Source organism: Streptomyces sp. NPDC046465 (assembly GCF_040646035.1).
GTDB lineage: Bacteria > Actinomycetota > Actinomycetes > Streptomycetales > Streptomycetaceae > Streptomyces.
Window position 1 is genome coordinate 281,422 of the sequence record NZ_JBEYZK010000001.1, and the last position, 55,491, is coordinate 336,912.

54 protein-coding genes and 1 tRNA gene (1 of these 55 only partly in view) are annotated in these 55,491 nt (G+C 71.2%); 27 read left to right on the forward strand and 28 right to left on the reverse strand.

The genetic code is table 11. From position 1 onward, the window contains the following. Together ABZ953_RS01275 and ABZ953_RS01280 are read right to left on the reverse strand one after the other, a co-directional pair. Positions 1 to 855: the 5' portion of a helix-turn-helix transcriptional regulator gene (locus ABZ953_RS01275; protein ID WP_361714726.1), read on the reverse strand. The gene continues 399 nt to the left of window position 1, outside the view; only the first 855 of its 1,254 coding nucleotides appear in the window; its start codon is at positions 853 to 855; its stop codon lies beyond the left edge, outside the window. A 122-nt stretch (positions 856 to 977) separates the two neighbouring features. Next, the gene (locus tag ABZ953_RS01280) at positions 978 to 1,616 is read right to left on the reverse strand and encodes an HAD family phosphatase (RefSeq protein ID WP_361714729.1); all 639 of its coding nucleotides are present in this window, start codon (positions 1,614 to 1,616) and stop codon (positions 978 to 980) included. A 219-nt stretch (positions 1,617 to 1,835) separates the two neighbouring features. Between ABZ953_RS01280 and ABZ953_RS01285 the strand changes: the two genes are divergently transcribed. Continuing rightward, a complete protein-coding gene (locus ABZ953_RS01285; protein ID WP_361714732.1) occupies positions 1,836 to 2,408 on the forward strand; it encodes a hypothetical protein in 573 nt (190 codons plus the stop codon). 391 nt (positions 2,409 to 2,799) lie between these two features. Here the strand turns inward: ABZ953_RS01285 and ABZ953_RS01290 are convergent. Continuing rightward, positions 2,800 to 2,871: transfer RNA gene (locus ABZ953_RS01290), tRNA-Val, on the reverse strand. A 162-nt stretch (positions 2,872 to 3,033) separates the two neighbouring features. Between ABZ953_RS01290 and ABZ953_RS01295 the strand changes: the two genes are divergently transcribed. The 5 genes from ABZ953_RS01295 to ABZ953_RS01315 all read left to right on the forward strand — a co-directional run bounded on the left by ABZ953_RS01295 (position 3,034) and on the right by ABZ953_RS01315 (position 7,907). Continuing rightward, a complete protein-coding gene (locus ABZ953_RS01295; protein ID WP_361714735.1) occupies positions 3,034 to 3,888 on the forward strand; it encodes a DUF4097 family beta strand repeat-containing protein in 855 nt (284 codons plus the stop codon). 317 nt (positions 3,889 to 4,205) lie between these two features. Then, positions 4,206 to 5,531, forward strand: coding sequence for a hypothetical protein (locus ABZ953_RS01300; protein WP_361715622.1), 1,326 nt, complete (start codon positions 4,206 to 4,208; stop codon positions 5,529 to 5,531). A gap of 122 nt (positions 5,532 to 5,653) precedes the next feature. Continuing rightward, positions 5,654 to 6,229 carry a DUF4383 domain-containing protein gene (locus ABZ953_RS01305; RefSeq protein WP_361714738.1) on the forward strand — a complete coding sequence of 192 codons (576 nt, stop codon included), beginning with the start codon at positions 5,654 to 5,656 and terminating at the stop codon, positions 6,227 to 6,229. Between the two features lie 56 nt (positions 6,230 to 6,285). Then, positions 6,286 to 6,930 (forward strand): bifunctional 4-hydroxy-2-oxoglutarate aldolase/2-dehydro-3-deoxy-phosphogluconate aldolase, encoded by a 645-nt coding sequence (locus ABZ953_RS01310; RefSeq protein ID WP_361714741.1) that lies wholly within the window; start codon positions 6,286 to 6,288, stop codon positions 6,928 to 6,930. 17 nt (positions 6,931 to 6,947) lie between these two features. Further along, positions 6,948 to 7,907 carry a sugar kinase gene (locus ABZ953_RS01315; protein WP_361714744.1) on the forward strand — a complete coding sequence of 320 codons (960 nt, stop codon included), beginning with the start codon at positions 6,948 to 6,950 and terminating at the stop codon, positions 7,905 to 7,907. A 247-nt stretch (positions 7,908 to 8,154) separates the two neighbouring features. Here ABZ953_RS01315 and ABZ953_RS01320 read toward each other — a convergent pair whose 3' ends face one another. The 4 genes from ABZ953_RS01320 to ABZ953_RS01335 form a co-directional block, all read right to left on the reverse strand. Then, positions 8,155 to 8,373, reverse strand: a complete 219-nt coding sequence (locus ABZ953_RS01320) for a zinc ribbon domain-containing protein (RefSeq protein ID WP_361714747.1) — start codon at positions 8,371 to 8,373, stop codon at positions 8,155 to 8,157. Then, a complete protein-coding gene (locus tag ABZ953_RS01325; protein ID WP_361714750.1) occupies positions 8,322 to 9,182 on the reverse strand; it encodes an HAD family hydrolase in 861 nt (286 codons plus the stop codon). Before ABZ953_RS01325 ends, ABZ953_RS01320 begins: the two co-directional genes overlap by 52 nt. After that, positions 9,179 to 11,686 (reverse strand): phosphoribosyltransferase, encoded by a 2,508-nt coding sequence (locus ABZ953_RS01330; protein WP_361714753.1) that lies wholly within the window; start codon positions 11,684 to 11,686, stop codon positions 9,179 to 9,181. Before ABZ953_RS01330 ends, ABZ953_RS01325 begins: the two co-directional genes overlap by 4 nt. A 90-nt stretch (positions 11,687 to 11,776) precedes the next feature. Continuing rightward, on the reverse strand, positions 11,777 to 12,964 hold the full coding sequence (locus ABZ953_RS01335) for an HpcH/HpaI aldolase/citrate lyase family protein (protein WP_361714756.1): 1,188 nt from the start codon (positions 12,962 to 12,964) through the stop codon (positions 11,777 to 11,779). 246 nt (positions 12,965 to 13,210) lie between these two features. Here ABZ953_RS01335 and ABZ953_RS01340 point away from each other — a divergent pair, with 246 nt between their 5' ends. After that, complete coding sequence (locus ABZ953_RS01340) at positions 13,211 to 14,062, forward strand: TerD family protein (protein WP_361714759.1); 852 nt, start codon at positions 13,211 to 13,213, stop codon at positions 14,060 to 14,062. Between the two features lie 51 nt (positions 14,063 to 14,113). Here the strand turns inward: ABZ953_RS01340 and ABZ953_RS01345 are convergent, their stop codons facing one another. The 6 genes from ABZ953_RS01345 to ABZ953_RS01370 all read right to left on the reverse strand — a co-directional run bounded on the left by ABZ953_RS01345 (position 14,114) and on the right by ABZ953_RS01370 (position 18,677). After that, entirely contained in the window at positions 14,114 to 14,851 is a 738-nt protein-coding gene (locus ABZ953_RS01345; RefSeq protein WP_361714761.1) for a Tellurium resistance, read from the reverse strand. Between the two features lie 159 nt (positions 14,852 to 15,010). After that, positions 15,011 to 16,153, reverse strand: a complete 1,143-nt coding sequence (locus tag ABZ953_RS01350) for a DUF475 domain-containing protein (protein ID WP_361714764.1) — start codon at positions 16,151 to 16,153, stop codon at positions 15,011 to 15,013. 64 nt (positions 16,154 to 16,217) lie between these two features. Further along, positions 16,218 to 16,793 (reverse strand): TerD family protein, encoded by a 576-nt coding sequence (locus ABZ953_RS01355; protein WP_361714767.1) that lies wholly within the window; start codon positions 16,791 to 16,793, stop codon positions 16,218 to 16,220. A 102-nt stretch (positions 16,794 to 16,895) separates the two neighbouring features. After that, positions 16,896 to 17,471: a TerD family protein gene (locus ABZ953_RS01360; RefSeq protein ID WP_361714770.1), complete on the reverse strand. Its 576-nt coding sequence runs from the start codon at positions 17,469 to 17,471 to the stop codon at positions 16,896 to 16,898. Positions 17,472 to 17,585: 114 nt separating this feature from the next. Next, positions 17,586 to 18,053 carry a peroxiredoxin gene (locus ABZ953_RS01365; RefSeq protein ID WP_361714773.1) on the reverse strand — a complete coding sequence of 156 codons (468 nt, stop codon included), beginning with the start codon at positions 18,051 to 18,053 and terminating at the stop codon, positions 17,586 to 17,588. 192 nt (positions 18,054 to 18,245) lie between these two features. Then, positions 18,246 to 18,677: a DUF3052 domain-containing protein gene (locus ABZ953_RS01370; RefSeq protein WP_361714776.1), complete on the reverse strand. Its 432-nt coding sequence runs from the start codon at positions 18,675 to 18,677 to the stop codon at positions 18,246 to 18,248. Positions 18,678 to 19,045: 368 nt separating this feature from the next. Here ABZ953_RS01370 and aceE point away from each other — a divergent pair, with 368 nt between their 5' ends. Next, the gene (gene aceE / locus ABZ953_RS01375; protein ID WP_361714779.1) at positions 19,046 to 21,778 is read left to right on the forward strand and encodes a pyruvate dehydrogenase (acetyl-transferring), homodimeric type; all 2,733 of its coding nucleotides are present in this window, start codon (positions 19,046 to 19,048) and stop codon (positions 21,776 to 21,778) included. 229 nt (positions 21,779 to 22,007) lie between these two features. Here aceE and ABZ953_RS01380 read toward each other — a convergent pair whose 3' ends face one another. Both ABZ953_RS01380 and ABZ953_RS01385 read right to left on the reverse strand, forming a co-directional pair. Next, positions 22,008 to 22,415, reverse strand: a complete 408-nt coding sequence (locus ABZ953_RS01380; RefSeq protein ID WP_361714782.1) for a peptidase inhibitor family I36 protein — start codon at positions 22,413 to 22,415, stop codon at positions 22,008 to 22,010. Between the two features lie 204 nt (positions 22,416 to 22,619). Beyond that, positions 22,620 to 24,230, reverse strand: a complete 1,611-nt coding sequence (locus ABZ953_RS01385; RefSeq protein ID WP_361714785.1) for an MFS transporter — start codon at positions 24,228 to 24,230, stop codon at positions 22,620 to 22,622. A 158-nt stretch (positions 24,231 to 24,388) separates the two neighbouring features. Between ABZ953_RS01385 and ABZ953_RS01390 the strand changes: the two genes are divergently transcribed. The 3 genes from ABZ953_RS01390 (at position 24,389) to ABZ953_RS01400 (ending at position 27,416) form a co-directional block, all read left to right on the forward strand. Beyond that, complete coding sequence (locus ABZ953_RS01390) at positions 24,389 to 25,081, forward strand: TetR family transcriptional regulator (RefSeq protein WP_361715625.1); 693 nt, start codon at positions 24,389 to 24,391, stop codon at positions 25,079 to 25,081. A gap of 154 nt (positions 25,082 to 25,235) precedes the next feature. Continuing rightward, positions 25,236 to 26,447, forward strand: a complete 1,212-nt coding sequence (locus ABZ953_RS01395) for an alpha/beta hydrolase (protein WP_361714788.1) — start codon at positions 25,236 to 25,238, stop codon at positions 26,445 to 26,447. A 75-nt stretch (positions 26,448 to 26,522) separates the two neighbouring features. Further along, positions 26,523 to 27,416, forward strand: coding sequence for a DUF4429 domain-containing protein (locus tag ABZ953_RS01400; RefSeq protein WP_361714791.1), 894 nt, complete (start codon positions 26,523 to 26,525; stop codon positions 27,414 to 27,416). Positions 27,417 to 27,442: 26 nt separating this feature from the next. Here the strand turns inward: ABZ953_RS01400 and ABZ953_RS01405 are convergent, their stop codons facing one another. After that, the gene (locus ABZ953_RS01405; RefSeq protein WP_361714794.1) at positions 27,443 to 27,874 is read right to left on the reverse strand and encodes a MerR family transcriptional regulator; all 432 of its coding nucleotides are present in this window, start codon (positions 27,872 to 27,874) and stop codon (positions 27,443 to 27,445) included. 131 nt (positions 27,875 to 28,005) lie between these two features. On the opposite strand from ABZ953_RS01405, the gene ABZ953_RS01410 reads away from it, so the two are divergent. Further along, positions 28,006 to 28,833 (forward strand): serine hydrolase domain-containing protein, encoded by an 828-nt coding sequence (locus ABZ953_RS01410; protein WP_361714796.1) that lies wholly within the window; start codon positions 28,006 to 28,008, stop codon positions 28,831 to 28,833. On the opposite strand, the gene ABZ953_RS01415 is transcribed toward ABZ953_RS01410, so the two are convergent. Further along, positions 28,830 to 29,504: a pirin family protein gene (locus tag ABZ953_RS01415; RefSeq protein ID WP_361714799.1), complete on the reverse strand. Its 675-nt coding sequence runs from the start codon at positions 29,502 to 29,504 to the stop codon at positions 28,830 to 28,832. The genes ABZ953_RS01410 and ABZ953_RS01415 overlap by 4 nt on opposite strands. Positions 29,505 to 29,667: 163 nt before the next feature. Here ABZ953_RS01415 and fasR point away from each other — a divergent pair, with 163 nt between their 5' ends. The 5 genes from fasR (at position 29,668) to fabF (ending at position 34,516) form a co-directional block, all read left to right on the forward strand. Beyond that, on the forward strand, positions 29,668 to 30,807 hold the full coding sequence (gene fasR, locus ABZ953_RS01420; RefSeq protein ID WP_361715628.1) for a fatty acid biosynthesis transcriptional regulator FasR: 1,140 nt from the start codon (positions 29,668 to 29,670) through the stop codon (positions 30,805 to 30,807). 89 nt (positions 30,808 to 30,896) lie between these two features. After that, positions 30,897 to 31,808 carry an ACP S-malonyltransferase gene (locus ABZ953_RS01425; protein WP_361714802.1) on the forward strand — a complete coding sequence of 304 codons (912 nt, stop codon included), beginning with the start codon at positions 30,897 to 30,899 and terminating at the stop codon, positions 31,806 to 31,808. Between the two features lie 26 nt (positions 31,809 to 31,834). Then, complete coding sequence (locus tag ABZ953_RS01430; RefSeq protein ID WP_361714805.1) at positions 31,835 to 32,836, forward strand: ketoacyl-ACP synthase III; 1,002 nt, start codon at positions 31,835 to 31,837, stop codon at positions 32,834 to 32,836. 98 nt (positions 32,837 to 32,934) lie between these two features. After that, positions 32,935 to 33,183 carry an acyl carrier protein gene (locus ABZ953_RS01435; RefSeq protein ID WP_361714808.1) on the forward strand — a complete coding sequence of 83 codons (249 nt, stop codon included), beginning with the start codon at positions 32,935 to 32,937 and terminating at the stop codon, positions 33,181 to 33,183. Between the two features lie 70 nt (positions 33,184 to 33,253). Further along, the gene (gene fabF / locus ABZ953_RS01440) at positions 33,254 to 34,516 is read left to right on the forward strand and encodes a beta-ketoacyl-ACP synthase II (protein ID WP_361714811.1); all 1,263 of its coding nucleotides are present in this window, start codon (positions 33,254 to 33,256) and stop codon (positions 34,514 to 34,516) included. A 78-nt stretch (positions 34,517 to 34,594) separates the two neighbouring features. Here the strand turns inward: fabF and ABZ953_RS01445 are convergent, their stop codons facing one another. After that, the gene (locus ABZ953_RS01445) at positions 34,595 to 35,089 is read right to left on the reverse strand and encodes a DUF3145 domain-containing protein (RefSeq protein ID WP_356261936.1); all 495 of its coding nucleotides are present in this window, start codon (positions 35,087 to 35,089) and stop codon (positions 34,595 to 34,597) included. Positions 35,090 to 35,430: 341 nt separating this feature from the next. Here ABZ953_RS01445 and ABZ953_RS01450 point away from each other — a divergent pair, with 341 nt between their 5' ends. After that, positions 35,431 to 36,342, forward strand: coding sequence for an SGNH/GDSL hydrolase family protein (locus tag ABZ953_RS01450; protein ID WP_361714815.1), 912 nt, complete (start codon positions 35,431 to 35,433; stop codon positions 36,340 to 36,342). A gap of 74 nt (positions 36,343 to 36,416) precedes the next feature. Here ABZ953_RS01450 and ABZ953_RS01455 read toward each other — a convergent pair whose 3' ends face one another. Beyond that, positions 36,417 to 36,989, reverse strand: a complete 573-nt coding sequence (locus ABZ953_RS01455; protein ID WP_361714818.1) for an XRE family transcriptional regulator — start codon at positions 36,987 to 36,989, stop codon at positions 36,417 to 36,419. 134 nt (positions 36,990 to 37,123) lie between these two features. Between ABZ953_RS01455 and ABZ953_RS01460 the strand changes: the two genes are divergently transcribed. Beyond that, positions 37,124 to 38,659 carry an MFS transporter gene (locus tag ABZ953_RS01460; RefSeq protein ID WP_361714821.1) on the forward strand — a complete coding sequence of 512 codons (1,536 nt, stop codon included), beginning with the start codon at positions 37,124 to 37,126 and terminating at the stop codon, positions 38,657 to 38,659. 71 nt (positions 38,660 to 38,730) lie between these two features. Continuing rightward, complete coding sequence (locus tag ABZ953_RS01465; RefSeq protein ID WP_361714824.1) at positions 38,731 to 39,798, forward strand: alkene reductase; 1,068 nt, start codon at positions 38,731 to 38,733, stop codon at positions 39,796 to 39,798. Here ABZ953_RS01465 and ABZ953_RS01470 read toward each other — a convergent pair. After that, positions 39,783 to 42,299, reverse strand: coding sequence for a glycoside hydrolase family 3 C-terminal domain-containing protein (locus ABZ953_RS01470; protein ID WP_361714827.1), 2,517 nt, complete (start codon positions 42,297 to 42,299; stop codon positions 39,783 to 39,785). The two genes, ABZ953_RS01465 and ABZ953_RS01470, sit on opposite strands and share 16 nt — an antisense overlap. Before the next feature lie 99 nt (positions 42,300 to 42,398). Between ABZ953_RS01470 and ABZ953_RS01475 the strand changes: the two genes are divergently transcribed. Continuing rightward, positions 42,399 to 43,022: a helix-turn-helix domain-containing protein gene (locus tag ABZ953_RS01475; protein ID WP_361714830.1), complete on the forward strand. Its 624-nt coding sequence runs from the start codon at positions 42,399 to 42,401 to the stop codon at positions 43,020 to 43,022. Here the strand turns inward: ABZ953_RS01475 and ABZ953_RS01480 are convergent. From ABZ953_RS01480 to ABZ953_RS01490, 3 genes are all read right to left on the reverse strand, one after another. After that, positions 42,984 to 44,201: an NAD(P)-binding domain-containing protein gene (locus ABZ953_RS01480; RefSeq protein ID WP_361714833.1), complete on the reverse strand. Its 1,218-nt coding sequence runs from the start codon at positions 44,199 to 44,201 to the stop codon at positions 42,984 to 42,986. The genes ABZ953_RS01475 and ABZ953_RS01480 overlap by 39 nt on opposite strands. Before the next feature lie 175 nt (positions 44,202 to 44,376). Then, positions 44,377 to 44,967, reverse strand: coding sequence for a GNAT family N-acetyltransferase (locus ABZ953_RS01485; RefSeq protein ID WP_361714836.1), 591 nt, complete (start codon positions 44,965 to 44,967; stop codon positions 44,377 to 44,379). Positions 44,968 to 45,091: 124 nt separating this feature from the next. Next, on the reverse strand, positions 45,092 to 46,237 hold the full coding sequence (locus ABZ953_RS01490) for an agmatine deiminase family protein (protein ID WP_361714839.1): 1,146 nt from the start codon (positions 46,235 to 46,237) through the stop codon (positions 45,092 to 45,094). A 98-nt stretch (positions 46,238 to 46,335) separates the two neighbouring features. Between ABZ953_RS01490 and ABZ953_RS01495 the strand changes: the two genes are divergently transcribed. Both ABZ953_RS01495 and ABZ953_RS01500 read left to right on the forward strand, forming a co-directional pair. Further along, complete coding sequence (locus ABZ953_RS01495) at positions 46,336 to 46,917, forward strand: TetR/AcrR family transcriptional regulator (protein ID WP_361714841.1); 582 nt, start codon at positions 46,336 to 46,338, stop codon at positions 46,915 to 46,917. 83 nt (positions 46,918 to 47,000) lie between these two features. Next, the gene (locus ABZ953_RS01500; RefSeq protein ID WP_361714844.1) at positions 47,001 to 47,900 is read left to right on the forward strand and encodes an aminoglycoside phosphotransferase family protein; all 900 of its coding nucleotides are present in this window, start codon (positions 47,001 to 47,003) and stop codon (positions 47,898 to 47,900) included. A gap of 6 nt (positions 47,901 to 47,906) precedes the next feature. On the opposite strand, the gene ABZ953_RS01505 is transcribed toward ABZ953_RS01500, so the two are convergent. Both ABZ953_RS01505 and ABZ953_RS01510 read right to left on the reverse strand, forming a co-directional pair. Beyond that, positions 47,907 to 48,539: a LysE family transporter gene (locus tag ABZ953_RS01505; RefSeq protein WP_361715631.1), complete on the reverse strand. Its 633-nt coding sequence runs from the start codon at positions 48,537 to 48,539 to the stop codon at positions 47,907 to 47,909. A gap of 186 nt (positions 48,540 to 48,725) precedes the next feature. Continuing rightward, positions 48,726 to 49,322 (reverse strand): TetR family transcriptional regulator C-terminal domain-containing protein, encoded by a 597-nt coding sequence (locus tag ABZ953_RS01510; RefSeq protein WP_361714847.1) that lies wholly within the window; start codon positions 49,320 to 49,322, stop codon positions 48,726 to 48,728. Between the two features lie 108 nt (positions 49,323 to 49,430). On the opposite strand from ABZ953_RS01510, the gene ABZ953_RS01515 reads away from it, so the two are divergent. Next, positions 49,431 to 49,748 (forward strand): hypothetical protein, encoded by a 318-nt coding sequence (locus ABZ953_RS01515; protein WP_361714850.1) that lies wholly within the window; start codon positions 49,431 to 49,433, stop codon positions 49,746 to 49,748. A 53-nt stretch (positions 49,749 to 49,801) separates the two neighbouring features. Beyond that, entirely contained in the window at positions 49,802 to 51,076 is a 1,275-nt protein-coding gene (locus ABZ953_RS01520) for a pyroglutamyl peptidase (protein WP_361715634.1), read from the forward strand. Here ABZ953_RS01520 and ABZ953_RS01525 read toward each other — a convergent pair. Beyond that, positions 51,034 to 51,879 (reverse strand): EI24 domain-containing protein, encoded by an 846-nt coding sequence (locus ABZ953_RS01525; RefSeq protein ID WP_361714853.1) that lies wholly within the window; start codon positions 51,877 to 51,879, stop codon positions 51,034 to 51,036. The genes ABZ953_RS01520 and ABZ953_RS01525 overlap by 43 nt on opposite strands. A gap of 137 nt (positions 51,880 to 52,016) precedes the next feature. Between ABZ953_RS01525 and ABZ953_RS01530 the strand changes: the two genes are divergently transcribed. Next, on the forward strand, positions 52,017 to 53,177 hold the full coding sequence (locus tag ABZ953_RS01530; protein ID WP_361714856.1) for a serine hydrolase domain-containing protein: 1,161 nt from the start codon (positions 52,017 to 52,019) through the stop codon (positions 53,175 to 53,177). 101 nt (positions 53,178 to 53,278) lie between these two features. Here ABZ953_RS01530 and ABZ953_RS01535 read toward each other — a convergent pair whose 3' ends face one another. After that, on the reverse strand, positions 53,279 to 53,707 hold the full coding sequence (locus ABZ953_RS01535; protein ID WP_355808728.1) for an organic hydroperoxide resistance protein: 429 nt from the start codon (positions 53,705 to 53,707) through the stop codon (positions 53,279 to 53,281). An 89-nt stretch (positions 53,708 to 53,796) separates the two neighbouring features. Next, positions 53,797 to 54,828 carry an NADP-dependent oxidoreductase gene (locus ABZ953_RS01540; RefSeq protein ID WP_361714859.1) on the reverse strand — a complete coding sequence of 344 codons (1,032 nt, stop codon included), beginning with the start codon at positions 54,826 to 54,828 and terminating at the stop codon, positions 53,797 to 53,799. A gap of 93 nt (positions 54,829 to 54,921) precedes the next feature. On the opposite strand from ABZ953_RS01540, the gene ABZ953_RS01545 reads away from it, so the two are divergent. Then, positions 54,922 to 55,371, forward strand: a complete 450-nt coding sequence (locus tag ABZ953_RS01545; RefSeq protein WP_361714861.1) for a MarR family transcriptional regulator — start codon at positions 54,922 to 54,924, stop codon at positions 55,369 to 55,371. Positions 55,372 to 55,491 lie beyond the last annotated feature (120 nt).

Here is a 55,491-nt window from a genome sequence, read left to right on the forward strand (position 1 = left end):
ATCCCAATGCCGCCAGGCGGTACCGGTCTCGCGGCGCCGAGCCGCGGTATAGCCGAGCTCGAATTCCAGCGCCCCGGCGATGGCGAGGACGTCGTCCGAGGCGTCCGGCAGCAGCGGATCGAGGAAGCGGACGGCTTCGAGGTTGACGGCGTCGGCCGCGTCGAAGTGGCGCGGGCCGCTGTCGCGGTGCGCCTGAGCGAGCAGCCACGCCGCCACGCCGATCGCGTGCGGGTCCCCCGACTCCTGAGCGGCAGTCATGCCACGCTCGGCGACGCGCCAGAGAAGGCTGCTGTCGGGCTGGTACGCGACGAAGAACTGGCACAGGCTGTAGGACTCGGCGAGTAGCGCCTGAGCGGTGCGACGGTCCGACGCCGTGTCCACGTGACGCACAAGGGCTTGCCCGTCGCGGATGAGGTCGGGCAGTAGTCGGCCGATGACCTCGCGGTGATTGGGGGCCTGATGGCGAGCCTTCCACGCGGCGTGGAGGCGCGCCTCCAAGTGGGCCACGGGCGGCGGTTCGACGTCGGACCCCGACGTGAAGCAGTCGACTGCGGCTTTCACAGCGGAGAGTCGGGGGTGGCCGGGTCCGATGAAGAGATCGATGTGCATGTCTTCGGGATGGCCCGTCAGATCGGCGAGATCGCGTACGCGCAGCGCCTCGGCGATCCGCAGGACCATGCTCAGTCCGGGGGCCTTCTGTTGCCCGTTCTCGATCTTCTTCAGGGTGTGGGGAGAGACCCCGACGAAGTCAGCTAGTTGCAGTCGATTCATTCCGCGGCGCTCGCGAAGAATCTGAACGCGCTGGCCGAAGCGCAACGGGTCGGCGTACGGGTCCGGGGTGGCATCAGACGGCACGGTCTCGCCCCAATCTCTGTCCAAGTCGCACTGTCAGGGTATGGGGCGGGACCATTTTCGTGTGAGGGCTTCTTGCCCGGGCAAGTCTGGTCGGCAGCCGCCGAGGACCGGCCAGGCCGACGTCACGCGAGCGGGATACGCCTTGGGGCCGAGGGCCCGCCGTCCAGATGAGCCGCGATGCGCGTGACGGTACGGGCGTTGTCCTCGAACAGGTGCGCTTGCATGCCCGCCGCCCGGGCGGCCTGGACATTGACTGCGACATCGTCGATGAACAGGCAGTTCTCCGGGCGCACGTTCAAGCTGGTGTACGCGACCTCGAAGGCACGCAGGTCGGGCTTCTCTATGCCGATCTCGTGGGAGTAGATGATCTGCTCCACCAATTCGTCGAAGTGATAGAGCGCCGTCTCCCGTTCCCGGGCGCCGACGAAGCTGTTACTCAAGATGCCCAGGCCGCAGCTCCCGCGCAGCCCCCGCACATAGTCGATGAGGTCCTCGTTCGGCGTCCCCAGATACTCCGCCCAGAGATCAGCCATGAGGTCTTCACTCCGGGCGGCATCGAGGCCCAGACGGAGTGCCACCTGCTCCTGCACCTCGCGCTCGCTGATGCTCCCGACACTCCCAGCCCGCCACACGTCGCGCATCCGCTCATGGACTGTGCCCAGTGGCAGCTCCAGTCGCTCTTCCCACCGTTGCACCCATCCGGTTTCCGGCGTGATCTCCAGCACGCCGCCGATGTCAAGAATGACGCAGGTCATGGTCACGCGAACTCCCCCTCTTCGTCCTTGAGCAGCGACCACAGGCCGCCCGCTCATGTGGTCGACTGATCGACAGTGGCACTGTCGTCTCTCCCCCTGGGACAAGGTCAAAGGACCTTCGGAGCTTGTTACAGCCCTGTCGCCAACCCGCCGACCCGCCTGACCTCAGTAAGCAGATGCCATCAAAATTCGCTGACAGACGCTTCGCAAGAAGGAGGGGCATCCATGTGGACAACGGAGCAGTTCGGAACCGCACACGAGGGATACGTCGGTGCGGTACTCGACGACGGCGCCGAGCCGGAGCCCGCCTACATCGACCCCGGCAGCGGCACCGACTTCCACAAGACTCGCGAGTGGTGGGCATACAGCGGCGACCTGAACCGTCCGCGAGCCACGCGGGCCCGAGCCGCCTGCTCCTGTGGATGGCGTGGAGAGACCGAGTGCGCTATCGACTGGGACGACGTCGACGCCTTCACCGCCGTGCATCCTTCGCCTGAGCCACGCGCCGACTGGTCCCAGCACATCGCCGACGTAGAAGCCCACACGGTCCCACTGCCCGCAGAACTCACCACGCTTCTCGATCAGCTCGAGGCATCACTGGCACGTCTCTCCGACGAGGCGCCCCTCGCCGCTATCAAGGCCGTAGACGTACTGGAGAGGCTGACCAAGCGGGTCGCACGCGAAGCCGCATTCAACGCGGAGGCCGACGGCCTTTCGGACGAGGACCTCGGCCAAGCGCTCGGCGTTCCTCCCGCGGAGGGTAAGGCGCGTCTCCAGGGATATCACCTCCGGCCGTAACCAACATGGCATGACGAAAGGGGCGCCTCCCGCCCAAAGCAAGCAGGGGCCTGAGTCACACGTACTGGCGGCCGGGGGGGCCAACACCGCGGCCTGCGGGCCGTGTTCGGGCTCAGGTCCGAGCGCCCCATCACGGCGGCAGATCAGCGCATCAGGATTGCCGGACGGCGCCTGGAGGCTGCACGTGGACCGGGCCCTTCGATACTTGACGCCGGAGCTGCGAAAGCACCGTCTGGACTGTCTGGAGGCTCGACGGGAGCGCGGGCAGCGCGTGGCGCTACGAGCCGCGAGCTGAGATCGCCGAGGAGTTGCTCCCTAAATTTCTCCTGAACGATCACAAAAGAGCCCCGTACCGATCATGGTACGGGGCTCCGCTGCTGGTCAAACCCGGTGGGCGCGGACGGTTTCGAACCGCCGACATCCTCCTTGTAAGGGAGGCGCTCTACCCCTGAGCTACGCGCCCGGGACGAGTGGACAGCTTACCTTGCCGCAGGTAGTGCCCCGCAAACCCGTTCCGGGGGTTAACCCCACCCCCGATCCGGTGGTGGTCCGGATCGCTCGGGGGGCGGGCGGCTCCGTACAGTCTGGCGGAGAGATGCAAGATCGCTTTCAGGGGGAAACCGTCATGCCCGTGCGCACCCGTCGTCCGCGCGTCATGCGCGCACTCGCCGTCGGCGGCGCGACGGTCGCCGTCGTCCTGCTCGTCGGCGGATGCGGGGCCGACGCCGAGAACGACTCCGAGCCGGAGCACCGGACGTTCGCGCTGCCGGGCAAGACGCTGACCATCGACTCCAGCGATTCCACGATCGAACTGGTCCCGGCCCGCAAGGGCGCCGAGGGCGTGCGGGTGACCCGGTGGTTCGACGGGAAGACCGTGCTCGGCGGCGACCCCAAGGTGACGTGGAAGATGGCGGGTGACCGGCTCACGCTCCGCATGAAGTGCTCCGGCGTCATCGCCAACTGCTCGGCCAGGCACCGCGTCGAGATCCCCCGCGGAGTCGCCGTCTCCGTCGAGAACAAGGACGGTCGGATCACCGCGGGCGGGTTCCGGGACGGGCTGAAGGTGCGTACGGAGGACGGCTCGGTCGACGTCAAGGACTCCGAGGGGCCGCTGAACCTGCACAGTTCCGACGGAGCCATCACCGTCAACGGCGCCTCCGGTCCGGTCGAGCTGCGGAGCTCCGACGGCTCCATCCACGCGGACGGGCTCACGTCACGGCGCGTGGCCGTCGACTCCAGGGACGGTTCCGTGAAGCTTCGGCTGGCCGCGGTGCCCGACCGCGTCGAGGCGCGGAGCAAGGACGGCGCCGTCGACATCGCGGTGCCCGGCAAGAAGGACGGGGCCGACATCACGTACGACGTGCGGACCGAGAGCCGCGACGGCGCCGTCGATGTTTCGGTGCCGCGCGACGACGAAAGCCCCCATCACGTGAACGTCCACAGCTCCGACGGCAGCGTCTCCGTGCACAGCGCGAACTAACCGGCCCGTGTATTCGTTCTTAACCGGTGGGAGAATGTGACACCGGGCAGGGCGGATGACAGTACGGGAGAGGGATAGTGACGGCGACACCTTCGCAGCCGTACACGCCGCACAGAGAGACGTACCCACAGCGGTACGAGGCACCGGACAGGGATAGGGACAGGGACAGGGACAGGGAGAGCTCAGCGGCCGAGCGTTCGGCGGCGGGGACAGGCCGCGCGGCGGTGGCAGACCGCGCGGCGGGACCTGATCGCGCTCCGCGACGCCCCGCCCGCCCCGCCCGTCGACCCCGCGGGAACGCACGCCGCAGCGGCCCCCTGCGCGATCTCCTCACCCTCGCAGGCACCCTCGCCCTAGCCCTGCCGCTGCTCGCCGCCACCGCCCCGGCCGCCTTCGCGGGCGGCGGCACGCGCCGGTGGTTCGGCGGTCGCGGCGAGAGCCTGCGCGCCGAGGCGCAGGCCGCGAAGGACGCCGCTGCCGCCGCGTTCTACGAACTGGACACCGCCCAGCGCGATCTGCGCATCTCCGTCGAGACCATCGTCGCCGTGGACTCCTCGCCCGCGGGTCAGCGGGCCGTCTCGGACTTCGAGGCGATGGGGCGGCGCATCGACGAGGTCAGCCACCAGTACATCAGCGCCGTGGACGCCCACGACCTCGACCGGGACGACCTGGATTCGTCGGTCGCGGCCCGCGCACGGACCGAGCTCACCCAGGCCAAGGACGAGCTGGGCAAGGCCAAGCAGGAGCTCGAGCGCTTCCGGCAGGGCCTCGGTCCGCTGCTCGACAAGGCGGAGACGCAGCTGGCCCGGCTCGCCCCTGCGGTGGAGCGGGCCCGCCAGACGCTGCTCGCCGCGAGCAACGCCCTGGATTCCGTGCGCGCGGCGGGGCTGGGGGCCGACGACCTCGCCGCCCGCCTGGCCGCCCTCGGCCCCGAGCTGACCAAGCTCAACCAGGGCGCGGGGCGGCACGGCGTACCGGAGACCCTGCAGCGCGCCGACCGTGTCCTGCGCGATGCCGAGGCCGTGCGCGCCGAGGCCGAGCGGCTGCCCGAGCGCGCCGCCGAGATCGACCGGCGCCTGGTGTCGCTGCGCACCCGCGCCCAGGCGCTGACCACCCGCAGCGGCCAGGTCGAGCCGGTCCTCAGCGAGCTGCGGCGCCGGTTCTCCGCCGCCTGCTGGCAGGACCTGCAGCGCGTCCCCGACCAGGCCGCGGAGAACGTACGGCAGGCCGAGACCAAGCTCAAGGAGGCGCAGCAGGCCCGCGACGAGCAGCGCTGGCCGGACGCCACCTCGCTGCTCTCCACTGTCAGGGCGCTGCTCAACTCCACGGACGAGGCGGTCTCGGCGGCCGGCGACCGGCTCCAGCGGCTGAACGCGGTCGCGAAGGACCCGCAGCAGGAGATCGAGCGCACCCGTTTCGCAATCCGGGACGCGCAGCGCCTGGCGATGGCGGGCCGCCAGACCCCCGAGCCGCGACACGCCCGCCCGCTGGACGACTCCGTGGCCCGCCTTGACTCCGCGGTGGCCTCCCTGGAAGGCCGCCACCCGGACTACTGGCACTTCCTGACCGAGACCGAGGCGGTCCGTACGACGGTGGCGCGCGTGGTCGCGCGGATACGGGAGGAGCGGGGGCAGGGCGCCTGAGGCCGCCCGCGCGCGGCGGCCCGGTTGGCGGTCGCCGTCTCCCGGGCGGACCCTGGAGTCACAGCCACAACGGCGTACGGACTTACGGACGTACGGCCTCCGCGCGCGCCAGGGAGGCGGACATGGCCACGCATGTACTTCACCCGGGGGCGAAACGAGGACCGGGCGGGCCTGGCGGGCCTGGGGCGCGAAGGCGTCGGGCGCCGCGCGTCATCCTCGATGAGGAGCTGCCCGTCGACCACCGGCTGAGCCGGGTCTACCGGGCGGGCGCGGGCCTCATGGGTCTCGTCCTGCTTGCGTTCGGCGTCCTCGGCCTCATCGACAAGATCGGGTTCTTCGACACCCGCGGTGACACCGTCGCCGGACTCAGCACGAACGGCGCCCTCAGCGTCCTGTCCATCGCCGTCGGGCTGCTGCTCTTCGCGGGCATGGTGATCGGCGGCAATCTCGCCTCGACGCTGAACATGGTCCTCGGCGTCCTGTTCGTCCTCAGCGGCTTCGTCAATCTCGCCCTGCTCGGCTCCCGCTTCAACTTCCTGGCGTTCGGAATGCCGAACGTCCTGTTCAGCTTTGTCGTGGGCCTGCTGCTCATGACCTTCGGGATGTACGGGCGGGTCAGCGGCGGGCTGCCGCACGACAACCCGTACTGGAAGGCACGCCACCAGGACCGGCCCGGGACGGGCCCGAGACCGTGCTGAAGGGGGCCTGAAGCCCCGGTTCCGGTCGGCCCGCACCGCTGTGCGAATCTGGGGATATGCGCGACTTCCTCACGGACCTCCGGGCACGGCGCCTCGTCGCCATCGTGCGCGGCAGCGATCCGGACGCCTCTTTCCGTACGGTCATGACGCTCGTGGAGTCCGGCGTTCCGCTGGTCGAGGTCTCCCTCAGCAGCGCGGACGCCCTGGGCGTGCTTCGCAGGGCGCGGGCCGAGCTGGGTGCGGACGCCTGGCTCGGCGCGGGCACGGTCCGCACCGCCGACGACGCGCGGCGGGCCACCGAAGCGGGCGCCGACCTGATCGTCACGCCGGGGCTCGGCGCGGGCGCCGACGAGGCCGTTCGGCTCGGCCTCCCGGTGCTCGGCGGCGTCCTCACGCCGACCGAGGTCATCGCGGCCGAGGCGGCGGAGGTGACCGCGCTGAAGATCTTCCCCGCGTCGGCGATGGGCGGACCCGCGTATCTGAAGGCGCTGCGCGCCCCCTTCCCCGACACCCCCTTCGTGCCGGTCGGCGGCGTGGACGCGGCGGCCGCCGAGGCGTATCTGGCGCTCGGCGCGGTCGCGGTGGGCGTCGGCTCCCCCCTGATCGGCGACGCGGCGGGCGGCGGCGACCTGGCCGCGCTGCGGGCTCGGGCGGCGGAGTTCGTACGGGTGGCGGAGGCGGCCGGGGCGGTAGGGCGATGACTGGATCCGGTGCGGCGATGAACGGGTCCGGTGCCGTTCTCACCCTCGGCGAGACCATGGTCGCCCTGCGCGGCAGCGGTCCCCTCAAGCTCGGCGGCACCATGAACGTCTCCGTCGCGGGCGCCGAGAGCAACGTGGCCATCGGCCTCGCCCGCCTCGGCCACGCCGTCCGCTGGGCGGGTGCGGTCGGGGACGACGAGGCCGGTGAGCTGGTCCTGCGGACGTTGCGCGCGGAGGGCGTCGACGTCTCCCCCGCCACGCGTGACCCGCACGCCCCGACGGGGCTGATCCTCTTCGAGCCGCGGCTGCCCGAGGTGACCCGCGTGCACTACTACCGCGCGGGGTCGGCGGGGTCGCGGCTCGCCCCGGAGGCGGTCGAGGCCGCCTTCGCCTGCGCGGCGCCGCCGCGCGTCCTGCATCTGACCGGCATCACCCCGGCCCTCGGCCCGTCGGCGGCCGAGGCCTGCCGCCGCGCCCTGCGCCTCGCCCGCGAGCACGGCAGCCAGGTCTGCCTGGACGTCAACTTCCGCGCCAGGCTGTGGAGTCGGCAGGAGGCGGCCGCGGAACTGCGCGCGTGGCTGCCGTACGTCGATGTCCTCATCGCCTCCGACGACGAACTGCCCCTGTGCCTGCCGGAGTCGGCGCCGGCCGACGCCCCGGAGGAATTCCTCCTCGCGCGGGGCGTCCGTGAGGTCGTGGTCAAGCTCGGCGCGGACGGCGCCACGGTCCATACGGCCGACGGCGCACTGCGCTCCCCCGCACGCGAGGTGCGGGCCGTGGACGCGGTGGGCGCGGGGGACGCGTTCGTCGCCGGGTACCTGTCGGCACTGCTCGACGAGGAGGACGTGACGGGCCGCCTGGACCGCGCCGTCACCACCGGCGCGTTCGCGGTGGCCTCCCCCGGCGACTGGGAGGGCGCCCCCACGCGAGCGGAACTGCCCCTGCTGGGAGCGGGCCCGGGCACGGTGGTGCGCTAGCGCCCCCCGAAGGGGCGCCCCGCCAGGGACACCCCTTCAGGGGCGCGGGGAGCTGCGCGCTCAGCCACACACCCAGCCCGCGCTTCACCACCGCCGCACACGGACCCCACCAGGGGCGCGAGGAACTGCGCGACAAGCCACACCCAACCCGCAGCTCATCACCGCCGAACACGCCCCCTCAGGGGCGCGAGGAACTGCGCACCCCGCCGACGCCGCCTCAGCGACGACCGCCTCAGCGAAGACCCCCTCAGCCGCAACAACCCCCACCACAACAGCCGCCGCCCCCGCCCCCGCCCCCACGAGGGGCAGACGCGGACGCCGAGCCCCCCACAGCGACAGCCGACAACAGCTTCACCGTGTCCTCGTGCCCGTCAGGGCACACCGCGGGCTCCGCGGACTCGGCCATCGGACGGGTCACTTCAAATGTGTCACCGCAGGACCGGCACCGGTACTCGTATCGAGGCATGCGCTCAGGCTAACCGCCCCGAGGAACGCCCGAGCGATCTCCTCCCCCGCCGCGACCCCCCGCTCCCGCAGCACCGTAAGACCCGGCGCCGTGAACTCCATGTCGGCCAGCTCCCCGTGCCCCGGCCGCCAGGACCGGTCCGCGGCGAGCAGCAGGTCCGCGTCGAGGAGCGAGTCACCCGCGGCGAGGATCTCCTCGGCGCCGGTGCGCCGCGCGACCTCCCGTACCGCCGCGCCCTTGGTGAGCGGCTTCGGCACGGCGTACAGCTTGCGGCCCTGCAAGGAGACGGTCCAGCCGCGCGGCCCGGCCCAGTCGGCGAGTTCCGCGACCCACGCCTCGGGCAGCAGCGCTCGGTCGACGACGAGGTACGCGAAGAGGTCCTCGGCGACACGCTCCTTGAGCAGCCACGCGGGGTCGGCCGTGCGGACCAGGTGGGCGCGGACCTCGTCGAGCGAGGCGCACTCCGCGGCGAGGCCGCGGGCGACCGTCGCCTGCCAGTCGGGGTCGGAGACGCCGTCGACGAGCAGGTGCCCGCCGTTGGCGCAGATCGCGAACCGCGGTGCGGGGCCCGGGAGATGGATACGCCCGTACTGCTCGCGGGTGCGCGTCGTGGTCGGTACGAACAGGGTGGCGCGGCCCAGTTCGTCGAGGAGCCCGGCGGCCGTCTCGGTGACGTACGAGAGCGGCTTGCCCTCGTACACCTCGACGCAGAGCAGGCGCGGCGCCGCCGCGTCCGGCACGGTCAGGCCGAGGGCGGCGGCAGAGTAGATGAGGGTGCGGTCGAGGTCGCTGGCGACGATCATGGTCACTTCGAAGCCACCGCCTTGCCGTCCGCGCCCGTCGCCCCGCGCGTGTACTGGGGATGGATCAACCCCACGCAGGTGTACGGGAGTTCACCGACCTCTTCGACGGGCACGCCCCGCTGCTCGGCGAGCAGCCGCACGTGGTCGAGGTCGGGACCCGCGTCCGCGCGGGCCAGGATCTTCCAGGGGACGCGGCGCAGCAGCACCCGGGTCGTCTCGCCGACGCCCGGCTTGACGAGGTTCACATCGTGGATGCCGTACTCCTCGCTGATCCGCTCGACGGCGGCCCAGCCCTCCCAGGTCGGCGCCCTGTCGGCGGCGAGCACCTCCTTGACCTGCGCGTCCACCGCGTCGTCGACCTCACCGAAGCGGGCCACGACCGCGTCGACGAAGTCGCGGGACAGATCGGCGGCGGCGAGCTCGCGGTAGAACTTGCCGCCGTGGAAGTCGTCGGGGCCGACCAGGTCGGCGCGGAGCACGGTGCGTGAGATCAGGCCGGACACCGTGGAGTTGAGGCAGGCGGAGGGGATGAGGAAGTCCTCGCGGGTGCCGTAGGTGCGCACGCAGGAGCCGGGGTCGGCGAGCACGGCGATCTCCGGACTGAAGCCGACCGGGCCGCCACCCTTCTCGAACTCCCTTACCGCGTCCGCCAGTTCGCGGGTGATGGCGCCCTTGCCGGTCCAGCCGTCGACGAAGACGACGTCGGCGGGGTCGTGGTGGGCGGCGAGCCAGCGCAGCGCGTTGGCGTCGATGCCGCGACCGCGCACGATCGACACGGCGTAGTGCGGCAGGTCGAGGCCGTGCCGGTGGGCGGCCCAGCGGCGCATGAGGACGCCGACGGGGGTGCCCGCGCGGGCAAGGGACACCAGGACGGGGCGCGGAGAGCGTTCGGCAAGCACGGTTTCGGTGACCGCGCCGACGGCCTGCGCGATGCGGGCGGCGGACGTGCCGAGCGCGGCGTGGAACAGCTCCTGGTAGCGCTCGCTGGGCTGGTACTCGACGGGCAGCGACTCGGCGTAGTGCGCGCCACCGCTCTGTATCGCCTCCTCCCGCTCCTCCGTGGGCGCTTCGAGCGTCACGTCCGAGAGGTCCTGGAGCAGCCAGCCGACGTCGTCGGGCGCGTACGAGGAGAAGGCGGGGCCGCGGAGGGGCTCGGGGAGCATGGAGGGCCTTTCGGGGGCGTGCGCGCCTGTCGGCGGTACGCGGGACGGGACGACGGCCAGCAGGACGTGCCCGGTGTGGTCGGAGAGCTGCGCCAACAGGCCGTCCGGAGCGTGCAGTCGCGGGGTGTCCGCGACCGAGTCGACGACCGCGACGACCGTGTCGAAGCCGCCGCCCGCGACGTTGTAGGCGTACCGCGTCCCGGGTCCGTCGGCGGGGTCGTCGTGCGCCGGGAAGGCGAGGCGGGTGCGGATCGCGTAGCCGGGGTCGTCGACGGCGAGCACGGGCGAGCGGGTCGTGGTGGAGAAGCGCACCTCGGCGCCGGTCCGGCGCTCCAGCTCGGCGGCGAGCGCGAGCGGCGCGTACATCAGCTCCTCGAAGCCGAGCACGAGCACCCGGCGCGCGCCGTCGGGCAGCGCCTTCGCGACCCGTGCCGCCATGTCGGGCAGCGCCGCGTCCAGGGCGCTCCGGTGCGCGGGCGTGAAGCCGTGTCGCCCGCCGTCGGGCACGCCCGTGGGCCAGCCGAGGTCGACGCGGGTGAGGGGGCCGCGCTCGGCGCGGGGCCGCGGCACGGCGGCCGTCATCCGCGCCTCGTACTCGGCGACCAGCGCCTGTCCCTTGGCCAGGACGCCGTCGGGCAGCCGCACCGTCCCGGCCGCCCTCGCGACGAGGTCGACTCGGGCGCCGATCTCGCGGGCGAAGTCGGTGAGGCGCCCGCGGTCCTCGGGCGAGCGCATGTCGACCAGGGCCACGATCACGTACCGCTCGCGCGGGAAGAGGTCGTGCAGGGCGCGGATGGTGTTCAGGACGGTGTTGCCGGTGGAGAACTCGTCGTCGACGAGGACCAGCGGGCCGTCGCCCGCGAGCAGCCGCGGGTCCTCGGGGAGGAGCAGGTGCGACGTGGCGTGCGAGTGGGACTCCTCGAAGCCGCCCGCGCGCTCGACGCCCTGGACGGGGCGCCGGGTGGAGTGCAGGTAGGGCGCGAGGGCGACGCCGTCGGCGACCGCGTGACCGAGGCCCGTCGCGGTCTCCGCGTAGCCGAGGACGACGGCGCGCCGGGCCTCGTCGTCGCCGAGCAGCTCTCGCACCCGGACACCGAGGTCGTGTCCGGCCGCGTACACGACCGAGGGGCGCTGCGGTACGTGCTTGCCCAGGACGTTCGACACCAGGAGATGCGCCCGCTTGGGGTTGCGGCGCAGCGCGAGGCCGAGCATGGCGCGCAGCCCCTCGTCGCCGTCGAGCCCGACCCCGAGCCGCTCGGCGACCCAGCTCCCCGGCCACACGGCCGTGCCCGTCGCCTCCGGAGCCGCGTCTTCAGGCACGGTCGCGTCTTCAGTCACGTACGTCATGTCCCTTACGTTCATCTACGTTCATTTACGTTCATTCGTCGACGTTCATTCGTCGACGTTCATTCGTCGACGTTCATTCGTTGACGTTCATCAGCCGGGGATCCCGGCGGTGAGCAGCTCCACGAAGCCGATGTCCTCCTTGGCGACGCCGAAGACCTCGGCGCGGCGCAGGGTCCGCTCGGCCCAGGCGCGGTGCGGCTTCACCTCGTTCATCTTGTTCGTGTACGAGGAGCGCAGGACCCCGCCGCCGCCCCGCTCCGGGCGCAGGATGTCCTCGGCGTCGCTGAACTCCTCGTGGCTGACCACGGAGAGGGCGTGCACGGGCAGGACGTGGGAGGGGTGGATGCAGGTCTTGCCGAGCAGGCCGTTGGCGCGGTCGAGCTCGATCTCGCGGAGCAGGCCGTCCATGTCGTGCTCGATGAGGGCCTGGCGCAGTTCGTCGGCGCGGCCCTCCAGGAAGGGGCTGCGGCGCAGCTGCGGCTTGAACATCCGCTCCTGGACGCGGAAGTACTCCCAGACCGGGCCGGTCACGGTGAATCCGGTGCCGTCGGCCCTGCCGAGGACGTTCACCACGTCGGCGATGACGGAGGCGACGATCTGCACGTCGTAGGCCGTCATGTCCGGCGGCCTGCGCAGCCCGTACGCCGAGCAGAAGTCGGTGACACCGAGGCGCAGCGCGAGGACCCGGTCGCGGTACTTGTCGACGGCACGGGAGACCCCGGCGAGGGTGTCGGCCCGGCTCTCCAGGTGCAGCAGCTCGGGCGACTCCAGGACGGGCATGGCGAAGAGCCGTCGGGCGGCGCCGGCCATACCGCTCTCGGCCAGCTCCGCCTCCGCGGCCACCAGCGCCTCCAGGAACGGGACGCCCCGCTCCTCGGTGAACTTGGGCAGGACGAACCCGGACAGCAGCCGGACGCTCGTCCCGAGCCTGCGGACCAGGTCGGGTATCTGCTCGGCGGCGCGCACCCGGATGAAGAGCAGCGGCGGCTCCGCGTCCCGCGCGGCCAGGTCGGCGAACTGCCGGACCAGGTTCTCCTCGGCCTCGACGACCTCGGCGTCGTCTATCGAGTCCTCCAGGCAGACCACCATGGAGACCACGCCGCGCCCGGCTTGCTTCATGATGTCGTCGGCGAGGCGGGGACGGGTGGCGGGGCTGTAGAGGGTGGCGCCGAGGGCCACCGCGAGCAGCTGCGGCGGGGAGGCGGCGGTGAAGGCACACGGCTCCCGGTGGAAGAGGCGCTGCCGCACCTCAGGGGCGATGTGCCCGAAATGACGCATGTGACTCCTTGCCATCGCCTGTTTCGCAGACATGGGCCGTATGGATGTGGCCGGTAATAGTACGTAGAGACGGGTGCCGGGGGTTCCCGCAGGGCATGAACTTCCAGTAACCCGGCCATGTCACACATGCTCACCACACAACCGTCGCACGCTCGCACCACCCGCAGGTCAGAAGCCTGATGACACGGCCGGGGCCCCGAGCCCCCCACGTTGTCCCGGCGCCGCGGGGGAAGGCAGGATGACCGCATGACGCACGCGATGTTGAAGGGGTCGAACGTCCCTCTGGAAGCCCCGGCGGTCCGCGCCGTGCTCCGCTGGGCCACCGGACAGGGCGTTCCCGACGTCGACGCGTCGGCGCTGCTGCTCGGCGGCGACGGCCGGGTGCGCTCCGACGAGGACTTCGTCTTCTACAACCAGCCGCGCCACCCCGCGGGCAAGGTCTGGCGGCTCGGCAAGAAGCGGGTCGCCGAGGGTCTTACCGACACGATCCAGACGGACCTGGCGGGCATGGATCCGGCGGTGCACCGGGTGCTGCTCGCCGCGTCGGCGGAGGGCGTGGCCTTCGGGCGCGTCACCGCGCTGCGGATCCTGCTGTACGACGCCACCGTCGCCGAGGGCGAGCCGCTCGCCTACTTCGACATCACTCCGCAGACCGGCGAGGAGACGGCGCTGATCTGCGGGGAGCTCTACCGGCGTGGCGAGGGGTGGAAGTTCCGCGCGCTCGGCGAGGGGTACACCAACGGCCTTGAGGGGCTCGCCTCCGACTTCGGCATTTCCGTGGACGACTCGGACTCCGCTTCTTCGGAGCCCTCGCCCTCGGCCTCCCTGCCCCTGCCGCCCCAGCAGCCCGTGCCGCAGCAGCCCACGTCCCGGCCCTCCATCGACCCGCCCGCGTACGGCTACCCGCCCGCGCCGCCCCGGCACGCGCCGCCGCAGCCCGGGTACGGCTACCCTCCGGCAGCGCCCACCCAGCCCACCCCGATCGTCCAGCCGGCGCCCGTCTCCCAGCCGTCGTACGGCTATCCGCAGCCGGTGGTCCCGATGCCGGACCCGAACTTCCGGCTGCCTCCGCAGGGTCCGCAGTTCCTGCCCCGGTGAGGGTGAGGGTGAAGTCGTGGGCGGGCGCGGGGCCCGACGCGGGCGCACGGCTCAGCCCACCTTGGACTTGTAACCCCGGCCCCACTGGAGCCCCCAGCCGTACAGCCGGTCGAGCTCGGCCTGGAAGCCGTAGACGAACTTCACCTCGCGCCGCACGACCAGTTCGTCCTTGACGTTCTCGATGGAGACGACCGCGCACGAGCGGGCCTGGGGCTGCCGCTCGTCCAGGTCGATCTCGATCCGGGGGCCGTTGCTGGGGTAGAGCGTGACCTTCGCGTGCGTGCGGTCGAAGGCCGGGGTCTGGTCGTAGATGTATACGAAGATCAGCAGCCGTTTGATCGCCTCGCGGTGGTCGAGATTGACGTAGAGCGTCTCGCCCGACCCCGAACCGAACCGGTCGTCGCCACTGCCCTTCACGTACGGCGGGGAGTTGAGGCTCCCGAAGAAGTTGCCGAGCGGCTGCACCACGCCCTTGTCGCCGTCGGCCAGCTCGTACAGGCAGCCCAGGTCGAGGTCGACGTTGACCATGCTCTGCGTGTGCGCCTGGACCGGCTCGGGCCGGAACATCTGTAGGGGGTGCCGCAGTGATCCGCCGCCGCGCGACCCGCCGACGAGGTCGGAGGTGCGCATCTGCCAGGACAGGTTGACGCGCAGGTTGCCGGTGGCCGCGCCCTGCTTGGAGAGCGAGACCGTCGGGTGCCGTTTGGTCAGTTCGATGGAGTTGGTGGCGGCGCTGCCCGATTCGAAGTCCATCGAACGCCCACGCCACAGACCGTCCCAGAAGGACATTCCCGCCCCCAAGTGCCCTTGTGCCCGCCTACGAATACCGGCGGGGCGGCCATGAGGACCTCTCCTCGACGGCCGCCCCGCACAGAGCGTTCCTCACCCCGGCCGCCGTCACACTCCGGGAACCGGAATCGGACGGGTCGGCGAGGGAATCAGTCAGGCTCAGACCCCGGACGAGACCTCGGCCTTCTCTCCCGATCCTTGCCCCTCTGCCGCCGCCATCCGCTTGTTGCGGATCACGGACGAGATGAAGGACCAGGCGATCAGGATGACGCCGACGGATCCGGTGATGACCTCGTGGATCTCGTACTGGATGGTGACCAGGAGGATCACGGCGAGGGCGCCGATCGCGTAGTGCGCGCCGTGCTCCAGGTAGACGTAGTCGTCGAGGGTGCCCTGGCGGACCAGGTAGACGGTGAGGGACCGGACGTACATGGCGCCGATGCCGAGGCCGAGCGCCATCAGGACGATGTCGTTGGTGATCGCGAAGGCGCCGATGACGCCGTCGAAGGAGAAGGACGCGTCCAGGACCTCGAGGTAGAGGAACATGAAGAACGCCGCCTTGCCGGCCATCACGACGGCAGGAACCTTCTTGCCGGTCCGCTTGGCCTCTTCCTCCTCCTCGTGCTCGCGCTCCTCGTCCTCCTCCAGCTTGTTCTCGAAGTAGCCGGAGAGTCCGCCGACCACGAGATACGTGATCAGACCCGCGATACCGGAGATGAGGACCGTCTGCGCCTTGTCGACATGCGCGCCGCCGTGCTGGTGGGCGTGGGTGGCGACGGTCATGGCCGAGATGAGGAGCACGACGAGGGCGATGCAGACCGACAGCATGTCGACCTTGCCGAGCTTGGCGAGCGGGCGCTCGAGCCAGCTCAGCCACTTGATGTCCCGCTCCTCGAAAATGAAGTCGAGGAAGATCATGAGCAGGAACATGCCGCCGAAGGCCGCGATCGACGGGTGGGCGTCGGTGACCAGCTGCTGGTAGTGGTCCTTCTCGTTGAGGGCGAGACGGACGGCCTCGATCGGGCCGATCTTGGCGCTGATGGCCACGATCACGACGGGGAAGACCAGCCGCATGCCGAAGACCGCGATGAGCACGCCGACGGTGAGGAAGATCTTCTGCCAGAAGGCACTCATCTTCTTCAGGATTCCGGCGTTGACCACCGCGTTGTCGAAGGACAGCGAGATCTCGAGGATGGACAGGATCGCCACTACGCCGAACCCGGTCCACCCCCCGTAGATCACCGCGGCGACCAAGCCGAGCGCGGTGACCGCGAACGACCAGCCGAAGGTTTTCAGAAGCACTGGCTACCCAATCGTGTGTGTACGGGCTCCCGTTTAGCGGTCTCCCCCGCGCCGGTCCCCGGCTTTACGAAACGTTGACCCCGAAGTCTAGAGCGATGCCGCGCAGGCCTGACGCGTACCCCTGTCCGACTGCACGGAACTTCCACTCTCCGCCGTACCGATACACCTCACCGAAGATCATTGCGGTCTCCGAGGAAGCGTCCTCGCTGAGGTCGTAGCGCGCGAGCTCCTGGCCGTCCGCCTGGTTCACGACGCGGATGAACGCGTTGCTGACCTGGCCGAACGTCTGGCCCCGGTTGTCCGCCTCGTGGATCGAGACCGGAAAGACGATCTTGTCGCAGCCGTCCGGCACCTTGGAGAGGTCGATCAGGAGCGACTCGTCGTCGCCGTCACCCTCACCCGTGAGGTTGTCTCCGGTGTGCTCCACGGATTCGTCGGGGCTCTTGAGGTTGTTGTAGAAGATGAACCACTCGTCGCCGAGGACCTTGCCCGCGTTGCACAGCAGTGCGCTGGCGTCGAGGTCGAAGGGGGCGCCGGTGGTGGAGCGCGCGTCCCAGCCAAGGCCGACGAGGATCCGGGTGAGATCGGGTGCGGCCTTGGAGAGGGAGACATTGCCTCCCTTGGCGAGCGTGACGCCCATGGTGATGGTCCTCCCCGAGGTGAGAAGAGCAGGTGGTGAGCGCGTCCGGCGCCGCACTCGTGTGGTGCGGCGCCGGACGCGGGGCGCGAGGGTGCTTTCGGCTCAGACGTTGACGCCGAAGTCCTGCGCGATGCCGCGCAGGCCCGAGGCGTAGCCCTGGCCGACCGCGCGGAACTTCCACTCGGCGCCGTGGCGGTACAGCTCGCCGAAGACCATCGCGGTCTCCGTCGAGGCGTCCTCGGAGAGGTCGTAACGGGCGATCTCCGCGCCGCCCGCCTGGTTCACGACGCGGATGAACGCGTTGCGCACCTGGCCGAACGACTGCTGGCGGTTCTCGGCGTCGTAGATGGAGACCGGGAAAACGATCTTCTCCACGTCGGCGGGGACCGCGGCGAGGTCGACCTTGATCGCCTCGTCGTCACCCTCGCCCTCACCGGTGGTGTTGTCACCGGTGTGCTCGACGGAGCCGTCGGGGCTCTTCAGGTTGTTGAAGAACACGAAGTTGCCGTCACTGCTGACCTTGCCCTCGGCGTTCGTCAGGATCGCACTGGCGTCGAGGTCGAAGTCCGTACCGGTGGTGGTGCGGACGTCCCAGCCGAGGCCGACCAGAACTGCGGTCAGGCCCGGCGCCTCCTTGCTCAGCGATACGTTGCCGCCCTTGCTGAGGCTGACTCCCACGAATCCTCCCAATTGGTGTCCAGGGGCGGGGAGCCCCAAGCGTTGCTTTGCCATCGGATCAACGTGTGGATCCTAGTGACCGGTTCCCGGCAGCGAGCGAAAAACAGGGCCCGCTCAGAGCGTTTCGAGCGCCGTGACGTACTCATTCAGGTCACGCGCGTCGGGGAGGCCGTTCACGACGGTCCAGCGCACCACGCCCTCCTTGTCGATGATGAAGGTGCCGCGCACCGCGCACCCCTTCTCCTCATCGAAGACGCCATAGGCGCGGCTGACCTCGCCGTGCGGCCAGAAATCGGAGACCAGCGGGTACTCCAGGCCCTCCTGCTCGGCGAAGACGCGCAGCGTGTGCATGGAGTCGTTGGAGACGGCGAGCAGCTGGGTGTCGTCGTTGACGAACTTCGGCAGCTCGTCGCGGAGGGCGCACAGCTCGCCGGTGCACACGCCGGTGAACGCGAACGGGTAGAAGAGCAGCACCACGTTCTTCTCGCCGCGGAAGTCGGAGAGCCGCACGGTGCGGCCGTGGTTGTCCTTCAGCTCGAATTCCGGGGCCTTGGTGCCGGTGGCGATTCCAGCGAGCGCCATGAGTACGCATCCCTTCGACGGAGCCCCTCGGGTGGGGCTGATCGGGTGACGTCCACCCTACGTCCGGCGGTCCGCGCCCCCGCGTGCGTGAGGCCCCCGCCGACAGGTGTGTCGACGGGGGCCTCACGGCGTTTCTCCGGCTGGTGCCGCTGGGGCCGCGCGGGCCCGGCGCTTCTCTCGGCCGCGGGGGGCCTAGCGCTTCTTCGCGGCTCCCTTGGGGGTGATCAGCCGGCTGCCGTTCCAGTCCTTGCCGGCGTTGATGCTCTTGGTCTGGGAGAGGCCCGCGGTGGTCGACGCCTCGCCGATTTCGCTCGGCTCGACGTACCCGTCGCGACCGGTCTTCGGAGTGAGGAGCAGGATCGAGCCGCCCTCCTCCATGTACGCGAGGGCATCCACCAACGCGTCAGTCAGGTCCCCGTCGTCCTCACGGAACCAGAGCACCACGGCGTCAGCCACGTCGTCGTAGTCCTCGTCGACGAGCTCTGTGCCAGTGGCCTCCTCGATGGCCTCGCGGAGCTCCTGGTCGACGTCGTCGTCGTAGCCGATCTCCTGGACCACCTGGTCGGGCTGGAAACCAAGCCTTACGGCAAGGTTCGTCTCCGCGTGGTCCGCGGTCGCGCTCACGGATTGCCTCCTGATCATGTTTTTGGGAATGCCTGTCAGCCACGCGCGTGCGCGGGGCGTTGGCCGTAGTCCACACGGGCGGGACGGATCGCGCAAGTACCCGGCCGTCGAGACCGCCGAAACGGTGACGTTCCCGACCGTGTCGCCGCAACTGCCGCCCCACCCGTACGAGACCGAACGGCTCTGCGAAGGCTCTAGGCAGGATGGGCGTATCGTTGCGATTTGGGCCGAGCCTACCCCAGGGACGCCGGATGAACGTCTCGGTTACCTATCGGTAGACATGACGAACGCGTCCACGCGGTACACGATGGGGAGCGGTGCACGGCCAGGCAGAACCCAGGCGAGAGCCCCGACAGCGAAGGAACAGCGTGGCTTCCGGATCCGATCGCAACCCGATCATCATTGGCGGCCTGCCCAGTCAGGTCCCGGACTTCGATCCCGAAGAGACCCAGGAGTGGCTCGACTCGCTCGACGCCGCGGTCGACGAACGCGGACGCGAGCGGGCCCGGTACCTGATGCTCCGGCTGATCGAGCGAGCGCGCGAGAAGCGTGTCGCCGCGCCCGAGATGCGCAGTACGGACTACGTCAATACGATCGCCACCAAGGACGAACCGTTCTTCCCCGGCAACGAGGAAATCGAACGCAAGGTCCTGAACGCCACCCGCTGGAACGCCGCGGTGATGGTCTCCCGCGCCCAGCGCCCCGGCATCGGCGTCGGCGGCCACATCGCCACCTTCGCCTCCTCCGCCTCCCTCTACGACGTGGGCTTCAACCACTTCTTCCGCGGCAAGGACGAGGGCGACGGCGGCGACCAGATCTTCTTCCAGGGGCACGCGTCCCCCGGTATCTACGCCCGCGCCTTCCTCCTCGACCGGCTCTCCGAGCCGCAGCTCGACGCGTTCCGCCAGGAGAAGTCCAAGGCGCCCAACGGCCTCTCGTCGTACCCCCACCCGCGACTGATGCCGGACTTCTGGGAGTTCCCGACGGTCTCCATGGGCCTCGGCCCGCTCGGCGCTATCTTCCAGGCGCGGATGAACCGCTACATGGAGGCGCGCTCCATCGCCGACACCTCCAAGTCGCACGTCTGGGCGTTCCTCGGCGACGGCGAGATGGACGAGCCCGAGTCGCTCGGCCAGCTCTCCATCGCCGCCCGCGAGGGCCTGGACAACCTCACCTTCGTCGTCAACTGCAACCTGCAGCGCCTCGACGGCCCGGTGCGCGGCAACGGCAAGATCATCCAGGAGCTGGAGTCGCAGTTCCGCGGCGCCGGCTGGAACGTCATCAAGCTGGTCTGGGACCGCAGCTGGGACCCGCTGCTCGCGCAGGACCGCGACGGCATCCTGGTCAACAAGCTGAACACGACGCCCGACGGCCAGTTCCAGACGTACGCCACGGAGACCGGCTCCTACATCCGCGACCACTTCTTCGGCGAGGACCAGCGGCTGCGCGCCATGGTCGAGAACATGACCGACGACCAGATCCTGCACCTGGGCCGCGGCGGTCACGACCACAAGAAGATCTTCGCGGCGTTCTCGGCGGCCAAGGCCCACAAGGGCCAGCCGACGGTGATCCTCGCCCAGACGGTGAAGGGCTGGACCCTCGGCCCGAACTTCGAGGGCCGCAACGCCACGCACCAGATGAAGAAGCTGACGGTCGACGACCTCAAGGGCTTCCGCGACCGCCTGCACATCCCGATCACGGACAAGCAGCTCGAGGACGGCGCCCCGCCGTACTACCACCCGGGCCGCGACTCCGAAGAGATCCAGTACATGCACGACCGCCGCCTGGGCCTCGGCGGTTACGTCCCGACCCGGGTGGTGCGCGCGGAGCCGCTGCCGCTCCCCGAGGACAAGACGTACGCGGCCGCGAAGAAGGGCTCGGGCCAGCAGTCGATCGCCACCACCATGGCGTTCGTCCGCATCCTGAAGGACCTCATGCGGGACAAGGAGATCGGCAAGCGCTTCGTGCTGATCGCCCCCGACGAGTACCGCACCTTCGGCATGGACGCGTTCTTCCCGAGCGCGAAGATCTACAACCCGCTCGGCCAGCAGTACGAGGCAGTGGACCGCGACCTCCTCCTGGCCTACAAGGAGTCGCCGACGGGCCAGATGCTGCACGACGGCATCTCCGAGGCGGGCTGCACGGCGTCCCTCATCGCCGCGGGTTCGGCCTACGCCACACACGGCGAGCCGCTGATCCCCGTATACGTCTTCTACTCGATGTTCGGTTTCCAGCGCACCGGCGACCAGTTCTGGCAGATGGCCGACCAGCTCGCGCGCGGCTTCGTCCTCGGTGCCACCGCCGGCCGCACGACACTGACCGGCGAGGGCCTGCAGCACGCGGACGGGCACTCGCAGCTGCTCGCCTCGACCAACCCGGGCTGTGTCGCCTACGACCCGGCGTTCGGCTACGAGATCGCGCACATCGTCAAGGACGGCCTGCGCCGGATGTACGGCCCCGACAGCGAGGACGTCTTCTACTACCTCACCGTCTACAACGAGCCGATCCAGCACCCGGCCGAGCCCGCCGACGTGGACGTCGAGGGCATCCTCAAGGGCATCTACCGCTTCAAGGCGGGCGAGCAGGGCGCCGTCCCGGCCCAGATCATGGCGTCCGGCGTCGCGGTGCCGTGGGCGGTCGAGGCCCAGCAGATCCTCGCCTCTGAGTGGAACGTCAAGGCGGACGTCTGGTCGGCGACCTCCTGGAACGAGCTGCGCCGCGAGGCCGTGGACGTCGAGCGCCACAACCTCCTGCACCCCGAGGAGGAGCAGCGTGTCCCGTACGTCACGCGGAAGCTGTCCGACGCCGAGGGCCCGTTCGTGGCCGTCTCCGACTGGATGCGGAGCGTGCCCGACCAGATCTCCCGCTGGGTGCCCGGTACGTACCAGTCACTGGGCGCGGACGGCTTCGGCTTCGCCGATACGCGTGGCGCGGCCCGTCGGTTCTTCCACATCGACGCGCAGTCGATCGTGGTCGGCGTACTGACGGAACTGGCCCGTGAGGGCAAGGTCGACCGCTCCGTCCTGAAGCAGGCGATCGACCGCTACCAGCTCCTCGACGTGATGGCCGCCGACCCGGGTGCGGCCGGGGGCGACGCCTAGCGTCTCTGTTCCTCGCTCCTACCGGAGGGCGGCGGGCCTCTTGGCTCGTCGCCCTCCGGTGTTCAGGGGCCCAAGACAGGCTCTTATAGGAACATCCGGACGTCGGGTGATGCGGTGGGGTCGACGTGTTGGCCCGATGGTCCCGAGCGTCGCGCGATCCGGCCGGCTCCGCGACCACATGCGGCCGCGTGGGCCGGGGCGCTCGCGCGTGCTGTGCGAGTACCCCCGTTCAGCTCTCCCAGACCTTGAATGCCCGTACGCGGTAGGGAGTTTCGGGCGCCCAGGTGCCGCTGCCCGGATAGGTGTCGAACTCGGCGGTCTCCGCGCACTCCGCCGATTGGTACGCGGTGACCGGCCGACCGGTGCGATTGGCGAGGGCCGTCGCGCTGCCCCCCTCCGGCAGCGCGACGCAGCTCTCGATGTCGATGTCGGCCAGCTCGTACACCTGGCGGGTCCCCCGGAACTGCGCCCGCTCCCACAGGCAGAGCTCGCCCGGTCCGCAGCCGCGCAGTGTCGGCGGGGCGGCGGCCCCGGCATGTGCGGCCCCGGTGTGTGCGGCTCCGGCGTGTGCGGCTCCGGCGTGTGCGGGCGTCAGGATGACCGCGGCGAGTGCGACTGCCGTGACGGTCGTGGGCATGGTCCTACGCATCTCTTCAACCCCCGTGTGATGTGGCGCAGTTGTCCCCATGAGACGCGGTCCGGTCACCCGTGCCGTGCTCGTGCGGATCTTCTCTCCGCACTCTGGACCCGTCGGCCGGGCCGTCGGAAGGGGTACGAATGTGCGTCACCCGGATAGGCGAAAGCCCCCCAGGTTTTCCCTGAGGGGCTTTCCCCGAGACTCTCAGATGTGGCCCACGCCCGCGCCCGCCTCGGCGTTGACACCACGCTTGGTCAGGAACGCGACGAACACGGCGACCGCGGCGACTCCGGTGGCGACCAGGCAGGCCAGGCCCATGCCCGACATGAAGGTGTCGTGCGCGACCGAGGTGATCTGCTCGGCGACGGACGGCGGCGCCTTCGGCGGGACCGGCGCCACGCCGACCTGGACGGCCTCGGCGGCCTTGTCGAGCTGGGCCTCGCTGAGCGGCGGGAGCTTCGCGTCGGCCCAGTTGCCGGGCAGGTCGCTGTCGACCTTCGACGCCATGACGGCACCGAGGACGGCGGTGCCGAGGCTGCCGCCGATCTGCATCGCGGCCTGCTGCAGGCCGCCTGCGACGCCGGAGAGCTCCATCGGCGCGTTGCCCACGATGACCTCGGTCGCGCCGACCATCACCGGGGCGAGGCCGAGGCCGAGGAGCGCGAACCAGATCGACATGAGGCCGCTTCCGGTGTCCGTCTCCAGGGTGGACATCCCGTACATGGCGACGGCGGTGCACAGCATGCCGCCCGCGAGCGGGATGCGCGGCCCCACCTTGGTGATCATCGCGCCCGCCAGCGGCGAGCCCACGATCATCATGCCGGTGAGCGGCAGCAGGTGCAGGCCGCTGTCGACGGGGCTCATCCCGTGCACGTTCTGGAGGTAGAAGGTGACGAAGAAGAGGCCTCCCATGAAGGCGATGGCCATGAGCACCATGAGGACCACGCCCGCGGACAGCGCCACGGAGCGGAACAGTCCCAGCGGGATGAGCGGTTCCTTGACCTTCGTCTCCCATACCGCGAAGGACGCGAAGCACAGCACGGAGACGCCGATGAACGTCCAGGTCATGCCGGAGCCCCAGCCCCACTCCGGGGCCTTGATGAGCGCCCAGACCAGACAGAACATGGCCGCCGAGAGCAGCGCGATGCCGAGGACGTCGAAGGACTTCGGCGCGTTCTCGGCGCGGTGGTCCCTGAGGATGACCAGACCGAGCACCAGAGCGATGATGCCGACCGGCACGTTGATGAAGAAGACGGACTGCCAGCTGACGTGCTGGACGAGGAGGCCGCCGAGGATCGGGCCGCCGGCCGTGGACGCGCCGATGACCATGCCCCAGATGCCGATGGCCATGTTGAGCTTCTCGGCCGGGAACGTGGCGCGCAGCAGGCCGAGCGCGGCGGGCATCAGCAGGGCGCCGAACAGGCCCTGGAGGACGCGGAAGGCGACCACCAGCGGGATGGTGTCCGAGAGGCCGATGGCCCCCGAGGCTGCGGCGAAGCCGATCACGCCTATGAGGAAGGTCTGGCGGTGTCCGAAGCGGTCGCCCAGCTTGCCCGCGGTGATCAGTGCGACGGCCAGCGCCAGGAAGTAGCCGTTGGTGATCCACTGCACCTCGGCGAAGGTGGCGCCGAGGTCCTTCTGGATCGCCGGGTTGGCGATCGCCACGATGGTGCCGTCAAGGGCGACCATCATCACGCCGATCGCGACGGCGAAGAGCGTCAGCCAGGGGTGGCCTCGGAGCCCCTTGGCCGGGGCCGGAACGGGCAGGGGCTCCGGTGCCTTGTCCGCCGTGTCGACGGTGGTCTGACTAGTCATGCGCCCGAGATTAGTGACAGTGTCTGACAGTTGACAAACTATTTCACCAGTTAGCGACTGTCACCTAGCTCACAGGTATGGTGAACTGGGCAAACGGCAGGAAAGAGGACCACGGTGTGAAGACCACGCAGCGAGCGACCGACACCCCGGCGACGCGCATCGAGGTCCCCGAGGACCCTTCCGCGGGCTCCGCGACGCCGGGGCTGCGCGAGCGCAAGAAGCAGCGCACCCGGGACGCACTCCTGCGCGCGGCGCTCGAACTCTTCACGACCAAGGGGTACGAGGAGACCACCGTCGACGAGATCGCCGAGGCCGTCGACGTCTCCCAGCGCACGTTCTTCCGGTACTTCGCCAACAAGGAAGAGGCCGCCTTCGCGGTCCAGGACATGGTGGAGGCGCGGTTCGTCCGGACCGTGCGCGAGCGCCCCGCCCACGAGGCGCCGCTGACGGCGCTGCGCGGCGCTGTCCTCGGCGCCTGGGAGGCGATGGGCCAGTCCATCGAGGAGGTCGTCCCGGTCGAACTCCACATGCGGACGTACCAGATGATCGAGTCGACGCCCTCCCTGCTCGCCGTCCACCTGCGGCGCTCCATCGAGACGGAGGACGAGGTCACGCGCGTGATCGCGGAGCGCGAGGGGCTCGACCCGGGCAGCGACCCGCGCCCGCGCGTGGCCGTCGCCGCCTTCGGCGGCGTCATGCGGGCCACGGGGCGGCTGTGGGGCGCGGGCGGGGACGCCAGCCTGGAGTCGATCCGCGCGCTCACGGAGCGGTATCTCGACCACTTGGAGCCCGCACTGGCGGAGGACTGGCGAAGGACTGGCGCCGAGCCACGGACCGTACACCCTGAGTAGCCGTCACCCCTGCTGCCGCATGCGCGACTTGCGCCTACGGAGTGTGACGGAATGGTTCAATATGCGCCCGCTTTGCCTCAATTACCCGTCAAGAAACGTGATCTGCCTCACGCGATGCACGGTAGGCATCACGGTTCTCCTAGGGTGTTCCGTAGTGACTTCCTTCGACTCATCCCCTCAACTCAACGCCTGGCGCACTCTGCTCGCGCTCGCCGTCGTGTTCGTCATGCTGGCCACCACCGGGTGGACGGCCGTGCGGCACAACAGAGGCGACGCATCGCCTCTGGAAGCCGCGCGCTCCGCCTGGGAGCACGGGCACATCGGCAAGCGCCCGCTGCCCGACACCGACGCTCCGGCCGGCCGGCTCGCGCACTTCTTCACCACGCTCGACGCGCGGCAGCAGAACCGCCTCGCCGCCCGCTACCCCCTCGCGGTCGGCAACATGAACGGCGCGCCCGCCACCCTGCGTTACCGCGCGAACCACATCGCTCTGGGGCAGGCCCGCACGGTCGAGCGCCAGCGCATGCACGACAAGCGGCTCTCCCCTCTGGGGCAGCAGGAGGCCGAACGCAGGATGAAGCGGTTCGGGGTCATGATGCGCCCGGAGCGGCAGGTGTTCGCCTTCGATCCCATGGGCTCGGGCCGGATAGCCGAGGTCTTCGGAGACCTCGACAAGGCCCGCCGCGTCTCGGTCATCGTGCCGGGCGTCGACACCAACGTACTGACGTTCGAGCGAACGTTCCGCAAGAACTCGGCGCCGGTGGGCATGGCCAAGTCTCTCTACCGCGAGGAGCGCTCGGTGAAGCCACGCGCGCGTACCGCCGTGATCGCCTGGGCCGACTACACCGCGCCCGTCGGGATCGGCGTGGACGCGGCCACGGCCATGCGCGCCGAGGACGGGTCCAAGCGCCTCGACTCCATGGTGCGCGGTCTGCCCGGCCGCACTCCGGTCGCGCTGTACTGCCACAGCTACGGCTCCGTGGTGTGCGGTGTGGCCGCGCGGAAGCTCCCCCCACGGGTCACCGACATCACGGTGGCGGGCAGCCCCGGCATGCGCGCCGACTCGGCGTCGCAGCTGGGCACGGGTGCCCGGATCTGGGCCACCCGGGACGGCGACGACTGGATCCAGGATGTCCCGAACATGGAATTCGGCGGGCTCGGCCACGGCGCCGACCCGGTGGCGGCGGGCTTCGGCGCGCGCGTGCTGTCCGCGGCGGGCGCGCGGGGGCACACCGGCTATTTCGAGCCGGGCACGGAGAGCCTGCGCAACTTCGCAGAAATCGGCACCGGCGCCTACGACGGGGTGCGGTGCGCGACCGAGGACGACGCCTGCCGGAAGGGTTTTTCCGGCGCGGCAGCGGCCTGACGCGCGTAGAAATCGATGAAACAGCGGCCCGCCGCAGGAGGGACGGAGGCGCTCGTGCCGCCTACGATGAGCCGCATGGGTGACGTACTGGCCGGATTTCATGCCGCCTGGGAGTTCCAGTCCGACTCCGTGCTCATCCGCTTCGAACGGGGAATCCGCACGCCGAAGCTCTTCCAGGCTCTCGGCGAACGGCGCATCCCCCACGAGGCGATCGCAGCGGTGACACTCTCCCCCGGGAGACGCGGGACCGTGGTTCTGCATGCCGTGCCGAAGCCGGGCGCCGATCCTCTGATGGAGGCCGCGGCGGGCCAGCTCAAGGACGGCTGCGACCCGTACCGCCTCGTGCTGCCCGCCGAGCGGGAGACGCTCGCCGAGTACTACGCGGACGAGCTGCGGGCGGAGATCTCCTCGGACGGGTACGACGGCGTGCCGACGGACCGCTATCTGGTGACCGCGCCCGAGACGCCCTTGCAGTTCAAGGCGTACGACGGCAAGGCGTCCTTCGACGGCAAGACGGTCTCCTTCCGCTGGTTCTGGACGGGCGCCTCGTCGGCGAAGTGGAAGGCCGGTGACCAGAGCTTCCTGGTCACCGACCTGAGCGGCATCGAGTGGCGCTCCCCGGAGGTGTTCGAGGGCCATCTGCGGCTGCTGCGCCGCGAGAGCCCCGTGGCACAGCCGGGACAGGCCGACCAGGATCCGGCGGCCGTGGTGTTCGGCCTCGGCTACGGCCCGGTCCACGAGTCGCTGCCGTTCGCCGCGTCGGTCCTCGCCGCGGTGCGGGCGTCGGGGGCGGGCCCGGCCCTGAGCTCCGGCGGCGTCGGTACGAGCGTCTCCGCGGCGCCGGCCGTACGGCGCGACCCGGCGGACATCGCGGACCGCATCCGGCACCTGGGCGAGCTGCACCAGGCGGGCCTGCTCACGGACGACGAGTTCACGATGAAGAAGGCCGAGCTGCTCGCGGAGCTCTGAGGGCCTGTCTCCGGGGTCGTCGTCGGTCAGGGCGTCTCCGACACCCCGCGGGCGGCCGCGTACGTGTCGATCTTGTAGTCGAGGACGGCGAGGGTGTCCTGCAGCTCCGCGATGCGGCCGCGGACGTCGCGCCGCGTCTGCTCCAGGAGTTCCTGGCGATCGGGGAACGTGTGCTGTCCCTCGCGGACCAGTTCCGCGTACCGGACCATGTCCGCGACGGGCATCCCGGTCAGGCGCAGCTTGCCGACGAAGGCGAGCCAGTCCAGGTCGCGGTTGCGGTAGCGGCGCTGGCCCGTGTGGGAGCGGTCGATGTGCGGCATCAGGCCGATCCGCTCGTACCACCGCAGCGTGTAGGCGCTCAGCCCGGTGTGGGCCGCGACCTCGCTGATCGTGTAGTGGTCCTGGCCGTCCGGGCTCGGGGGCCCCGCCGCCTCGGTCCTGGTCTGCATCACCGTCATGCCCCTCACGCTAGAACCTTGGAGTGCACTCCAAGCAAGCGGATCAAGGGGAAATCGGGGAGATGTCTCTCTTGGCTTCGTACGCAAGCCCGACCCCTCGATGCGCCTCGACCTGTAGGGACCTTAGGCTCGTGCGCATGCAGAGCCTGGCGTTGATCGAGAACTGGCCGGTCCCCACCGCGGCCGCCGCCGTCGTCCGTGCGGACGGCACGTCGCTCGGGGCCCACGGTCCCACGGACCGGCGTTTCGCCCTCGCCTCGGTCACCAAACCCCTCGCGGCGTACGCCGCCCTCGTCGCGTACGAGGAAGGGGCGATCGAGCTGGACGAGCCCGCGGGGCCCGAGGGCTCGACGGTGCGGCACCTGCTCGCGCACACCAGCGGGCTCGCGTTCGACGAGCACCGCACGACCTCGGCGCCGGGCACGCGGCGGCTGTACTCGAACGCGGGGTTCGAGGTCCTCGGCGACCACATCGCGAAGGCGACGGACATCCCCTTCGCGGAGTACCTGCGCCAGGCGGTCCTCGTACCGCTTGGCATGACGTCCACCTCGCTCGAAGGTGACCTCTCGCCTGCCAAGGACGGGGTGTCCACCGTCGACGACCTGGTGCGGTTCGCGGCGGAGGTGCAGGCCCCGCAGTTGCTCGACGCGCGGACCGTGGCCGCGGCGATGACCGTGACGTACCCGGGGCTGAAGGGCGTACTGCCGGGGTACGGGCACCAGAACCCGAACGACTGGGGGCTCGGGTTCGAGATCCGCGACTCCAAGGCGCCGCACTGGACGGGGAGTTCGTCGTCGCCGCGGACGTTCGGGCACTTCGGGCAGGCGGGCACGTTCCTGTGGATCGACCCGGACGCGGGCGTGGCGTGCGTCGCGCTCACCGACCGGCCCTTCGGGCCGTGGGCCGCTGAGGTGTGGCCCCCGTTCACCGACGCGGTGCTCGCCGAGGTGCGCGGCTAAGCGGCACCACCCACCGCGCCCGCCATCTCCCAGATCAGGAGTTCCGCGGCGCCCGAGGCCACCCCTTCGAGCCCCGTCTCCCCGGTGATCCGCACGGCGTCGCCCGGCCCCAGGGGCTCGCCGCCCAACTCCACTTCGCCGCGCACCACATGCACGTACACGAGCGGTGCGTCCGGGATGGCGAGCCGCTCCCCCGCCGCCGCCCGGCGTACGTGCAGCAGCGCCCCCGCGCCGGGCACCGCGTACGGCGTGGAGTCGGCGATGCCGCGGACCACCTCGTAGGACGGGTCGCCGCCCGGGGCGAGGGGGGCCAGCCACATCTGGACGAAGACGAGGGGCGTCGGGCCGTCGTTGCGTTCGACGTGCCGGACACCGCCCGCGGCGGACAGGTGCTGCACGTCGCCGGGGCGCACCAGCGACTCGTGCCCTGTCGAATCGCGGTGCGTCAGTTCGCCCTCGACGACCCAGGTCACGATCTCGGTGTGGCTGTGCGGGTGTTCGTCGAAGCCGGCGCCGGGCGCGAGGCGCTCTTCGTTGCAGGCCAGGACGGCGCCGAAGCGGAGGTTGTCGGGGTCGTAGTGGGGGCCGAAGGAGAAGGCATGGCGGGACTCGATGCCGGCCGCGGTCTCCCCGCCGCGGTACCGGTCGCCGGAGCGCCGTACGTCAATCACACACCCCACGGTAGGGCCTCCGCAGGCCCCTGCACCGCACGTCCCCGCCCCGATAAGGCAGTCTTGTCCCGTGCCCGAACCCTCAGCGAACGCAGCCCAGCAGGAGTCCCACCGGGAGCCCGGCCAGGACGCCCGCCGCAACGCCCACGCCCACGCCGCGACCCTGAAGCGTCTGGAGAAGTCGTCCGGGAGCCTCGCGGCGCAGGCCATCGCGCGGATGGACGAGACGCTGTCCTGGTACCGGGCGATGCCGCCGGAGAACCGGTCCTGGATCGGTCTGGTCGCCCAGGCCGGTATCGCCGCGTTCACCGAGTGGTTCCGGCACCCGGACGCGCCCCAGGCCATCTCCACCGACGTCTTCGGCACCGCCCCCCGCGAACTGACCAGGGCGATCACCCTGCGCCAGACGGTGGAGATGGTGCGTACGACGATCGAGGTGATGGAGTCCGCCATCGACGAGGTGGCCGCGCCCGGCGACGAGTCGGTGCTCAGGGAGGCCCTCCTCGTCTACGCCCGCGAGATCGCCTTCGCCACCGCTCAGGTGTACGCCCAGGCCGCCGAGGCACGCGGTGCCTGGGACGCCCGCCTGGAATCCCTCGTCGTGAACGCGGTGCTGTCCGGGGAGGCCGACGAGGGCGCCGTCTCCCGTGCCGCCGCCCTCGGCTGGAACTCCCCCGACCATGTCTGCGTGATCCTCGGCACCGCCCCCGACGGCGACAGCGAGCTCACCGTCGAGGCCATCCGCCGCGCCGCCCGGCACACGAAGCTGCAGGTCCTCACCGGTGTCCTCGGTGACCGCCTGGTCGTCATCGCCGGTGGCAACGACAATCCGCTGCACGTGGCGAAGTCGCTGATCGGCCCGTACGCCGCCGGTCCCGTGGTGGCGGGGCCGATCGTTCCCGACCTGCTCGCCGCGACGCGTTCCGCGCAGGCCGCGGCCGCCGGCCTCAAGGCGTGCGCCGCCTGGCAGGACGCTCCGCGCCCCGTCCTCGCGGACGATCTGCTGCCGGAGCGGGCGATGGCCGGGGATCCGGCGGCCCGCGACCAGCTGGTGGAGGAGATCTACAGACCGCTGGAGGAAGCGGGCTCCGCGCTCCTGGAGACGCTCAGCGTCTACCTGGAGCAGGCGAGCAGCCTCGAAGGCGCGGCCCGGATGCTCTTCGTCCACCCCAATACCGTGCGCTACCGGCTTCGACGTGTGACTGACGTCACCGGTTGGTCGCCTTCCGATGTGCGCTCCGCTTTCACGCTGCGTATCGCGCTCATCCTGGGACGTCTGGCCGACGCGGATCCCCAGTCGTAGGGTTTTGTCGACCCCCTACAATTTGCCCAGCCGTTCTTCGTCCCTGTCCCCACGGGCGGGCCCCACCGTCCACAAGAGAGAGTGTAAGAGTGCTCGTACTCGTCGCTCCCGGCCAAGGCGCTCAGACGCCCGGCTTCCTGAACCCCTGGCTCGACCTCCCCGGCGCCGCTGACCGCCTCGCCGCCTGGTCCGACGCCATCGGGCTCGACCTCGCCCACTACGGCACCCAGGCCGACGCGGACGCGATCCGCGACACGGCCGTGGCCCAGCCGCTGCTCGTGGCCGCCGGTCTGCTCTCCGCCACGGCACTCGGTGACATCACGCCGGGCGCCGTCGCCGGACACAGCGTCGGCGAGATCACCGCCGCCGCGTACGCGGGTGTGCTCGGCGAGGACGAGGCACTGCGCCTGGTCCGCACGCGTGGCCTGGCGATGGCCGACGCCGCCGCCGTCACGGAGACCGGCATGGCGGCGCTGCTCGGCGGCGCCCCCGAGGTCACCGTCCCGCACCTGGAGAAGCTCGGCCTGACCCCGGCGAACGTGAACGGCGCCGGTCAGATCGTCGCCGCGGGCACCCTGGAGCAGCTCGCCGCCCTGCAGGAGGACAAGCCCGAGGGCGTCCGCAAGGTGGTCGCCCTCAAGGTCGCGGGCGCGTTCCACACCGAGCACATGGCGCCCGCCGTGACCGCCCTTGAGGAGGCCGCGGCCTCAATCACCGTCGCGGACCCCAGGCTCACCTACGTCTCCAACCGCGACGGTGCCACGGTCGCCACCGGCGCCGAAGTGATCTCCCGCCTGGTCGGCCAGGTCGCCAACCCGGTCCGCTGGGACCTGTGCATGGAGACCTTCAAGGAGATGGGCGTGACGGCGCTGATCGAGGTGTGCCCCGGTGGCACGCTGACCGGTCTCGCCAAGCGCGCGCTGCCGGGCGTCAAGACGCTCGCGGTGAAGACCCCCGATGACCTCGACGCGGCCCGCGCGCTCGTCGCCGAGCATTCCTAGCCGAGAGCGACAAGGAGCCGTAGCGCATGTCGAAGATCAAGGCCGGCCAGGGCCACCCGTACGCACGGATCATGGGTGTCGGCGGCTACCGTCCCACGCGCGTCGTGCCGAACGAGGTGATCCTGGAGACCATCGACTCGTCCGATGAGTGGATCCGCTCCCGCTCCGGCATCGCGACCCGCCACTGGGCCTCCGACGAGGAGACCGTGGCCGCGATGTCCGTGGAGGCGGCGGGCAAGGCGATCGCCGACGCCGGCATCACGCCCGAGCAGATCGGGGCCGTGGTCGTCTCCACCGTCTCGCACTTCAAGCAGACCCCGGCCATCGCGACCGAGATCGCGGACAAGATCGGCGCGGGCAGGCCCGCCGCGTTCGACATCTCCGCGGGCTGCGCGGGCTTCGGTTACGGGCTGACCCTCGCCAAGGGCATGGTCGTCGAGGGCTCCGCCGAGTACGTTCTCGTCATCGGCGTGGAGCGGCTCAGCGACCTCACCGACCTGAGCGACCGGGCGACGGCGTTCCTGTTCGGTGACGGCGCGGGCGCCGTGATCGTCGGTCCCTCCAAGGAGCCGAGGATCGGTCCGACGGTCTGGGGCTCGGAGGGCGACAAGGCCGAGACGATCAAGCAGACCGAGAGCTGGGAAGCGTACCGCAACGGCACGCTCGACAAGTTCCCTGCCATTACGCAGGAAGGCCAGGCGGTTTTCCGCTGGGCCGTGTTCGAGATGGCGAAGGTCGCCCAGCAGGCGCTGGACGTGGCCGGAATCACCGCGGACGACCTGGATGTCTTCATTCCGCATCAGGCCAACGAGCGGATCATCGACTCGATGGTGAAGACTCTGAAACTGCCGGAACATGTCACGGTCGCCCGTGACGTGCGCACCACCGGCAACACCTCGGCCGCCTCGATCCCGCTCGCAATGGAGCGGCTCCTGGCGACCGGCGAGGCGAAGAGCGGCGACACCGCGCTGGTCATCGGCTTCGGGGCGGGTCTCGTGTACGCCGCCACGGTCGTTACCCTCCCCTAGGCATCGCTTCCGGATCATCCGATCCGGGAGCCGCACCAACCTGCCGCTGCCGCGGCAGGCGCACCACCTCCCCCGGATACACAAGAAGGAGCGCCGACATGGCCGCCACAGAGAAGGAGATCGTTGACGGTCTCGCGGAGATCGTGAACGAGATCGCCGGCATCCCGGTCGAGGACGTCCAGCTGGACAAGTCCTTCACCGACGACCTGGACGTCGACTCGCTGTCCATGGTCGAGGTCGTCGTCGCCGCCGAAGAGCGCTTCGACGTCAAGATCCCCGACGACGACGTCAAGAACCTCAAGACGGTCGGCGACGCGACCAAGTACATCCTCGAGCACCAGAACTGACCCAGCTCGAGCTCAATCGCCACCCGGCGGTGGCGCCGTTGATCCCCTCAACACCGTGGAGAAATTTCCTGTGAACTCGACCAATCGCACCGTGGTCGTCACCGGTATCGGCGCAACCACACCGCTGGGTGGCGACGCCGCGTCGACGTGGGAGGGCCTGCTCGCGGGCCGCTCCGGCGTCAGCGCGCTGGAGCAGGACTGGGCAGCCGAGCTGCCCGTCCGCATCGCCGGTCAGATCGCCGTGGAACCGGGCGAGGTCATTCCCCGCCCGCAGGCCCGCAAGCTGGACCGGTCGGCGCAGTTCGCGCTGATCGCGGCCAAGGAGGCCTGGGCGGACGCCGGCTACACCGCCAAGGCGGGCGAGGACGCTTCGGTGGACCCGCACCGTCTCGGCGCGGTCATCGCGTCCGGCATCGGCGGCGTGACCACGCTTCTCGACCAGTACGACGTGCTCAAGGAGAAGGGCGTACGCCGCGTCTCCCCGCACACCGTGCCGATGCTGATGCCCAACTCCCCGGCGGCCAACGTCGGCATCGAGCTGGGCGCCCACGCGGGCGTCCACACCCCGGTGTCGGCCTGCGCCTCGGGCGCCGAGGCCATCGGCTACGCGATCGAGATGATCCGCACCGGCCGCGCCGACGTCGTCGTCGCGGGCGGCACGGAGGCGGCGATCCACCCGCTGCCGATCGTCGCGTTCGGCAACATGATGGCGATGTCCAAGAACAACGACGACCCGCAGGGCGCCTCGCGTCCCTACGACGCCGACCGCAACGGCTTCGTGCTCGGCGAGGGTGCCGGCGTCGTCGTCCTCGAGTCCGAGGAGCACGCCAAGGCCCGCGGCGCGAAGATCTACGCGGAGGCCGTCGGCCAGGGCATCTCGGCCGACGCCCACCACATCACGCAGCCCGAGCCGTCCGGCAACGGCATCGCCGCGGCGCTGCAGAACCTGGTCGACACGACGGACCTCAAGCCCGCCGAGGTCGTGCACGTGAACGCGCACGCCACTTCGACGCCGCAGGGTGACGTCGCGGAGATCAAGGCGCTGCGCAAGGCGTTCGGCGACGACGTGGACCACATGGCGATCTCCAGCACCAAGTCGATGACCGGTCACCTGCTCGGTGGCGCGGGCGGCGTGGAGACCGTGGCCACGGTCCTCGCGCTGAAGAACCGCGTCGCCCCGCCGACGATCAACCTCGACAACCTCGACCCCGAGGTCGACGCCGACATCGTCCGCGGCGAGGCGCGTCCGCTGCCCGAGGGCAGGATCGCGGCGCTGAACGACTCGTTCGGCTTCGGCGGCCACAACGTGGTGCTGGCGTTCCGGTCCGTCTGATTCGTCTGATCCGTCTGCTGTACCTGTTGTACATACGCGAAGGGGCCCCACCACTCGGTGGGGCCCCTTCGCGTCGTCTCAGACCACTTGGTGCAGCCAGCGCACCGGCGCGCCCTCGCCCGCGTACCGGAAGGGTTCCAGCTCGTCGTCCCAGGGCTTGCCGAGGAGCTTGGCGAGTTCGGCCGCCAGGTCGCTCTCGCCGCGCTGCGATCGGGCCAGCGCGGCGCGGAGGCGGTCCTCGGGGATCAGGATGTCGCCGTGGATGCCGGTGACCGCGTGGTAGATGCCGAGCTCGGGCGTGGCGCTGTAGCGCTCGCCCTCGGCGCTCGCGCAGGGCTCCGCCGTCACCTCGAAGCGCAGCAGGTCCCAGCCGCGCAGGGCGGAGGCGAGCTTGGAGGCGGTGCCCACCGAGCCCTGCCAGGAGAATTCGGATCTCCAGGTGCCCGGCGCGGCGGGCTGCCTGATCCAGTCGAGGCTCACGCGCGCGCCGAGCACGCCCGCGACGGCCCACTCGACGTGTGGGCACAGCGCGCGCGGAGCGGAGTGCACATACAGAACTCCACGTGTCGTCACCGGGACCTCCAGTGTGGGTCGAGGTTCGCCTTCCCCAGCGGCCTCGCGCCCGTGCCGAGCAGTTTTCCCCAAATACTAGATAAACCTGGGAAAAGGGGACAGATGTGACGTGATGTAATTTAGCGGAACCAGTGCAGCGGTGCGCCACCGGGTGGACCACCCGCCCTGTCGCTGCCGTGACAGCAGTGGCCCGGCGGCTACGGGCCGAGGCTACCGTGCGGCGGCGCAAGGAGTGTGACGTACCGTCGGTCCAAAGGCCAGGAAACTCCGACCTTTCACCCGGCGGGGCGCAACCCCGGCCGTGCGCACGACGTCACGTTGAACGACAGAGGGGAGCAGGGATGCAGAGCCGCAGGCACCGCTCGCGCGCCGTGGTCGCTCTCGCGACGGCGGCCCTTCTGTGCGGCGGGGCGCTCACCGCGTGCGACGCGCAGGGTGACAACTCCCCGGCGTCGGGCGGTCCGCCGGCCCACGGCAAGCCGTCCCCCAGGCCCACGCCCGTCTGGGACACCTCGCCCCGCTCGCTTGCCGCCGTCGGCGACTCCATCACCCGCGGCTTCGACGCCTGCTCGGTGCTCTCCGACTGCCCCGAGGTGTCGTGGGCGACCGGCACCGACGCCGAGGTCGACAGCCTGGCGACACGGCTGCTCGGGAAGGCGCGGGCCGGTTCGCACAGTTGGAACCACGCGAAGACCGGCGCCCGGATGGCGGATCTGACCGGCCAGATCGAACAGGCCGCCACCGAACGGCCCGAGTTGGTCACCGTGATGACGGGCGCCAACGACGCCTGCCGCCCTTCGGCGGCCTCGATGACGTCGGTATCGCAGTTCCGCGCCGACTTCCAGGAGGCGATGCGCACGCTCCGGCGCGAGCTGCCGAAGGCTCAGGTGTACGTGTCGTCCGTGCCGGACCTGAAGCGGCTCTGGTCCCAGGGGCGGACCAATCCGCTGGGCAAGCAGGTGTGGAAGCTGGGCATCTGCGCCTCGATGCTGGCCGACCCGGACGACCTGGACACGGCGGCGACCCAGCGGCGCGCGGCGGTGCGGGAGCGCGTGGTCGCGTACAACGACGTGCTCGAGGACGTGTGCGACAAGGACCGGCGGTGCCGGTACGACGGCGGGGCGGTCTTCGACTACCGCTTCGACGGCGACCAGTTGAGCCACTGGGACTGGTTCCACCCCAGCAAGAACGGGCAGTCGCGGCTGGCCGAGATCGCCTATCGGCAGGTGACGTCGAGGAAGCCCGCCGTTTAGGAAGGTGGTCCGGCCGCGTCCCGGCGCATGCGCAGCGGTCAGTGCCCGGCCGCGGGGCGTCAGGAGGCGGGGCGTCAGGAGGCGGGGCGGGCGCGCAGATGGGCGCGTTCGCCCTGCTTGCCGAAGATGACAAGGAGCTCCACCGGCTGGTCGTTGTCGGGGCCCAGCCAGTGCGGGACGTGGGTGTCGAATTCCGCGACTTCCCCCGGCGCCATGGCCAGGATGCGGTCGCCGAGGTGAAGGCGGAACCTGCCGTTGAGGACGTAGATCCACTCATAGCCCTCGTGCGTCCGGAGCTCGGGCTCGCCGGCGGTGGGGCTGATGACGAGTTTGTGCGCGTGCATGCCGCCCGGCCTGCGGGTCAGCGGCACGTACGTCATGCCGTCGCGCGTGACGGGGCGCAGATGCAGGCGGGGATCGCCTGTCTCCGGGGCGCCGACGAGCTCGTCGAGCGGGACGCCGTAGGCCCGGGCCAGGGGCAGGAGGAGTTCCAGGTTGGGTTTGCGGCCTCCGCCCTCCAGGCGGGAGAGCGTGCTCTCCGAGATCCCGGTGAGTTCGGCCAGCGCGGCCAGCGTGATGGCGTGCCGGCGGCGTAGGTCCCGCAGTCGGGGTCCGACGCCGGCCAGCACGTTCTCGAATTCGCCCATGCGCCGCATCTTGCTGAACCGGCATGACGGATTGCAACTTTTCGGGGCCTGGGCGCACTCTCCTGGCGACGTGGGCCACGCACCTCGTGGCTCACCGAGGCAATCCCGCCCCTCATCGCTCAGGAGAGCTGCCGATGTCTACTCCCGCTCGCACCGCCCGGAAGGGCCCGGATGCGGATGCGCCGGATGCGCCGGGTGCGCCGGATGCACCGGATCCGCGCCGGTGGATGGCGCTGATCGTCGCGTCGGTCGCCACCCTCATGGTCGTGCTCGATGTATCCATCGTGAACATCGCGCTGCCGCAGGCGCAGAGCGACCTCGCGATGGGCGACGCGAACCGCCAGTGGATGATCACCGCCTACGCACTCACCTTCGGAGGACTGCTGCTCCTCGGCGGGCGCATCGCCGACTTCGCCGGACGCAAGCGCGTCCTCACCATCGGGCTGCTGGGCTTCGCGGCAGCCTCCCTGCTCGGCGGCCTGGCGCCCGACCCGGGCACCCTGTTCACCGCACGCGCCCTGCAGGGCGCCTTCGCCGCACTCCTTGCGCCCGCGGCGCTCTCCCTCATCACCGTTGCCTTCACCGACCCCCAAGAACGCGCCAAGGCGTTCGGGATCTTCGGCGCGTTCCAGGGCGGCGGCGGAGCCGTCGGGCTTCTCCTGGGCGGCGTCCTCACCGAGTACGCGGGCTGGCGCTGGTGCATGTACATCAACGTCCCCATCGCCCTGGCCGTCGCTCTCGCCGCCCGCCGCTTCGTCAGGGAGAGCCGCGCCACGGGCGACCGGCACTACGACCTTCCCGGCACTCTGCTGGTGACCGGCGGGCTTGTCGCCCTCGTCTACGGCTTCACCCGGGCCGCCGACGGCGGAGGCTGGACGGCTCCCGCCACCGTGCTCCTCCTGGCGGCCGCCGTCCTGCTGCTGACCGCGTTCGTGCTCGTGGAACGCCGCACCGCCCACCCCCTGCTGCCGCTGCGGGTCGTCATGGAACGCAACCGTGCCGGAGTGTTCCTGGCCAACCTCCTCATCGGCGCCGGCATGTTCGGCATGAACCTCTTCATGACGTACTTCCTCCAGGTCAACCTCCACTACACCCCGCTCGAGGCCGGTATCGCCTTCCTGCCCTTCAGCGCCGGGATCATCGCCACCACCACCCTCGGCCCGCCCCTGGTCACCCGCTTCGGCGCCAAACCCCTGATGGTCTCCGGCACCGCCCTGGCCACCGCGGGGCTGCTGTGGCTCACCCGCCTGGACAGTGCCTCCGGCTACACCGGTGAGGTCCTGCCGACCCAGCTCCTCGTGAGCGTGGGCGTGGGCCTGTTCTTCCTGGCAGGCCCCAACGTCGCACTGTCCGGCGTCGATCCGCGCGACGCCGGAGTGGCCAGCGCAGCGCTCACCACCAGCCAGCAGATCGGCGCGGCCCTCGGCCCCGCCCTCCTCAACACCCTCTACCTCGCCGCCGTCACCGGCTACCTCACCTCCCGCACCCCGACCGGCGGCGAAGCGTCCCGCGCCCTGCGGCTAGAGGGCTTCCTGCACGGCTACCGCATCGCGTTCATCGTCGCCGGAGCCCTCCTGGCCGCAGCCGTCCTCGCCCTGACCGTCCTGGTGAAGACGCCCAAGGCCCCCGCGGACACCACCGACACCGACGTCCCCATCCGGCACACCTGAAACCCCGCCCGTCCCGCACCCCGGCCGCAGCCGCGTCACGACGCGCGTAGCCCTCATTCAAGGAGACCCCCATGGCAGACCTCTTCGAGCCGGTGACCGTCGGCAAGTGGACCCTGAACAACCGCATCGTCATGGCACCCATGACCCGCAACCGCGCCACCCCCGACGGCATACCGACCGACCTCATGGCCACCTACTACGGCCAGCGAGCCACCGCCGGGCTGATCATCACCGAAGGCGTGCAGCCCAGCACCGTGGGCCAGGGATACATGAACTCACCCGGCCTGCACACCCCCGCCCAGATCGCCGCCTGGCGCACCGTCGCCGACGCCGTCCACCAGCACGGCGGGCACATCGTCGCGCAGATCATGCACGCCGGACGCATCTCGCACCCCGACAACAAGCACCACGCCGAAACCGTCGCCCCCAGCGCCATCGCCGCACCCGGCCAGATGTTCACCGCCACCGGCCCCCAGCCCCACCCGACCCCCCGCGCCCTGGGCACCGACGAAATCCCCGCCGTCGTCGACGAGTACGCCCACGCCGCACGGGCCGCCGTCGACGCCGGACTCGACGGCATCGAGCTCCACGCCGCCAACGGCTATCTGCTCCACCAGTTCCTCGCCCCCAACACCAACCAGCGCACCGATTCCTACGGCGGCACCCCCCAGGCACGCGCCCGCTTCGTCATCGAGGTCGCCCAGGCTGTCTCCGACGCCATCGGCAGCGAACGCGTCGGCATCCGCATCTCACCCGCCATCAACCTCCACGGCGCCATCGAGGACAACGCGGCCGACACCGCCGCCACCTACCGCACCCTCGTGGACGCCCTCTCCGCCATGGGCCTGGCCTACCTGCACACCATCGGTGACCCCACCACGCCCCTCATCGAGGACCTCACCCACCGCTTCGCCGGCCCCCGCGTCGTCAGCAACGGCTGGGACCCGGTCACTGACGCTGCCATCGCCCAGGCCCTCCTCGACGACGACCGGGCAGACCTCGTCGCTGTCGGCCGCGCCTTCATCGCGAACCCCGACCTCGTGCGGCGCTGGCAGACCCAGGCACCCCTGAACCAGCCCGACGTGAACACGTTCTACGGAGGCGACCACCGCGGTTACACCGACTACCCGTCCAGGTAACCGCAGGCCCGGGTCAGGCGGGGGTCTGTCAGGGAGTGACTGGCCTCTGCCTTGTAGGGGCCGGGGTGGTGGGACCAGGTGTTCGTGGAGGCGTTCCAGGTTTCGAAGGTTCGCTGCGGGAGGTGGATGGTTACCTCCGTGCTTTCACCCGGTGCTGCCTCCGCGCTTGCGAAACCCGCCAGCCAGCGGGTCGGGCGGGAGCCGTCGTTCTCGGTGGGGGTCAGGTAGATCTGGACGGTCTCGCGGCCCGTGCGCTCGCCGGTGTTGCGGATGCGGACGGTGGCCGTCGTGCCGTCGACGGTGAGTGACTCGTACGTCCAGTCGGTGTAGCCGAGGCCGTGTCCGAAGGCGTACGAGGGAGTGGCGCCCGACTTTTCCCAGGCTCGGTAGCCGATGAACACACCCTCGGTGTAGGCGAGTTCGCCGTCCTCGGGGGTCACGCGGGTGACGGGGGCCGTCGCGAGGTCGCCCCAGGTGGTGGGAAGCCGGCCGCCCGGTTCCTCCACGCCGAGCAGGACGTCGGCGAGGGCCGCGCCGCCCTCCTGGCCGGGGAACCAGGTGAGCAGGACGGCCGCCACGTCGTGCCGCCAGGGAAGTTCCACCGGGGAGCCGGAGTTGACCACGACCACGGTGCGCGGGTTGGCGGCGGCCACGGCGCGGACCAGGTCGTCCTGGCGTCCCGGCAGCTTCAGGTCCCGGCGGTCGAATCCCTCGGACTCGACGCGTTCGGTGGTGGAGACGACCACGACGGCGGTGTCGGCGGCGCGGGCGGTCTCGACGGCCTCGGCGATCAGCTCGTCGGCGGCGCGCTGCGGGCCGAGGTGGGCCAGCGCGAACAGGACGCCCGGCAGCGGGGCCGCGGCCCTCTTGTCGAGACGGTGGCGCAGGGAGACCCGGACGGGGTCACCGGCGGTGAGCGCCACCGTGCCGCGCTCGGCCGGTGCGCCGAAGAACGCCTCGAAGGGGTCGGAGGCGGAGCTCATTTCCTGCACGTCGTCGTAGAGCACCTCGTCGCCGACGGTGAGCGTGAAGGCGCCGAGGCCGCGCGTGCCGAAGGCGTGCTCGCCGCTCTCGCGCGGGGTGAACGTGCCGGTCACCTCGACGCTCGCCAGCGCCTCGTGGGTGACGCCCGCGGGCAGGTCCTCGCCGATCCACTGGACCTGGCCGGAGGGGAGGCTGCCCTCGCCGATGACGGCGCCTTCGGCGTCGCGGCAGACGGCGCGCAGCTCGAACCCCTTTTCCGCGGGGGCGAGTTCGTCGCTGGGGTCGGCGCCGACGGCGTACGTGAGCGCGCCCTCGGGCAGGGCGGCGGTCAGGCCGTCGAGCGGGGAGACGACATGGTCGGGGAAGACGGTGGCGGAGCCGCCGCCGAGGATGCGGGCGTCGCGGGCGGCGGCGCCGATGAGGGCGACCGTGCCGGTGCCGCTCAGCGGCAGAGCCCGGTCCTCGTTGCGTACGAGGACGAAGGCGCGCCGGGCGACCTCGCGGGCGAGCGCCGCGCCGTCGATCTCGGCGGGCAGGTCCTCGGGGGCGACGGCGGGTTCGGCGCCTTCGAGAACGCCGACGCGGACGGCGAGGCGCAGGACGTTGCGGACGGCCGCGTCGAGGGTCTCCTCCGCGACCTCGCCCGCGCGGACGGCGGCGGCGAGCGGCTCGCCGTACACGGTCCGCGGGCCGGGCATGGCGACGTCGAGCCCGCCCTCGATGTCGCCGACGGTGGAGCGGGCGGCCATCCAGTCGGAGACGTTGACCCCGTCGAAGCCCCACTCGCCGCGCAGGACGTCCTGCACGAGGTGCCGGTGTTCGGTCATGGTCACGCCGTTGACCTGGTTGTACGCGGTCATGACGCCCCAGGGGCGGGCGTCCGCGACGATCTTCTCGAAGGGGGCGAGGTACAGCTCGCGCAGGGCGCGCGCGGGCACCTTGTTGTCGACGGTGAAGCGGTCGGTCTCGGCGTCGTTGGCGACGAAGTGCTTCACGGTCGTGCCGACGCCGCCGGACTGCACGCCCCGTACGTAGCCGGTGCCGATGACGCCCGTCAGGTACGGGTCCTCGCTGTACGTCTCGAAGTGGCGGCCGCCGAGCGGGGAGCGGTGGAGGTTGACGGTCGGGGCGAGGAGGACGTGCACGCCCTTGCGGCGGGCCTCCTGCGCCAGGAGCGCGCCGACGCGGCGGGCCAGGTCCTGGTCCCAGGTGGCGGCGAGCGCGGTCGGGGAGGGCAGCGCGACGGACGGGTCGTCGGCGGTCCAGCGGACGCCGCGGACGCCGATCGGGCCGTCGGACATGACGAGGGAGCGCAGGCCGATCTCCGGCAGGGCGTGCAGCGCCCACATGCCGCGGCCGCCGAGCAGGCGGGCCTTCGCGTCCAGGTCGAGCCGCCCGAGGGCCGCCTCTACGGCCGCCTCGCGTGCGCGTTCCTTCGCCGCGTACTCCGGGGCCGCGTGCGCCGTGTGTTCCCGGTCCCCGTGCTCCACTCCCGCCATGGCGGTGCCTCGATTCATCCGTCGCGCCGTGTTCGTGTTCCGGTCCTTTCCGGTCCCTCCATCGTGCATCGTCTACCAGTAGAGAGGTAGGTTTCGTTATCTCTCCGTGACTTGAGGATGTCGTACGGTCCTCCGGGCGGGGACGTACGGAAGGGGTGGGCCGTGGCGGCCAGGGCCAGGAGCGAGGAGCGGCGTGCGGAGATTCTGCGCGCGGCGTTCGAGGTGATCGCGGAGCGCGGCTACCGGGGCGCGAGCCTCGGCGCGGTCGCCGAGCGGGTCGGACTCACCCAGCAGGGCCTGCTGCACTACTTCCCCACGAAGGAGGCCCTGCTGGTAGCCGTCCTGGAGGCCCGCGACCAGTGGGACGCGGTGCCGCGCGGCGAGTGGCGGCTCGATCTGCTCGGCCCGCTGGTCGAGTACAACGCGATGCGCCCCGGCATCGTGCAGACCTTCTCCGCGCTGCTCGGCGAGAGCGTCACGGACGGACACCCCGCGCGCGCCTTCTTCACCGGGCGGTACGAGGCGGTGCGCGAGAGCTTCGCCGCGGTGCTGCGCGCCGAGTACGGTGAGCGGCTGCCGGGCGGGCTCACCCCGGAGGCCGCCGCTCCGCTGCTGGCCGCCGTGATGGACGGCCTGCAATACCAGTGGCTGCTCGACCCCGGCTCTGTGGACATGGCGGCGGCGTTCCGGGACTTCCTGAAGCTACTCGGCGACGGCGGCGACCACCTCGACCTCGACTAGCGCGCCCGGCGGGACGAGGCGCGGGACCGCGACGGTGGTGCTGGTGGGCGGGGTCCCGGGCAGGAACTCCCGGCGCACGGCCACGTAGGCGTCGAAGGCGTCCATGTCGGTCACGTACGTACGGATGTTGATGACGTCGTCGAGTCCCGCGCCGTGGGCCCTGAGCAGCTGTTGCAGGGCCTCGAAGACGCCGCGGGTCTGGGCGGCCATGCCGTCGCCCGCGGCACACTGCCCGGAGAGGTACAGCAGGACGCCGCCGTCCGCGTGCTCGACGCGGGCGACCTGCGAGTAGGGGCCCTGCGGGCGCGGTCCGGTGGCGGGGTTGCCGATGGTGACCTCCATGCCGCGTACTCCTTGGCGGGGGCCGGTGCGGCGGGCGCGGATGTGGGTGACCGCGTGGGCGACGTCCTCGTGGACGACGTCGGGGTCGGCGGCGGCCGCCTCGAAGTGGCCCAACACCGCCTCCATCATGGGCAGTCGCGCCGACCCCGTCGCCAGGGAGATGTCCTTGACGGCGAGATCGCTGCCGAAGTGCACGTCGGTCGCGAAGGCGCGGGCGACGGCGCCGCCGAGGGGCCCCGCGGCGAGCGCGTCCTTGGCGGTGGACTCGTCGAGACCGAGCGCGTCGGCGAGCTTCATGGCCTCGGCGACCAGGCCCACCCCGCCGATGACGGCGGTGTTCACGACGAGCTTGAGAGCGGCGCCGGTGCCGAGCGCGCCGGTGCGGGTGACGGGGCCGAACCGGGCGAGCACGTGCTCGACACCCGCCGCGTCGCCGCCCGCGAGGATGCCGAGCCGACCCTCGGCCGCCTTGTCGGTGCTGCCCATGACGGGGGCGTCGACGAGGGTGACACCGGCCGGGACGCGGTCCGCCAACTCCCGTACGGTGTCCGGTCCGACGGTCGACATCTCCACCCAGTACGTGCCGGTGCGCAACGCGGGAAGGACGGCATCGGCGACCTCGCGCACGGCGTCGGGGCCCGCGAGCATGGTGATGACGATGTCGGCCTCGCGTACGGCGCCGGCGGGGCTCGCGGCGGCGGTGGCGCCCGCCTCGACGAGGGGTCCAGCCTTCTCCGGGGAGCGGTTCCAGACGGTCAACGGGTGCCCTGCGGACAGGAGTTGACGGGCCATCGGCTCACCCATGTGACCGAGGCCGAGGAATGCGATCTTTTCCATGCGGTCGACGCTAGGCCCGGCCACGGGATGCGACAAGCAAATGTCTATCAGCGAGCCATGCCGAACCCGCTTGCCGCACACGGAGCCGCCGCCACGCCCGCGGTCTCCCCGACGGAACCACCCGCGCCGCCGGAGCTGCCGATCCCGGAACCGGTGATCCCTGAGCTGTCGACCGCTAGGCCGCGTCGTTCGCGCGTACATGGAGGCGGACGTGGAGGTGGCCCTCGTCCGGGTAGGCGGGCGGGAACGGTGGCAGTACGGAGTCCAGGACGTACCCGCACTTCTGGGCGACGCGGCAGGAGCTCTCGTTGGTGACGGTGTGGAGGAGTTCGAGGCGCCCGGCCGGGGTCAGGTGCGGCGAGGCGAGCGCCCAGCGGGAGACCGCTTCCAGGGCGCGCGGGGCCACGCCGGTGCCCCGGGCTTCGGGCGCGGTCCAGTAGCCCACCTCCGAGGAGGCACCGGGCCGCGCACTGTCCGGCACGACCTTGAGCAGGACCTGCCCCAGCAGGCGTCCGGCCCCGTCGTCACCATCGCCCGCCTCGGTCACGGCGAAGTTGTACCGGGTGCCCGCGGCCCACGCCTCGGTCTGCTCGTCCATCCAGCGGTGCGCGTCGGCCGTGCTCGCCAGATCCGTCGTGATCCAGCGGCGCAGCTCCGGGTGGCGGTGGGCCGCGAGGAGGGCGGGGACGTCGCGGGGATGCCACGGCCTGAGCGTCAGCCCCGGCGCGGAGGGGAGGTGCTGGGCGCCGGTAGGTGTCTCGGTCACGCGGCTTCTTCTCCTGTGCCGGGTGGGCGGGTGGTGTGGGCGGCGCGGGCGGCGCGGGCGGGTGCCGCGCGCTCACTGGCGACCGGTGACCGATCACCAGTCACCGGAAGCACACTCACACACCTCAGCCCTTCTTCGGTAGCTGCTGCGTCGCGCAGTGGATGCCGCCGCCGCCCTCGCCGAGCGTGTCCACCGGCACCTGGGCGACCCGCCGTCCCGGGTACAGGTCCCGGACGATCGACGCCGCCGCGTCGTCCGCCTTCCGGTCGCCGAAGCGGGGCATGACCACGCCGCCGTCGGCCACGTAGTAGTTCACGTAGGTCGCGAGGAAGTCGTCGCCCCGGCGGCCGATGTCGACCGGTTCGGGCAGGGAGACGATGTCGAGGCGCTTGCCACGGGCGTCCGTCGCTTCGTCGAGGGCGCCGCGCGCCTGTGCGTACGCCTTCGCCCAGACGTCCTCGGGCGCCGTCGGGTCCGGGGTGCTCATGAGGACCACGCCGGGTTCGGTGAACCGGGCAAGCGCGTCGATGTGGCAGTCCGTGATGTCCTCGCCCCGGACGCCGTCCACCCAGATGACCTTGGTGGCGCCGAAGAGGCCCTTGAGCTCGCGCTCGATGTCGGCGCGGGACTTTCCGGGGTTGCGGTTGTCGTTGACCAGCGAGCTCTCGGTCGCGAGCAGCGTGCCGGCCCCGTCGACCTCGATCGCGCCGCCCTCCCCGACGAGGGGCGCCTCGATCCTGGCGATGCGCCGGTCCGCGAGGATCTCCCGCGCGACCTTTCCGTCGCGGCCGTGCTCCTGCTTGTCGCCCCAGCCGTTGAAGTTGAGGTCGACGCCCGCGATGCCGTCCGGGCCGAGGACGAAGCTCGGTCCGGTGTCCCGCATCCACAGGTCGTCCACCGGCACCGGCACGACCGTCACGCCCGAGCCGCAGGCGCGCCGGGCCCCGGCCACGTCCCGCTCGTTCGCCAGCAGGGTCACCGGCTCGAACTCGGCGATCGTCCGGGCGATCCGCGCGATGTCCTGCCGCACGCCGTGCACGTCGGACTTCCAGACGCCGCGGGTCGGCCAGGACATGTACGTCAGCTCGTGCGGCGCCGCCTCCTCGGGCATGCGCCGGTCGCCGCCGGGGGTCGCGGCGGCGGGCGTGGTCCGGTCGCGCCCCCGCTCAGTGCCACCGCGGCCGCCCCCGCAAGCGCTCAGCGTCGCGCCGAGGGCGGCGAGGCCCCCGGTCCCTACGGCCCGGCGCCTGGACATCCGCGTGAACGACATGATCGATTCCCTTGACTGAAAATTTGGTCAGTACGAGCGTAAGGCATGATCGGGCATCGGACACGTCGACCGTCTTTCCTCAGGCAGTGGAGTACGCGATGCCGGACAGGCCCACCCAGATCCTCGAAGCCGCCGCCCGGCTCATCGCCCGTCGCGGCGTGCGCGGGCTGCGTGTCGAGGAGGTCGCCACGGAGGCCGGTGTCTCGACCGCCCTGATCTACTACCACTTCAAGGACCGCGCGGGGCTGCTCCGCCGCACCCTTGAGTTCATCAGCCGCCGCGCCGTCCGCTATACCGACCCGGCCCTCGACACCGCCCCGGACCACGACCCCCGCGCCCAGCTCACCGAGCTGCTGCTCCTGGAACTCCAGGACACCCCCCGCGTACGGGAGAACAGCGCGGCCTGGGGCGAGCTGCGCGCCACCGCCGTCTTCGACCCGGACCTGCGCGAGCAGCTCGCCACCGCCACCCGGGAGTGGGTCGACGACCTGGCGCACCTGGTACGGCAGGCGGAGGCCGCCGGGCAGACCGGTGCCGGTGTCGACGCGCGGGCCGCGGCCGAGCGGCTCACGGCGCTGGTCGAGGGGCTGAGCGAGCGGTGGCTGAGCGACTCGCTGCCGCTCGACCGGGCCCACGAGCTGCTGCGCGGCGCGGTCGGCCTGGAGCTGGGGCGGCCCTGAGCCGCCGGGACAAGACGTCCTCGTACACGACGTCCTCGTACACGACATCCTCGTACAGAACAGACCAGGGGGCACGGGGAACAATGAGTACGGGCAAGATGCACGCGGACGAGGCCGCCATCGACGAGGCTCTGGTGCGCCGCCTCGTCGACGCCCAGTTCCCGGCGTGGTCCGGGCTCCCGGTGGAGCGGGTGGACTCCGCGGGGACGTCCAACGCCATGTACCGGCTCGGCGCGGACATGGTGGTGCGGCTGCCGCGCGTCGCGGGGTCCGCCGAGGACGTGGAGCGGGAGCATCGGTGGCTGCCCCGGCTCGCGCCCGCGCTGCCCGTCGCGATCCCCGTGCCACTCGGCAAGGGCGCGCCGGGTGAGGGATTCCCGTACTCCTGGTCGGTCTTCCGGTGGCTGGACGGCGCGACGCCCGAGCCCGGCCGTCCCCTCGCCGAGCCCGTCCTGTTCGCCAAGGACGTCGCGGCGTTCCTTGCCGCCCTGCGCGAGGTGGACGCGGCCGGGGCGCCCGCCGCCTACCGCAGCGATCCCCTCGCCGGACGCGACGCCGAGACGCGCGCGACGCTCGCCCGGGTGCGCGGCACCGTGGACGAGCGGGCCACGACCGCCGTGTGGGAGGCGGCACTCGACGCCCCGGCCTGGGGGCGGCCCGCCGTCTGGGTCCACGGCGACCTGCAACCGGGCAACGTCCTCGCCGAACGCGGCCGGCTCGCCGCCGTCATCGACTTCGGGTGCATGGGTGCGGGTGACCCCGCGGTCGATCTGATCTCCGCCTGGTACCTGATGGACGCCGAGGCCCGCGAGGCCTTCCGCGCCGAGCTCGGGCGGGCCGCCGACGACGCCATGTGGGCGCGCGGGCGGGGCTGGGCCCTGACGATCGCCCTCATGGAGCTCGCCTACTACCGGGAGACGAATCCGGTAATGGCAGGCATCGCGCGCCGCGTCGTCGAGCGGCTGACGGAGTCCGGCGCGTAGGCGGTCTCACCCCGCGTACAGGAGCAGGTGGACCGCGAGGCCGGTGATCAGCGCGCTCGACGTGAGCGCCGTGACCAGTCGGCCCCGTCGGCTCGTCAGCACCCGGCCGAGCAGCGCGCCGCCGCCCGCCAGAAGCAGTTGCCAGCTCGCCGACGCGGCGAGGGCGGCCAGCGCGAACACGCCCTGTTCCAGGTGCGTCAGCGTGGCCGTGGCCGGGCTGCCGAGGACGAGCGCGGCGAAGTAGATCACCGTGGCGGGGTTGAGGAGCGTAATGCCGAGCAGGGCGGCGTAGGCGCGGGCGGGGCCGATGGGGGTGCCGGTCCGCGCGGTGGTCGCGGCGCGCCTGCGGTACTCGCCGACGGCCGCCGTGGCGCCGCGCGCCGCCAGCGCGAGGAGCACCAGGACGGAGGCCCAGCGCAACGGCGTCAGGACCGGCTCGACGACACCGGTCAGCGAGGCGCCGCCGACCGCGGCGACGAGCGCGTAGAGGCCGTCGGCGGTGGCGACTCCGAGGGCGGCACAGGCACCGGTCCGCAGGGATGTGCGCGCGGTGAGCGCCACGAGGTAGGTCCCGACCCCGCCGACCGGCATGGCAATGCCGTACCCGGCGAGCAGCCCCGCGACGAGGACGGCGCTCACGCGCGCGCGTGAATCGGCCTCCACGCATGACCGTCCTGCTGCTGCCGCACCCGTGCCGGACGGGCGGCGGGGGTGCTGGTCAGCGGCAGGGCGGCGGTGGCCGGGCACGGGTTCATGGGTCGAGCGTGGCGGGGGGTCACCGGGGGCGGCAACTGATTTACGCCCACCGATCAGGCGGTCAAGCGGTCAAGCGGTCAAGCCCACCGCATACCTCTCCAAGATCTCGCGCGCCTCCCCCAGCGTCCGGTGGCCCACCAGTACCTGTGCGGTGAGGCCCTCCGTCAGGGCGAGCAGGGTGGCGGCCTCGGTGGACGGGTCGGAGGCGGGGCTCAGTTCGCCGGTTTCCTGGCCGTGGCCGATCAGCCAGGCGAGGAGTTCATGCGACTTTCCGTACGTCTCGCGCAGCACCGCCGCCAGTTGCTCGCTCACCGCCGCGTGCGCGACGAACGCTCCCCAGACCTGCGCCTCCGTCCTGTCCTCAGGCTCGACGAGTGCGAGCGCCGACAGCGCGCGGTGGAGCAGGGTGACGGCCGACCGCGGGGTGCCCGACGCCTCGATGCGTGCCTTCGCCCGGTCGCCGATCCGCTGCGAGATGCTCTCCAGCGCGAAGAGCAGCATCTCGTCCTTGGTGCGGAAGCAGCGCTGGACCGCACCCATCGACACCCCCGCCTCCGTGGCGACGTCCCGGAGGCTGACGGATTCCATCCCGGAGCGGGCGATCAGGGCGCAGACGGCTTCGGCGATGCGGCTGCGGCGGTCCTCGTAGTCGACCTGCTTGGGCACGTCCGGATCCTCTTCGTGTCGACACCGAAGGATTTCGATGCGGTTGCATCGTATCCCGATCTCAGGGCACGATCTGATGCGACCGCATCGGAACGAGGGGAGACACACATGGCGACGCAGGCCAGCCAGACCGGCCCCACCGGCCCCACCGGCCAGAACAGGCAGAACAGGCAGAACAGGCAGAACAGGCAGAGCGAACAGGGCAAGAAGTCCTCCGTGGGGCTGTTCGCCCTCTTCGGGTTCATCCTGCTCGTGCAGGGCTTCGGCTCCGCGATCACGGAGTCCGGCTGGGACACCGCCTTCGGCGTCTCCGCCGTGCTGCGCGAGGCCGGCGCCCCGGGCTGGACGGATCTGGTGGTCGGAGCGCTGGGCTGCGTACTCCTTGCCATGGCGGTCCGCGGTCGGACGCCGCGGAAGTCCCCGTAGCGCTCACCCCTCCCGCCCCGCGATACTTCCGCCACCTCACTGGTTACGGAAGGATTCGTGTGCTCTCTCGACTTGGTGCCCTCGGTATCGCCGCTCTGCTTGCCGGGGCCGCCGTCCCGGCTTCCGCCTCCGCCTCCGTCTCCGCCGCCCCGGCCGGGCGGTCGGCCCCCACCGCGGAGGAGGCCCGGCTCGACCGCGCCGCCCCGCAGGAGATATTGCGGCGCAGCGGATTCGACTCGCAGGCCCCGGAGTTGGCGCGTGCGCTGGGCAGGTCCCACTCGTACGACGGGGCACGCCGCCTCGTCGTACGCGAAGGCAGGTCGCTGTGGCGGCGGGCCGTCGAGAGGGCGCAGGGGCACGGGCCCGCCGGGGCGCGGGCGGCTCTCAGCCGGGACGACGACCGGCCGCTGTACTGGGCGCGGCTCGGCATGACGCGGGAGCTGCGGGAGTGGGCGCCCACCCGGTTCGCCCTGACCGAGGCGCAACGCCAACGGCTCATCCGCGAGTTGGAGACGTCCTCGCGCGGCCAGGACACCGTCGACCACCGGTCCGGCGGCCACAAGCACATGAAGCGCATCCTCGTCACCGGCTTCGACCCGTTCACCCTCGACCGGGACGTCCGCATCAGCAACCCGTCGGGTGCCGCCGCCCTCGCCCTGGACGGCACCACGATCCGGACCCCCGACGGGCCCGCGCGCGTCGAAGCCGTGGTCTTCCCGGTCCGGTGGCAGGACTTCGCCGACGGCGCCGTGGAGCGGGCGCTGCGCCCGCACCTGCCGCATGTCGACCTGTTCACCACCATCAGCCAGGGGCGCGTCGGCCGGTTCGACATCGAGCGGACCAACGGCGCCTGGCGCGGCGGCTTTCCGGACAACGAGAACGTGTCGCGCACCGAGACCGTGCCGGTGACCGATCCCGCGTCCCAGCCCCAGTGGACGTCCACGACCCTCCCGTACAAGAAGATCAAGGACGCGCGGACCGGCCGCTTCCCCGTGTACGACAACACGTCGGTGACCGAGATCCCGGCGGGCGGCAGCGAGCCCGTTGTCCGGCCCGACGGGCCCACCGAAGGTTCGACGGCGCGCGCGGGCGGCGGCGGGGACTACCTGTCGAACGAGATCGGCTACCGCGCGACGCTCCTGCGCGACCGGCTCGGGCTGCACGGCCGGCTGCCCGGCGGCCATGTGCACACTCCCGTCCTGCAGTTCGGCGCGGGGAACACGGACCCGGCGACGGGCGACGTCACCGATCCCGAGTTCGTGCGGAACCGGCTCGACATCATCGCTCAGGTGCGGGGGATCCTCCGGGTGGCCGCGTCGTCGTCCTGACGACCCGCACCCGGAGCGCGACCGCCGTCGCCATCCCTGTCGCCGTCGCCACCGCCGTCGGTGCTGTTCTCGCCGAGGAGGTCCCGTGCCATCAGCGTCGCGCCCGCGACCGCGCCCGGCATCAGGAACACCGCGACGAACGGCACCAGGAAGGCGACGGCGAGCGGCGCCCCGAAGCCCCAGGCGAGTTGCTTGCGGGAGCGGAGCAGGGCGAGCCGGTCGCGCAGTTCGACGCCGCGGCGCTGCAGGGCGACCGCGGCGAGCTCCTCGACGAGGAAGAAGCCGGTGACGCAGAAGCCGATCACCGGGACGACGGTCTGCCCCGCCACCGGGATGAAGCCGAGCGCGAAGAGCAGCACGCCCCAGAGCGCGGCCCGCACCAGGACGCGGAGGCTGTCCCTCGCGGAGATCCACAGTTCGCGCCAGAGCGGCAGGCCCGATTCGGGGGCGTGGCCGGACTCGGCGATGTCGACCTTCTCGGAGAGCGACTCGTAGAACGGCTGCCCGACCAGGAGCGTCACCGCGGTGAAGGTGAGCACGGAGAGCAGCAGCGCGAGGGCGAAGAGCAGGGCCGTCAGGAAGCCGCGGAAGAGGCCGAGCCAGGGCGAGGACCAGTCGTCGGCGAACGGCGTGGCCCAGCCGACGAGGTCGGAGCCCCAGAGGGCGAGCGCGACGAGCGCGACCGCGTAGAGAACGAGGGTGATGAGGCCGGGCAGCAGGCCCCATCCGTACTGCTTGCCGTGCTGGGCGACCCAGCGCTGCCCCTTCACCAAGTAGCCGAAGCCCACACCCAGATCGCGCATGCGGCACACCTTAGCCGCAGGTGGGCGGGGGGAGCGTCGCCCGGTGGCGGCTGAGCGCCGAGGCGGGGAATTACTCTCCGGGGCGTGGCCGTTGATCAGGTACCGACCAACTCGACTCGCCCCGGAGGCCATTCCGTATGACTCGCGAGATCAAGGTGCAGGGCACGGTCGCCGACGGTTACGAGGCCGTGCGCGACGAGTTCACCGCCGTCCTCGCCGCCGAGGACCCCCACTACGCCGGGCAGCTTGCCGCGTACGTCAAGGGCCGCAAGGTCGTCGACCTGTGGGCGGGACCCGACACCGACGGCTCCACCCTGTACGGCGTGTACTCGTCCACCAAGGGCGCGGCCCACCTCGTCGTCGCCCTGCTCGTCCAGGACGGCACACTCGATCTGGACCGCGAGGTCGCCCACTACTGGCCCGAGTTCGCCGCCGGGGGCAAGGGCGCCGTCACCCTGCGCGAGCTGCTCGCCCACCGGGCGGGGGTCGTGGGCGCCGACACCGGCTTCTCCCCCGAGGAACTCGCCGACGACCGGACGATCGCCGCCCGGCTCGCCGGGCAGCGCCCGCGCTGGCGGCCGGGCACCGCCTTCGGCTACCACGCCCTGGCCATCGGGGCGCTCACCGGCGAGGTGGTGTTCCGCGCCACCGGCCGGACCCTTCAGGAGCTGTACGAGGAGCGGGTGCGCGCCCCGCACGGCCTCGACTTCTTCCTCGGCCTGCCCGAGGAGCACGAGGGGCGGTTCCGCTCCGTCCTGCCGATGGACCCGACGCCCGAGCAGCAGGTGCTCCTCGCGACGACGGAGACCGGCCCGCAGAGCCTGACCGCCGTGGCCTTCAACCGCCACGGGACCGAGCCCACCGACCTCGAAGCGCTGCCCAACTCCCGCCCGGTGCGCGCCAAGGGCCCCGCCTCGGTCGGCGGTGTGGCCTCCGCGCGCGGCCTGGCCGGGATGTACGCGGCGGCGGTCACCGGCATCGAGGGGCGCGAGTCGCTCCTGACGCCGGAGACCGTCGCCGAGTTCGGACAGGTCCAGTCGGTCGGGTACGACCTGGTGTCGCGGGCGCACAAGGTCTTCGCGGTCGGCTTCCAGGCCACGTCCGACGCCCTGTTCCCGTTCCTGGGCGCGGGCTCCATCGGGCACAGCGGCGCGGGCGGCTCGCAGGCGTTCGCCGATCCGAGCAGCGGGCTCGCCTACGGGTACGCGCGGCGGCGGTTCGCCTTTCCCGGCGGGTCCGCGCCCGAGAACGAGCGCCTTGCACGGGTCGTGCACGAGGCGGCGCTCGCCACGGGCTGATCCCGCCCCCGCCCTACGGGGGCACGCGCTCCCTACGGGGGCAGGCGACGGAGGGCCGCACCCCCGCCGGGATGCGGCCCTCCGTCGTACGGCGAGCGGGGTCAGGCGACCGCGAGCTCGACCTTGATGTTGCCGCGCGTGGCGTTCGAGTACGGGCACACCTGGTGGGCCTTCTCGATCAGGGACTGCGCGGTGGCCGCGTCCACGTTCGGGATGGAGGCGGTGATCGCGACCTCCAGGCCGAAGCCCCCGGCCTCGTTCTGGCCGATGCCGACCTTGGCGGTCACGGTCGAGCCGGAGATGTCGGCGTTCTCCTTGCGGGCGACCACGCCGAGGGCGCCCTGGAAGCAGGCGCTGTAGCCGGCCGCGAAGAGCTGCTCGGGGTTGGTGCCCGCGCCGCTGCCGCCCATTTCCTTCGGCGGGTTCACGACGACGTCGAGCTTGCCGTCGTCGCTGGCCACGCGGCCGTCGCGGCCGTTCTCCGCGGTGGCGACGGCGGTGTACTTGACGTCGATCTTCTGGATGGACATAAGTGCTTGTTCCTCCTGAGATGTGACGTGGTGCGCGCCCACAACCACGATTTGTGGAATTAGGTTATCGGATACCGGAAGAGCACCGGTCAGGCGAGGGAGACGATCATCTTTCCGGTGTTCTCGCCGCGGAGCATGCCGAGGAATGCCTCCACGCCGTTCTCCACGCCCTCGACGACCGTCTCGCGGTACTTGAGCTCGCCGGAGCGGATCCAGCCGCCGACCTCGCGGACGAACTCGGGCTGGAGGTCGCTGTGGTCCTGCACGAGCATGCCCTGCAGGCGCAGGCGCTTGCCGATGACGAGGGCCAGGTTGCGCGGGGCCGGGGTCGGCTCCTTGTCGTTGTAGGCCGCGATCATGCCGCAGATGGTGACGCGGCCGTGCACGTTCAGACGGCTGATGGCGGCCTCCAGGTGCTCGCCGCCGACGTTGTCGAAGTAGACGTCGATACCGTCGGGGGCGGCCTCCTTGAGCTGCTCGGCGACCGGCTTGTCGTCCTTGTAGTTGAAGGCCGCGTCGAAGCCGTACTCCTCGACGAGCAGCTTGACCTTGTCCTCCGAACCGGCCGAGCCGATGACGCGCGAGGCGCCCTTCAGCTTGGCGATCTGGCCGACCTGGCCGCCGACGGCACCGGCGGCGCCGGAGACGAAGACGGCGTCGCCCTCCTTGAAGGAGGCCACTTCGAGCAGCCCGGCGTACGCGGTCAGACCCGTCATGCCGAGCACGCCGAGGTACGCGGAGAGCGGCGCGGCCTGCGCGTCGACCTTCGTGGCGTGCTGGGCGGGGACGGAGGCGTACTCGCGCCAGCCCGCGAAGTGCAGGACGTGGTCGCCCACCGCGAAGCCGTCGGCGTTCGACGCGACGACCTCGCCGACCGCGCCGCCCTCCATGGGACGGTCGAGCTGGAACGGCGGGACGTACGACTTCACGTCGTTCATCCGGCCCCGCATGTACGGGTCCACGGAGAAGTAGAGGTTGCGGACGAGGACGCGGCCCTCGGCCGGGGCCTCCACGGGGACCTCGCGCAGTGCGAAGTCCTCCGGGACCGGCCAGCCGGACGGGCGCCGCACGAGGTGCCACTCACGGCTTACGGAGGGGAGCTGCTCGGGGGTGACGGTCATGGGGGCGTCCTCCTACAAGAGATGCTTCAGGTTCTGAAACAACCATGCTTCTGAATATTTCACGATGTCAAGTAAACGGGTAGCCTGGTGAGCATGGCCACCAGTGACTCCCGTGCCCGCTCTCCCCGCACCGACCCGCTGACGCTCGAAGTCGTCGAGCTCATCGGCTCGGTCGTGGCCCGCTACCACGAGGAGTACGAGGAGGCTGCCGCCGGGCACGCGCTGACCGGGGCGCAGGCACGCGTACTGGGACTGCTCTCCCTCGAACCTATGCCCATGCGCCGCATCGCGCAGAAGCTGAAGTGCGAACCGTCGAACATCACGGGGATCGTGGACCGGCTCGAGGCGCGGGGGCTCGTCGAGCGGCGGGCGGACGCGGGGGATCGGCGGGTGAAGCTGGCTGCGGCCACGGAGGCCGGTGTCGAGGTCGCCCGCGGCCTGCGGGAGTCCCTTCACTTCGCGCGGGAGCCGTTGGCCGAGTTGTCGCGGGACGAGCGGGTCGCTCTGCGCGGGCTCCTGCGGAGGATGCTCGGCGAGGTGTGAGGTTCACCTGGGCGGCGGGGTGTGCTCGGGTGCGGGTCCGCTGTGGTCGCTCGCGCAGTTCCCCGCGCCCCTGGGCCGTCCGGAGTGCTCGGCGCCCTGAGGTGAAGGGGGTGCGGGGGT

Bases quoted from the DNA above. Each gene is read 5' to 3' on its own strand.
- ABZ953_RS01285 (WP_361714732.1), top strand. From the start codon at position 1,836: ATGTGGACAACGGAGCAGTTCGGAACCGCACACGAGGGATACGTCGGT.
- ABZ953_RS01295 (WP_361714735.1), top strand. From the start codon at position 3,034: ATGCCCGTGCGCACCCGTCGTCCGCGCGTCATGCGCGCACTCGCCGTC.
- ABZ953_RS01305 (WP_361714738.1), top strand. From the start codon at position 5,654: ATGGCCACGCATGTACTTCACCCGGGGGCGAAACGAGGACCGGGCGGG.
- ABZ953_RS01310 (WP_361714741.1), top strand. From the start codon at position 6,286: ATGCGCGACTTCCTCACGGACCTCCGGGCACGGCGCCTCGTCGCCATC.
- ABZ953_RS01315 (WP_361714744.1), top strand. From the start codon at position 6,948: ATGAACGGGTCCGGTGCCGTTCTCACCCTCGGCGAGACCATGGTCGCC.
- ABZ953_RS01320 (WP_361714747.1), bottom strand. From the start codon at position 8,373: ATGCCTCGATACGAGTACCGGTGCCGGTCCTGCGGTGACACATTTGAA.
- ABZ953_RS01330 (WP_361714753.1), bottom strand. From the start codon at position 11,686: ATGACGTACGTGACTGAAGACGCGACCGTGCCTGAAGACGCGGCTCCG.
- ABZ953_RS01335 (WP_361714756.1), bottom strand. From the start codon at position 12,964: ATGCGTCATTTCGGGCACATCGCCCCTGAGGTGCGGCAGCGCCTCTTC.
- ABZ953_RS01340 (WP_361714759.1), top strand. From the start codon at position 13,211: ATGACGCACGCGATGTTGAAGGGGTCGAACGTCCCTCTGGAAGCCCCG.
- ABZ953_RS01345 (WP_361714761.1), bottom strand. From the start codon at position 14,851: ATGTCCTTCTGGGACGGTCTGTGGCGTGGGCGTTCGATGGACTTCGAA.
- ABZ953_RS01355 (WP_361714767.1), bottom strand. From the start codon at position 16,793: ATGGGCGTCACGCTCGCCAAGGGAGGCAATGTCTCCCTCTCCAAGGCC.
- ABZ953_RS01365 (WP_361714773.1), bottom strand. From the start codon at position 18,053: ATGGCGCTCGCTGGAATCGCCACCGGCACCAAGGCCCCGGAATTCGAG.
- ABZ953_RS01380 (WP_361714782.1), bottom strand. From the start codon at position 22,415: ATGCCCACGACCGTCACGGCAGTCGCACTCGCCGCGGTCATCCTGACG.
- ABZ953_RS01385 (WP_361714785.1), bottom strand. From the start codon at position 24,230: ATGACTAGTCAGACCACCGTCGACACGGCGGACAAGGCACCGGAGCCC.
- ABZ953_RS01400 (WP_361714791.1), top strand. From the start codon at position 26,523: ATGGGTGACGTACTGGCCGGATTTCATGCCGCCTGGGAGTTCCAGTCC.
- ABZ953_RS01405 (WP_361714794.1), bottom strand. From the start codon at position 27,874: ATGACGGTGATGCAGACCAGGACCGAGGCGGCGGGGCCCCCGAGCCCG.
- ABZ953_RS01430 (WP_361714805.1), top strand. From the start codon at position 31,835: ATGTCGAAGATCAAGGCCGGCCAGGGCCACCCGTACGCACGGATCATG.
- ABZ953_RS01435 (WP_361714808.1), top strand. From the start codon at position 32,935: ATGGCCGCCACAGAGAAGGAGATCGTTGACGGTCTCGCGGAGATCGTG.
- ABZ953_RS01450 (WP_361714815.1), top strand. From the start codon at position 35,431: ATGCAGAGCCGCAGGCACCGCTCGCGCGCCGTGGTCGCTCTCGCGACG.
- ABZ953_RS01455 (WP_361714818.1), bottom strand. From the start codon at position 36,989: ATGGGCGAATTCGAGAACGTGCTGGCCGGCGTCGGACCCCGACTGCGG.
- ABZ953_RS01460 (WP_361714821.1), top strand. From the start codon at position 37,124: ATGTCTACTCCCGCTCGCACCGCCCGGAAGGGCCCGGATGCGGATGCG.
- ABZ953_RS01465 (WP_361714824.1), top strand. From the start codon at position 38,731: ATGGCAGACCTCTTCGAGCCGGTGACCGTCGGCAAGTGGACCCTGAAC.
- ABZ953_RS01470 (WP_361714827.1), bottom strand. From the start codon at position 42,299: ATGAATCGAGGCACCGCCATGGCGGGAGTGGAGCACGGGGACCGGGAA.
- ABZ953_RS01475 (WP_361714830.1), top strand. From the start codon at position 42,399: ATGTCGTACGGTCCTCCGGGCGGGGACGTACGGAAGGGGTGGGCCGTG.
- ABZ953_RS01480 (WP_361714833.1), bottom strand. From the start codon at position 44,201: ATGGAAAAGATCGCATTCCTCGGCCTCGGTCACATGGGTGAGCCGATG.
- ABZ953_RS01490 (WP_361714839.1), bottom strand. From the start codon at position 46,237: ATGTCGTTCACGCGGATGTCCAGGCGCCGGGCCGTAGGGACCGGGGGC.
- ABZ953_RS01495 (WP_361714841.1), top strand. From the start codon at position 46,336: ATGCCGGACAGGCCCACCCAGATCCTCGAAGCCGCCGCCCGGCTCATC.
- ABZ953_RS01500 (WP_361714844.1), top strand. From the start codon at position 47,001: ATGAGTACGGGCAAGATGCACGCGGACGAGGCCGCCATCGACGAGGCT.
- ABZ953_RS01515 (WP_361714850.1), top strand. From the start codon at position 49,431: ATGGCGACGCAGGCCAGCCAGACCGGCCCCACCGGCCCCACCGGCCAG.
- ABZ953_RS01525 (WP_361714853.1), bottom strand. From the start codon at position 51,879: ATGCGCGATCTGGGTGTGGGCTTCGGCTACTTGGTGAAGGGGCAGCGC.
- ABZ953_RS01530 (WP_361714856.1), top strand. From the start codon at position 52,017: ATGACTCGCGAGATCAAGGTGCAGGGCACGGTCGCCGACGGTTACGAG.
- ABZ953_RS01535 (WP_355808728.1), bottom strand. From the start codon at position 53,707: ATGTCCATCCAGAAGATCGACGTCAAGTACACCGCCGTCGCCACCGCG.
- ABZ953_RS01540 (WP_361714859.1), bottom strand. From the start codon at position 54,828: ATGACCGTCACCCCCGAGCAGCTCCCCTCCGTAAGCCGTGAGTGGCAC.
- ABZ953_RS01545 (WP_361714861.1), top strand. From the start codon at position 54,922: ATGGCCACCAGTGACTCCCGTGCCCGCTCTCCCCGCACCGACCCGCTG.